This window comes from Pseudomonas sp. ACN5 (genome assembly GCF_002303975.1).
In the GTDB taxonomy this organism is placed as follows: Bacteria; Pseudomonadota; Gammaproteobacteria; order Pseudomonadales; family Pseudomonadaceae; genus Aquipseudomonas; species Aquipseudomonas laurylsulfatiphila.
Genome location: NZ_MRCP01000004.1, coordinates 230,685 through 288,355 on the forward strand (window position 1 = coordinate 230,685; position 57,671 = coordinate 288,355).

51 protein-coding genes, 3 pseudogenes and 1 riboswitch (1 of these 55 only partly in view) are annotated in these 57,671 nt (G+C 56.3%); of the genes and pseudogenes, 27 read left to right on the forward strand and 27 right to left on the reverse strand.

The features are described from left to right. Window positions 1–33: 33 nt before the first annotated feature. The 3 genes and pseudogenes from BSF40_RS09690 to BSF40_RS32700 form a co-directional block, all read left to right on the forward strand. Window positions 34–354, forward strand: a pseudogene (locus BSF40_RS09690) (DUF1214 domain-containing protein); the annotation flags it as partial. A gap of 113 nt (window positions 355–467) precedes the next feature. Beyond that, window positions 468–1,181 (forward strand): AraC family transcriptional regulator ligand-binding domain-containing protein, encoded by a 714-nt coding sequence (locus BSF40_RS32695; protein WP_172435686.1) that lies wholly within the window; start codon window positions 468–470, stop codon window positions 1,179–1,181. A 6-nt stretch (window positions 1,182–1,187) separates the two neighbouring features. Next, the gene (locus BSF40_RS32700; protein ID WP_172435687.1) at window positions 1,188–1,508 is read left to right on the forward strand and encodes a helix-turn-helix domain-containing protein; all 321 of its coding nucleotides are present in this window, start codon (window positions 1,188–1,190) and stop codon (window positions 1,506–1,508) included. A gap of 38 nt (window positions 1,509–1,546) precedes the next feature. Here BSF40_RS32700 and BSF40_RS09700 read toward each other — a convergent pair. Then, window positions 1,547–1,855 (reverse strand): annotated as a pseudogene (locus BSF40_RS09700) (fatty acid--CoA ligase); the annotation flags it as partial. Between the two features lie 18 nt (window positions 1,856–1,873). On the opposite strand from BSF40_RS09700, the pseudogene BSF40_RS09705 reads away from it, so the two are divergent. Next, a pseudogene (locus tag BSF40_RS09705) lies at window positions 1,874–2,116 on the forward strand (GlxA family transcriptional regulator); the annotation flags it as partial. A gap of 19 nt (window positions 2,117–2,135) precedes the next feature. On the opposite strand, the gene BSF40_RS09710 reads toward BSF40_RS09705, so the two are convergent. The 5 genes from BSF40_RS09710 to BSF40_RS09730 form a co-directional block, all read right to left on the reverse strand. Then, a complete protein-coding gene (locus BSF40_RS09710; RefSeq protein WP_095944581.1) occupies window positions 2,136–2,747 on the reverse strand; it encodes a recombinase family protein in 612 nt (203 codons plus the stop codon). A 587-nt stretch (window positions 2,748–3,334) separates the two neighbouring features. Next, on the reverse strand, window positions 3,335–4,345 hold the full coding sequence (locus tag BSF40_RS09715; RefSeq protein ID WP_095964959.1) for a YeiH family protein: 1,011 nt from the start codon (window positions 4,343–4,345) through the stop codon (window positions 3,335–3,337). A 58-nt stretch (window positions 4,346–4,403) separates the two neighbouring features. Beyond that, on the reverse strand, window positions 4,404–5,720 hold the full coding sequence (locus BSF40_RS09720; RefSeq protein WP_095964960.1) for an MFS transporter: 1,317 nt from the start codon (window positions 5,718–5,720) through the stop codon (window positions 4,404–4,406). 141 nt (window positions 5,721–5,861) lie between these two features. Then, window positions 5,862–7,517, reverse strand: a complete 1,656-nt coding sequence (locus BSF40_RS09725; RefSeq protein ID WP_305887517.1) for a 3-(methylthio)propionyl-CoA ligase — start codon at window positions 7,515–7,517, stop codon at window positions 5,862–5,864. A 37-nt stretch (window positions 7,518–7,554) separates the two neighbouring features. Continuing rightward, the gene (locus tag BSF40_RS09730; RefSeq protein WP_095965135.1) at window positions 7,555–8,484 is read right to left on the reverse strand and encodes an alpha/beta fold hydrolase; all 930 of its coding nucleotides are present in this window, start codon (window positions 8,482–8,484) and stop codon (window positions 7,555–7,557) included. On the opposite strand from BSF40_RS09730, the gene BSF40_RS09735 reads away from it, so the two are divergent. The 9 genes from BSF40_RS09735 (at window position 8,437) to BSF40_RS09775 (ending at window position 22,813) form a co-directional block, all read left to right on the forward strand. Beyond that, window positions 8,437–9,738 (forward strand): AraC family transcriptional regulator, encoded by a 1,302-nt coding sequence (locus tag BSF40_RS09735; protein WP_256589448.1) that lies wholly within the window; start codon window positions 8,437–8,439, stop codon window positions 9,736–9,738. The two genes, BSF40_RS09730 and BSF40_RS09735, sit on opposite strands and share 48 nt — an antisense overlap. Before the next feature lie 271 nt (window positions 9,739–10,009). Then, window positions 10,010–10,879 carry a TauD/TfdA family dioxygenase gene (locus BSF40_RS09740; RefSeq protein ID WP_218195153.1) on the forward strand — a complete coding sequence of 290 codons (870 nt, stop codon included), beginning with the start codon at window positions 10,010–10,012 and terminating at the stop codon, window positions 10,877–10,879. A gap of 114 nt (window positions 10,880–10,993) precedes the next feature. Continuing rightward, entirely contained in the window at window positions 10,994–11,470 is a 477-nt protein-coding gene (locus BSF40_RS09745; RefSeq protein ID WP_095964963.1) for a 2,4'-dihydroxyacetophenone dioxygenase family protein, read from the forward strand. Window positions 11,471–11,720: 250 nt separating this feature from the next. Continuing rightward, window positions 11,721–13,727, forward strand: a complete 2,007-nt coding sequence (locus BSF40_RS09750; RefSeq protein ID WP_095964964.1) for a DUF1302 domain-containing protein — start codon at window positions 11,721–11,723, stop codon at window positions 13,725–13,727. Between the two features lie 36 nt (window positions 13,728–13,763). Beyond that, the gene (locus BSF40_RS09755) at window positions 13,764–15,122 is read left to right on the forward strand and encodes a DUF1329 domain-containing protein (RefSeq protein WP_095964965.1); all 1,359 of its coding nucleotides are present in this window, start codon (window positions 13,764–13,766) and stop codon (window positions 15,120–15,122) included. A gap of 108 nt (window positions 15,123–15,230) precedes the next feature. Next, window positions 15,231–16,304: a YCF48-related protein gene (locus BSF40_RS09760; protein WP_095964966.1), complete on the forward strand. Its 1,074-nt coding sequence runs from the start codon at window positions 15,231–15,233 to the stop codon at window positions 16,302–16,304. A gap of 28 nt (window positions 16,305–16,332) precedes the next feature. After that, window positions 16,333–18,825, forward strand: a complete 2,493-nt coding sequence (locus BSF40_RS09765) for an RND family transporter (RefSeq protein ID WP_095964967.1) — start codon at window positions 16,333–16,335, stop codon at window positions 18,823–18,825. A gap of 7 nt (window positions 18,826–18,832) precedes the next feature. Next, a complete protein-coding gene (locus tag BSF40_RS09770; protein ID WP_095964968.1) occupies window positions 18,833–20,611 on the forward strand; it encodes an acyl-CoA dehydrogenase C-terminal domain-containing protein in 1,779 nt (592 codons plus the stop codon). Between the two features lie 72 nt (window positions 20,612–20,683). After that, the gene (locus BSF40_RS09775; protein WP_095964969.1) at window positions 20,684–22,813 is read left to right on the forward strand and encodes a 3-hydroxyacyl-CoA dehydrogenase NAD-binding domain-containing protein; all 2,130 of its coding nucleotides are present in this window, start codon (window positions 20,684–20,686) and stop codon (window positions 22,811–22,813) included. Between the two features lie 1,004 nt (window positions 22,814–23,817). Here the strand turns inward: BSF40_RS09775 and BSF40_RS09780 are convergent. Beyond that, the gene (locus tag BSF40_RS09780; RefSeq protein WP_095964970.1) at window positions 23,818–25,152 is read right to left on the reverse strand and encodes a hypothetical protein; all 1,335 of its coding nucleotides are present in this window, start codon (window positions 25,150–25,152) and stop codon (window positions 23,818–23,820) included. A gap of 128 nt (window positions 25,153–25,280) precedes the next feature. Between BSF40_RS09780 and BSF40_RS09785 the strand changes: the two genes are divergently transcribed. Next, on the forward strand, window positions 25,281–26,612 hold the full coding sequence (locus BSF40_RS09785) for an RES family NAD+ phosphorylase (protein WP_256589449.1): 1,332 nt from the start codon (window positions 25,281–25,283) through the stop codon (window positions 26,610–26,612). Window positions 26,613–26,919: 307 nt separating this feature from the next. Here the strand turns inward: BSF40_RS09785 and BSF40_RS09790 are convergent, their stop codons facing one another. Then, on the reverse strand, window positions 26,920–27,360 hold the full coding sequence (locus tag BSF40_RS09790) for a hypothetical protein (protein ID WP_218195152.1): 441 nt from the start codon (window positions 27,358–27,360) through the stop codon (window positions 26,920–26,922). 489 nt (window positions 27,361–27,849) lie between these two features. Between BSF40_RS09790 and BSF40_RS09800 the strand changes: the two genes are divergently transcribed. The 3 genes from BSF40_RS09800 to BSF40_RS09810 all read left to right on the forward strand — a co-directional run bounded on the left by BSF40_RS09800 (window position 27,850) and on the right by BSF40_RS09810 (window position 29,304). Further along, window positions 27,850–28,185, forward strand: coding sequence for a hypothetical protein (locus tag BSF40_RS09800; protein ID WP_095964972.1), 336 nt, complete (start codon window positions 27,850–27,852; stop codon window positions 28,183–28,185). 88 nt (window positions 28,186–28,273) lie between these two features. Then, entirely contained in the window at window positions 28,274–28,507 is a 234-nt protein-coding gene (locus BSF40_RS09805; protein ID WP_095964973.1) for a hypothetical protein, read from the forward strand. A 356-nt stretch (window positions 28,508–28,863) separates the two neighbouring features. After that, window positions 28,864–29,304 carry a hypothetical protein gene (locus tag BSF40_RS09810; protein ID WP_141249723.1) on the forward strand — a complete coding sequence of 147 codons (441 nt, stop codon included), beginning with the start codon at window positions 28,864–28,866 and terminating at the stop codon, window positions 29,302–29,304. Between the two features lie 845 nt (window positions 29,305–30,149). Here BSF40_RS09810 and BSF40_RS09815 read toward each other — a convergent pair. From BSF40_RS09815 to BSF40_RS09850, 8 genes are all read right to left on the reverse strand, one after another. Continuing rightward, window positions 30,150–30,749 carry a hypothetical protein gene (locus BSF40_RS09815; protein ID WP_095964975.1) on the reverse strand — a complete coding sequence of 200 codons (600 nt, stop codon included), beginning with the start codon at window positions 30,747–30,749 and terminating at the stop codon, window positions 30,150–30,152. After that, on the reverse strand, window positions 30,734–31,159 hold the full coding sequence (locus BSF40_RS33495; RefSeq protein ID WP_371918074.1) for a hypothetical protein: 426 nt from the start codon (window positions 31,157–31,159) through the stop codon (window positions 30,734–30,736). The genes BSF40_RS09815 and BSF40_RS33495 overlap by 16 nt, the downstream gene beginning before the upstream one ends. Before the next feature lie 198 nt (window positions 31,160–31,357). After that, on the reverse strand, window positions 31,358–31,849 hold the full coding sequence (locus tag BSF40_RS09825) for a hypothetical protein (protein WP_178081982.1): 492 nt from the start codon (window positions 31,847–31,849) through the stop codon (window positions 31,358–31,360). Further along, a complete protein-coding gene (locus BSF40_RS09830; protein ID WP_095964976.1) occupies window positions 31,849–32,511 on the reverse strand; it encodes a Rha family transcriptional regulator in 663 nt (220 codons plus the stop codon). Before BSF40_RS09830 ends, BSF40_RS09825 begins: the two co-directional genes overlap by 1 nt. A gap of 1 nt (window position 32,512) precedes the next feature. Beyond that, on the reverse strand, window positions 32,513–32,752 hold the full coding sequence (locus BSF40_RS09835; RefSeq protein ID WP_007944165.1) for an AlpA family transcriptional regulator: 240 nt from the start codon (window positions 32,750–32,752) through the stop codon (window positions 32,513–32,515). Window positions 32,753–32,805: 53 nt separating this feature from the next. Beyond that, window positions 32,806–33,546 (reverse strand): hypothetical protein, encoded by a 741-nt coding sequence (locus BSF40_RS09840; protein WP_095964977.1) that lies wholly within the window; start codon window positions 33,544–33,546, stop codon window positions 32,806–32,808. A gap of 78 nt (window positions 33,547–33,624) precedes the next feature. Further along, window positions 33,625–34,929: a tyrosine-type recombinase/integrase gene (locus tag BSF40_RS09845; protein ID WP_095964978.1), complete on the reverse strand. Its 1,305-nt coding sequence runs from the start codon at window positions 34,927–34,929 to the stop codon at window positions 33,625–33,627. Window positions 34,930–35,234: 305 nt separating this feature from the next. Beyond that, the gene (locus BSF40_RS09850) at window positions 35,235–35,444 is read right to left on the reverse strand and encodes a hypothetical protein (RefSeq protein ID WP_095964979.1); all 210 of its coding nucleotides are present in this window, start codon (window positions 35,442–35,444) and stop codon (window positions 35,235–35,237) included. A gap of 197 nt (window positions 35,445–35,641) precedes the next feature. Here BSF40_RS09850 and BSF40_RS09855 point away from each other — a divergent pair, with 197 nt between their 5' ends. Further along, a complete protein-coding gene (locus BSF40_RS09855) occupies window positions 35,642–36,079 on the forward strand; it encodes an NUDIX domain-containing protein (protein ID WP_095964980.1) in 438 nt (145 codons plus the stop codon). Window positions 36,080–36,266: 187 nt separating this feature from the next. Here the strand turns inward: BSF40_RS09855 and BSF40_RS09860 are convergent, their stop codons facing one another. After that, window positions 36,267–37,640, reverse strand: a complete 1,374-nt coding sequence (locus tag BSF40_RS09860; protein ID WP_095964981.1) for a transposase — start codon at window positions 37,638–37,640, stop codon at window positions 36,267–36,269. A 188-nt stretch (window positions 37,641–37,828) separates the two neighbouring features. Continuing rightward, window positions 37,829–37,890, forward strand: a riboswitch (Fluoride riboswitch). 142 nt (window positions 37,891–38,032) lie between these two features. Here BSF40_RS09860 and crcB point away from each other — a divergent pair. Continuing rightward, entirely contained in the window at window positions 38,033–38,413 is a 381-nt protein-coding gene (crcB, locus tag BSF40_RS09865) for a fluoride efflux transporter CrcB (protein WP_095964982.1), read from the forward strand. A 13-nt stretch (window positions 38,414–38,426) separates the two neighbouring features. Next, entirely contained in the window at window positions 38,427–38,768 is a 342-nt protein-coding gene (locus BSF40_RS09870) for a DUF190 domain-containing protein (protein ID WP_095964983.1), read from the forward strand. A gap of 516 nt (window positions 38,769–39,284) precedes the next feature. Here the strand turns inward: BSF40_RS09870 and BSF40_RS09875 are convergent. Further along, window positions 39,285–39,503, reverse strand: coding sequence for a GDCCVxC domain-containing (seleno)protein (locus BSF40_RS09875; RefSeq protein WP_095964984.1), 219 nt, complete (start codon window positions 39,501–39,503; stop codon window positions 39,285–39,287). A 165-nt stretch (window positions 39,504–39,668) separates the two neighbouring features. Between BSF40_RS09875 and merR the strand changes: the two genes are divergently transcribed. Beyond that, entirely contained in the window at window positions 39,669–40,067 is a 399-nt protein-coding gene (gene merR / locus BSF40_RS09880) for an Hg(II)-responsive transcriptional regulator (RefSeq protein ID WP_095964985.1), read from the forward strand. 479 nt (window positions 40,068–40,546) lie between these two features. Further along, window positions 40,547–40,759, forward strand: coding sequence for a BPSL0761 family protein (locus BSF40_RS32995; protein ID WP_305887519.1), 213 nt, complete (start codon window positions 40,547–40,549; stop codon window positions 40,757–40,759). 511 nt (window positions 40,760–41,270) lie between these two features. Here BSF40_RS32995 and BSF40_RS09890 read toward each other — a convergent pair. The 4 genes from BSF40_RS09890 to BSF40_RS31760 all read right to left on the reverse strand — a co-directional run bounded on the left by BSF40_RS09890 (window position 41,271) and on the right by BSF40_RS31760 (window position 46,134). Then, a complete protein-coding gene (locus BSF40_RS09890; RefSeq protein WP_095964987.1) occupies window positions 41,271–42,590 on the reverse strand; it encodes a hypothetical protein in 1,320 nt (439 codons plus the stop codon). Then, complete coding sequence (locus BSF40_RS09895; protein WP_095964988.1) at window positions 42,587–44,599, reverse strand: hypothetical protein; 2,013 nt, start codon at window positions 44,597–44,599, stop codon at window positions 42,587–42,589. The genes BSF40_RS09890 and BSF40_RS09895 overlap by 4 nt, the downstream gene beginning before the upstream one ends. After that, a complete protein-coding gene (locus BSF40_RS31755) occupies window positions 44,593–45,375 on the reverse strand; it encodes a transposase (RefSeq protein WP_141249724.1) in 783 nt (260 codons plus the stop codon). Before BSF40_RS31755 ends, BSF40_RS09895 begins: the two co-directional genes overlap by 7 nt. A 468-nt stretch (window positions 45,376–45,843) precedes the next feature. After that, window positions 45,844–46,134 (reverse strand): hypothetical protein, encoded by a 291-nt coding sequence (locus tag BSF40_RS31760; RefSeq protein WP_141249725.1) that lies wholly within the window; start codon window positions 46,132–46,134, stop codon window positions 45,844–45,846. A 99-nt stretch (window positions 46,135–46,233) separates the two neighbouring features. Here BSF40_RS31760 and BSF40_RS09905 point away from each other — a divergent pair, with 99 nt between their 5' ends. Further along, window positions 46,234–47,274: a hypothetical protein gene (locus tag BSF40_RS09905; protein WP_095964990.1), complete on the forward strand. Its 1,041-nt coding sequence runs from the start codon at window positions 46,234–46,236 to the stop codon at window positions 47,272–47,274. A 16-nt stretch (window positions 47,275–47,290) separates the two neighbouring features. Continuing rightward, entirely contained in the window at window positions 47,291–48,229 is a 939-nt protein-coding gene (locus tag BSF40_RS09910) for a TniQ family protein (RefSeq protein WP_095964991.1), read from the forward strand. A gap of 23 nt (window positions 48,230–48,252) precedes the next feature. Here the strand turns inward: BSF40_RS09910 and BSF40_RS09915 are convergent, their stop codons facing one another. Continuing rightward, window positions 48,253–49,368, reverse strand: a complete 1,116-nt coding sequence (locus BSF40_RS09915; RefSeq protein WP_095964992.1) for a TniQ family protein — start codon at window positions 49,366–49,368, stop codon at window positions 48,253–48,255. Between the two features lie 269 nt (window positions 49,369–49,637). On the opposite strand from BSF40_RS09915, the gene BSF40_RS09920 reads away from it, so the two are divergent. After that, complete coding sequence (locus BSF40_RS09920; RefSeq protein ID WP_007975077.1) at window positions 49,638–49,823, forward strand: hypothetical protein; 186 nt, start codon at window positions 49,638–49,640, stop codon at window positions 49,821–49,823. A gap of 175 nt (window positions 49,824–49,998) precedes the next feature. Here BSF40_RS09920 and BSF40_RS09925 read toward each other — a convergent pair whose 3' ends face one another. Then, complete coding sequence (locus BSF40_RS09925) at window positions 49,999–50,505, reverse strand: Bro-N domain-containing protein (protein ID WP_095964993.1); 507 nt, start codon at window positions 50,503–50,505, stop codon at window positions 49,999–50,001. Window positions 50,506–50,943: 438 nt separating this feature from the next. On the opposite strand from BSF40_RS09925, the gene BSF40_RS09930 reads away from it, so the two are divergent. Together BSF40_RS09930 and BSF40_RS09935 are read left to right on the forward strand one after the other, a co-directional pair. Beyond that, complete coding sequence (locus BSF40_RS09930; RefSeq protein ID WP_015093707.1) at window positions 50,944–52,194, forward strand: ATP/GTP-binding protein; 1,251 nt, start codon at window positions 50,944–50,946, stop codon at window positions 52,192–52,194. A 3-nt stretch (window positions 52,195–52,197) separates the two neighbouring features. Continuing rightward, window positions 52,198–52,824: an RloB family protein gene (locus tag BSF40_RS09935; RefSeq protein WP_095964994.1), complete on the forward strand. Its 627-nt coding sequence runs from the start codon at window positions 52,198–52,200 to the stop codon at window positions 52,822–52,824. Window positions 52,825–52,864: 40 nt separating this feature from the next. Here the strand turns inward: BSF40_RS09935 and BSF40_RS09940 are convergent, their stop codons facing one another. The 3 genes from BSF40_RS09940 to BSF40_RS09950 form a co-directional block, all read right to left on the reverse strand. Then, window positions 52,865–54,727 (reverse strand): NAD(P)-binding protein, encoded by a 1,863-nt coding sequence (locus BSF40_RS09940; protein WP_095964995.1) that lies wholly within the window; start codon window positions 54,725–54,727, stop codon window positions 52,865–52,867. Between the two features lie 62 nt (window positions 54,728–54,789). Next, window positions 54,790–56,274, reverse strand: coding sequence for an APC family permease (locus BSF40_RS09945; RefSeq protein ID WP_095964996.1), 1,485 nt, complete (start codon window positions 56,272–56,274; stop codon window positions 54,790–54,792). 225 nt (window positions 56,275–56,499) lie between these two features. Beyond that, window positions 56,500–57,671 carry the 3' portion of a gamma-aminobutyraldehyde dehydrogenase gene (locus BSF40_RS09950; protein WP_095964997.1) on the reverse strand. 253 nt of this gene lie beyond the right edge of the window, so only the last 1,172 of its 1,425 coding nucleotides appear in the window; its start codon lies beyond the right edge, outside the window; its stop codon occupies window positions 56,500–56,502.

Genomic DNA, 57,671 nt, shown 5'->3' on the forward strand with positions numbered 1-57,671 from the left:
AGGACGCGACCGGCCAGCTGCTCGACGGCAACGCGCTATCGCGTGCATTTCCCCACCGGCGAGCTGCCCGCGGTCGAAGCCTTCTGGTCGATTCATCTGTATCGCTACGAGGGCTACACGGTGATCCCCAATTCGCTCAACCGCTATTCGCTGAGCAGTCGCTCGCACCTGCAGCAGGCGGCGGACGACTCCATCACCCTGTACCTGCAGGCCGACGACCCGGGCGGCGAGCAAAGCGCCAACTGGCTGCCGACCGAAGCCGGCAAGCCGTTCCTGATGATCTTGCGTGGCTACGAGCCGAAAGGCGCGTTTGCCGCCCTGACCTGGTCTGGGCCGAAGGTTAGCCGCGTCTGAGTTGCCGCGCGGTGCCCCGGATTAAACCCCCGGGGCGTTTTTTCATCTTGCTGGATCGGACCCTGGCGGCCATCCTGTGGCGTAACCGCCTCTTCGATCGATCCCCCGAGTTCATGAGCCAGCCCACCGCAACCCCTTCAACGCTGGCCCAGACCACCCTGGCCACCGTGGTGAGCGCCATCGCCAGTACCCTGCAGGGCGAGTACGGCATCGCCCCGCAACCCGTGCTGCTGAGCGTCGGCATCGACCCGGCGGTGATGCAGGACAGCGAACGACGACTGACGGTGACTACGCTCAGCCCGCTGTGGCTGCGCTGTGTCGAGTTGACCGGCAATGAAGCCTTCGGTTTGCGCTCGGCCCGCTACTACCAGCCCGTCCAGTTCTATGGCGTCGACCTGGCGCTGTGCACCAGTGCCACGTTCGGCGAGGCGCTGCAACGGCATGTCCAGTTCATCCGCGTGCTGACCACCGCCGCCCTGCCGCAACTGCAGACCGAAGCCAACGGTGACCACCGCCTGGAGGTCCGTCGCCACGGTCCGCAACCCCCCGCGGATGCGGCGCTCGACTGCTTCTTCCATACCTTCTATATCCGCCTGTTTGAGCGCCAGACCGGCCTGTTGTCCCGGCAACTGTTGCGGCGCCTGGAGCTGCCCCGGCAAGCGCCCAAGGACCCCGCGCCCTGGCTGGCCCTAGGCGTGCCGGTGGTGTTCGGCTGCCCGTGCGGGGCCATGGTGTTCAAGGCCGAGGCCTGGAGCCTGCCGCTGCCCGGGGCCAATCCGCAGCTACTGGCGCAGTTGGAACAACCGATCCTGCGCCACCTGGCGTAACTCGGCTTGCCGCTGCCCGCCAGTGCCTTGCGCGCACGCCTGGCCGAGATGCTTACGGGCGAGCCCGACCTGGAACTGTTGTCCCGCGCGCTGGAAATCAGCCCGGCGCTGTTGAGCAGCAATCTGAGCCAGCAGGATCTGAGCTTCAACCAATTGCTCGACCAGGCCCGCGAGGCGCAAGCCTTGGTGTTGCTGGCCAATCCGGCCCTGAGCCTGGAACAGGTCGCCAGCCAACTCGGTTTCAGCAGCGCCAGCAGCCTGGGGCGCGCCTTTCGCCGCTGGCAGGACAACACGCCGTTGAATTATCGACGCCAAGTGCTCGGCTAACTCGAAACTGACGCCCCACTGCGGCGGCGGGGCTTGGTTCAAGCCCCGCTGACGGCCCACTCGCGCAGCACGTTCTTGGTCACCTTGCCGGCGGCATTCCGCGGCATGGCGTCGAGCAGCTGCACCCGGCGCGGCACCTTGTAGTTGGCCATCTGCACGCGGCACCAGGCGATCGCGCTGGCGCTGTCGAGCACCTGGCCGGGCGCCGGCAGCAGGAAGGCCATGGCCACCTTGCCGAGGCGTTCGTCGGCAATGCCGATCACCGCGGCCTGGGCCACGCCCGGGTAGCGCAGCAGGCTCTGCTCGATCTCCGCCGGATAGACGTTGAAGCCGCCGGTGATGAACATTGCTAGTCCATTCCGAGCCTCAACATGATGCTGCATCTGATTGGCCGCGTGCACGACCGTGACCTGGCGGCCGCCATCTCCGAAATGTTCATCTACGAACGCATCCGAAATGAACAGGATCACCAACGTGTGCCGATCAGGCATACGCTTGGCACCAACCAGCCGAAACTCCAGGAGATTGTCATGCTGATGGAGGCCAACCTGGAGGAACTTATCGAGCTCGAAGAACTGGCATGCCACGTAGGCGTTTCACGTCGTCAGAAGAAGTAGACAAGGTCAGTTAGACCTTGTCTCTAATTCTTAGAACGGTAGTGGTGCTGCAATCGGCGTGACGGGCTGTTGCTCGGATGCCTAGGCCGGCCTTCAGCAGCTCAGCGACCCGCTTATGCAAGTCGGCGTCGACCGGGCGCCCCTTGTACATCCCTTCATCCTTGGCCTTCTTGATGCCTTGGGCCTGGCGCTCGCGACGCTGCTCGTAGTCCTTGCGTGCGATGGCGGCCATCATTTCCACTAGCATCGAGTTAATTGCGCCCAGCATGCGGCTGGTGAACTCGTCGCTCTTGCTGCTTTGCATACCCTGGTGACTGGTAGGCAGGTCGAGCGCGACTATGCGCAGGCCCTTTGAGTCGATGGCGGTCTTCAGCTTCTGCCAATCCTCAGCGGGGAGGCGGGAGAGGCGATCGATGGACTCCACCAGCAGCACGTCGCCCTTGCGCGCATCTTTCAGCAGGCGCAGCAGCTCCGGCCGGTCGGCCCGGGCGCCGCTGGCATTCTCCATGTATTCGGCAGCGATCACTCGATCATGGCTAGCAGCGAACTGCTCCAGTGCCTCGCGGGCGCGGCTGGCATCTTGCTCGACGGTGGAGGCGCGGAGGTAGGCGCGGACGAACATGTTTCCTTGCTCCTGTATCACTTGAGGTGCTTTTTAAATACTGTTGCACTTTGGGTGTTACTTTTCAAGGAGTCAGTGCGAAAAAATCCCTGTCACTCTGTTTCTAATTAGGTATACCCTTTGTGACGTAGAAAGGGGAGCGCTAATAGATAGTTGCTTCGGTGAGTCGGATTTTCCTGCCCAAGATGAAACCGGTGCTCGTGCGCGCGTATCGCTCCGAAGAGTCTGAAATGGCAATCGCGGATCGCTAGAAAATCAGAACGACTGAGCCGCAAAACCTGCGAGCCTTCGCCAGAGCAGAGCAGAGCAGAGCAGAGCAGAGCAGAGCAGAGCAGAGCAGAGCAGAGCAGAGCAGAGCAGAGCAGAGCAGAGCGATAGCAATATGCAGGTCATAAATGGCGAGCAAGGGAAGGTAATATTAGACTCGTAGAAGCGCTCGCGACTTCAATCAACGCTAGATGGCGTAAGCGAACTGGAGCAAGCAAACTTCTAAATAAAAAATGCCGCGTAACGGAGTAGCGGTACAAACTCCGACGCGGCAAAAGCTCTGTTTGACGAGAGCGTCGATAACCCCGCAGGGGTTCGGTTTACATGGCCCAGTGCAGCATTGCCAGCACCAGTGCGCCAAGAAATACGGTTTCTCCTACCATCAATAGAATGGGCTTGATCCCCACTGAGGCCAGCTCTTTAAGCTGCGTCTTCATGCCCAGTGCACTGATGGCTATCACCAGGCACCAACGTGACAGGCTGTTGCCTGCGTCCTGAACCACCTGTGGAATGAAGCCGGTGCTGTTGACTGCGGCAAGGATGACGAATCCCACCGCGAACCATGGCAGCAGAGGTGGTCGCTTGCTGCCAGGTTCGACCCCTTGGGCGCGGGTGATCATGGCCGCGCACAGAATCACCGGTAGCAGCATCGCCACGCGCATCAATTTCACGACCGTGGCGCTGTCGCCGGTCTCACGGGACATGCTGTAACCGGCGCCAACCACCTGGGCGACGTCGTGAATGGTTCCGCCTAGGAAAAAGCCGGCATGGAGCGGCGTCAGATTGAAAAATTTGGCGATCATCGGGTAGAGGATCATTGCCAGGGTGGATAGAGCGGAAACACCGATGACCGTGAACAGCGTCGCCCGCTCTTTCTTCTCATGACTGGGCAGCGCTGCCGCCAAGGCCAGAGCCGCCGAAGCGCCACAAATTGCGGTGGCGCCTCCCGTAAGCAGGCCGAACAAAGTGCTGAAGCCCATGGCGCGAGCCGCGACGATGGACACCAGAATAGTCACCACAACCAGTGTCACCACCATCACAACCGGCTGCCAGCCAAGCGCAACGATCTGCTCCAGGGTGATGCGAATGCCCAGCAACGCAACACCGACCCGGAGGATCTCGCGGGCTGTGAACTCGATGCCCGGCTTGCACACCCCGTCACCGGAAAGGAAATTCATCGCCATGCCCAGTAGAAGTGCGAAGAGCATCACCGGCGCGCCGTAGTGCTCGGAGAGGAATGTGGCCGCAGCGGCGACCATGGCGCTGACGATAAAGCCGGGCATCAGCAATTGGCTGCGTACCCCCAGCGAAGCAATGGTTGCGGAGCTCATGCAAGACTCTCCTGGGGGCAGGGCAGTGGTTGTGTCACGGGCAGTTTGATGGGGGCGTTCATGACATTCTTCCGGCCGGCGTCGCACCTGCGACTGTCGGCATCAGTTTCTGGATATCGCGTTGGTAGTGGCGCTTGCCGTAGCAGAACACGAGGGCTGCTGCGATGCTGATCAGTGGGATCATCTGGAAAGCACGATCAAGGCCAAAGGCGTCAGCCAGCAGGCCCGTGACATAGGGGCCGGGCCCTTGGCCAAGCAGGTTATTGGACAAGGCCAGAATGGCAAAGGCCGTGCCGTGCACCGAAGGGTGGGTCAAGTTGGCGATGGCGGCGCCGGCGGGGCCAAACGTGCCAGTGACCACCAGCATGGCCAGAGCGATGACTACCAGTTGTGCCACTCCGGGGGGCAACAGCATGGCCGCTGACAGCAATAGGCTAGTGATCAGGCAGTAGGCGACGGCCAGGGAAATCTTGCGCTCGGGAGCTTTGCGGCACAGGCGGTCGCTGAGGATGCCGCAGAGGATCATGCCGGCGCCACCCGCCAGGATCAGGACGGCGGAGATCATGCCAGCCCGATCGGTGCCCATGTGGTAGTAACGGTTCAGGTAGCTGGGCAACCAGGCTATCAACGAGGCGCCGATGAACATCTGCAGGCCGCTGCCGATATAGGCACTGATGACCGAACGACTGGCAAACAGCGAACGTAGTGGACTCTTGCCGTTTGCTTCGGCGTGTTGGTTTGCGGTCTGAGTGCAGTTACCAAGGCGCCGCTCTTTTACGACCAGTGGATAGATGATGGCGAGCGTCAGGCCGAATATCGCCATGACGATGAAAGCAGAGCGCCAGCCCAGGTGCGCGGCGATGATGCCACCAAGCGCCATGCCCAGTACGGAGCCAAACATGGCGCCAGCCATGAAGGTGCTGATGAGGGTCGCACGCATCTGCTTGGGAAAGACGGAAAGCACCACAGCTACGCCGACGCTGGCATAGGCTGCCTCGCCGATGCCGACCAACGACCTGGCGAGAAGCATGTGTTGGTAATTTTGTGCAAAGCCGGAGCCCAGTGTAGCCAAGCTCCAAATCGCGGCCATCAGCACCAGGCTGCGGACCCTGCCCCAGCGGTCGGCCATTAATGACATGGGTACGGTCAACAGACCCACCATCAGACCGACGATGCCGCTCAGCAGGCCGAGCTGGGAGTCGCTCAGTGCCCACTCGGATTTGAGCAGCGGAAAGATTGCGTTGAGCACTTGTCGTGACATGTAGTCTGAAATCAGCAGACCGAAACTGAGTGCAAATACGCACCAGGCATACAGTCGGGGCGTGCTGGCGGTTGAAGTTTCGATAGTGTCAGCAAGGGCGTGGTGAACATTCATGGCGATTCCTTGTATCTGCGCTTCTTGTTGTTATTGGATTGTCTTGATCGGACTCGTGAACCGGGCCTTGAGTAGCGCCCGGCTCGGGCAAGCATGGGAACGTGTTACTACCCGCCCGAGCGCGTTGAGGGAGGCAGGCCCTCAGGCGGTGGGCAGTCGGTAGTCCTGGAACATCTCGCGAAGCTTGTTCTTCAACATCTTGCCGGTCGCGCCGAGTGGGATGCTGTCGACGAATACCACATCATCCGGGGTCCACCATCTGGCGATCTTGCCTTCATAGAATCCAAGCAATTCGTCGCGCGAAAGTTCGCTGCCGGGTTTGCGGGTCACGACCAGGAGCGGGCGTTCATCCCATTTCGGGTGGTAGGCCGCAATACACGCAGCCATCGCAACCGCCGGGTGAGCCATGGCGATGTTTTCCAGATCAATGGAACCGATCCACTCACCTCCAGACTTGATGACATCCTTGCTGCGGTCGGTGATCTGCATGAAGCCCTCGGCATCGATGGTCGAGACATCGCCTGTCGGGAACCAGCCATCCACCAGCGAATCGCCGGCGTCGCTCTTGTAGTAGGAGGAGATGATCCAGGGACCGCGCACCATCAGTTCGCCCGAGGTTTTGCCGTCGCGGGGGAGTTCCTTGCCATCATCGCCGACGATCTTCATGTCGACGCCGTACACGACCCGACCTTGTTTGGCCTGCAGGACGCGGCGGTCGGCGCTGTCCATGGCGAGGTGCCTGGCCTTGGGGGTGCAAACGGTCCCGAGCGGACTTAGCTCGGTCATGCCCCAGACGTGCAGCACCTGTACGTCATAGCGGTCCTCGAAGGCCGCCATCATGGCCGAAGGGCAGGCCGAGCCACCGATTATCGTCCGGCGCATGGTCGAGAATGTCTTGCCCGTTGCCTCGACATGGGCGAGCAGACCTTGCCAGACGGTGGGCACGCCGGCGGACAGGGTGACTTTCTCCGCCTCGAACAACTCGTAGAGCGATGCGCCGTCGAGCAACGGTCCGGGTAAAACAAGTTTGGCGCCGACCATGCAGGCCATGTATGGCAAACCCCAGGCGTTGACATGGAACATCGGCACCACCGGCAGGACGGTGTCGCGCGCAGAGCAGTTCAAGGCATCGGGGAGGGCGGCGGCATGGGTGTGCAGAAGCGTCGAGCGGTGGCTGTAGAGCACGCCTTTGGGATTGCCAGTAGTACCTGAGGTATAGCACAGCGACGATGCGCTGTTTTCGTCGAAGGTTGGCCACACGAAGTCATCGGTGTGGGTTGCGATCAAATCTTCGTAGCACAGCAGATCGGGGATCGAGGTAACCGCCGGCATATGCGCTCGATCGGCCATGAGCACGAAGCGGGTGATGGTCGAGACTTTGTCGGCGATGGATTCGACCAGCGGCAGGAAGGTCAGGTCGAAGAAGAGCACGCGGTCTTCGGCGTGGTCGGCAATCCACTGCACCTGGTCGGCATGCAGGCGTGGGTTCAACGTGTGCAGCACGGCACCCGAGCCGGATACAGCGTAGTACAGCTCCATGTGGCGGTAACCGTTCCAGGCGAGCGTGCCGACGCGGTCACCAAAGCTGACGCCGAGCGTGGCGAGCGCATTGGCCAGGCAGCGTGCGCGCTGCCCGAGGTCGCAATAGGTTTGCCGATGGATATCGCCTTCGACCCGGCGAGAGACGACTTCCTGATCGCCATGGTGGCGCTCGGCATGGGTGAGGAGCGTCGAAATAAGCAGCTGCTGTTGCTGCATCAGTCCATTCATGTTGGACACCGTCTTATTGTTGTTCATGTGAAATACCTTGGCGTATAGCCAACGAGGGACCGACTCAGTTGTCGTCCAGTTGTTCGAGGAACTCGAGAAGCAACGCGTTGATCTGCTCTGGCGCTTCTTCCGCCGCGGCGTGGCCCACACCGGCTAGCAGTACCTTCTTGCGCAGCCCGACCAGGTAGGTTTCGAGCTGGTCATATAGTCCGCGAATCTGTGGCGGTTCGATGGAGGGGTCGTTGGCACCGCCGATGAACATGCTGGGCTGCTTTATCACTGCGCCATCGAGAAAAGCGGAGATCTCCCAGTTGCGGTCGCGGCAGCGGTAGTAGTTCAGGGGGCCGGTGAAACCGGCACGGGTGTACTCATCCACGTAGTAGTCAATCGCTTGCGGGCTCAACCAGGCGGGGAACGCAACAGGGTCGGTGAAAGCATTGAGGATGGGCTCGTCCGGCTCGATGAACAGGCGCCAGCGCTCGGCACCGACCGCATCGCCCGAGACCGAGTAGAAGATGCTGCGCAAGGTCTTGCGCGTGTCGGCGGCCAGTTCACGGTCCGGCTTTTCCAGCTGCTGGAAGTACAGGTGGTGGTAGCCCTTGCCCTTGGCCATCGCCCGCAGCCCATCCGTGGGCCTGATCCGGCCGCGCGGAGGCACTGGCGTGTTCAGCATGACCAGTGCACGAAACAGCTCGGGGCGCAGCATGGCGCAGGCTTGGGCTACCCAGGCACCGAGGTCGTGGCCGACGACGATGGCCGAGGTTTCGCCCAGGGCCTCCATCAGGCAGACGATGTCACCCACCGCTTGGCTCATGTCATAGGCCTCTACCGCCGCTGGGCTGTCGGACATGCCGAAACCTCGCAGGTCAGGCGCGACCACCCGATAACCAGCAGCGGCCAAGGCCGGGATCTGGCCCCGCCACATGTACCAGAGGTAGGGGAATCCATGCAGGAGTATGATCAGGGGCCCCTGGCCTTCCTCGACGTAGTGCATCCGGATGCCGTTGATCTCAACGAAGTGGTGAGCGAACGCGTCTGGAGCGTCAACGTCCCGCAGGGGCTGGTCCTGGAAATTTTCCAAATTCATCGCAGTACTCGTCATCTTGTTGTTGTACGAGAAGAGCTTGACGAGATAGGGGTGGCTGAGTTTGGCTATTCAGGACACCAACTTATCAAAACGGGACGGGGTGATCGCATGTCCAGCCTGATTCGCAGTGCCTGTTTGACCGGCTATGCGTCCATCGCCCACGCAGTTGGGCTGGACCCGTTCCGGATGTTGCGGCTGGCCAAATTGCCCCCCCGCGTGCTTGACGATCCGAATCTTCTGATCAACGGCTATTCGGTCTGTTGGCTGCTGGAAGAGTCGGCACGGCTTTCCGGTCAGGAAGCCTTCGGCCTGTTGATGGCGGAGCGCCGAGACTTGGCCGACTTTGGCATGCTTGCCCTTATGATGCGCGAGGAACCCACCCTGCGCGCTGCGATGGAGTCGTCCGCGCGCTATATGCGACTTCATAACGCCGGTGTGCAATTGCGCCTTGAGGACGCCGGAGACCTAGTGCTTCTACATGTGGATATACAGCAGAAGTACCCGGGGCTTTTGCGCCAGGTGGTCGAAATCTCAACAGGTATTATTTTTCGGTCCTATCGAGCGCTGGCGCACGATGCTTTCAAACCGGTGAACATCTGTTTCAGCCACGAACGTCCAGCCAAGCTGGACGTTCATCGCCGCGTGCTCGGAACGGAAATCGACTTCGGGCAAGAGTTCAACGGCATTGTCTGCCGGGCACGTGACGTGGACTTGCCCATTGCCGCAGCCACACCCAAGCTCAATCGAGAAGTGAAGCGCTGGCTGGACATGCAGTTGACGGACGAGGGCGATGAGCCTCTGGATCAGGCGCGCCAGGTCATCAGGGTACTGCTGCCCACCGGAACCTGTTCGATCGATCGTGTCGCCGAGCACTTGGGGTTGCATCGCCGCACACTCAATCGGCGCTTGGCGGAAGTCGGCGAGACAGGGCTTTCCGTGGTCAATGCGGTGCGCGTCGAACTCGCCGAAGAGTACCTGTTGACCAGCAAGCGCAAGCTCTACGAAATCGCGGGTCTGGTGGGTTTTTCATCAGGCGCCGACTTCTCTCGCTGGTTCCGTCACCAGTTCAGCATGTCCCCGTCGGAGTGGGCCATACAGCATCGTGCGCGGGCGGCAACCGGGTCCACCCAAATCGCACCGAGCCCTCCCGGAAAGCCTTGACGAAGCCGGATACCCAGCCGCCCTCGTTGTCCGAAAATGCCAACAAGTTGTCCCGTCTTGCAAAAGCCGGGGCGACGGCAATCCCTAGCATCTCTCCAAGGAACCGAAACGGTGCCACTGGCTCGCTTTGATCCTGTCTGATTTGCCGGGCATGCGATTGCATGCCGGCGTACGCCAGAGACTGGAGATTTCAATGATAAAAAAAACAGCTTTCCAAAACAGTTCATCGCCATCCCCGGCGATTGTCCGTCCTTCGGCTCTTCGACATTCGATCAAGGTTGAACTGTGCACGCCGAACATCGGCGCCGAGATCAGCAACATCAGCCTGGCCGACGCTGCCCAAGACCCTGAAATGATCGCAGAGATCCGGGCGCTGTGGCTCAAACACAAAGTGCTGTTCTTTCGCGATCAGGACATCACTCCGATGGAGCAACAGAATTTCGCGGCGCAATTCGCTGAACTGGAAGCTCATCCCGTTGCGCCCAGCCATCCTGAGGCGGACAAGTTGCTGATGCTGTACCGCAATCTCGACCCCGACAAGCAGAATATGGTCGAAAAGATCAGCCGCGAAAACCTGTGGCATGCCGATGTCACCTTCAAGAAGGCGCCGCCCCGCGGCGCGGTGTTGCGCTGTGAACTGGGTCCGGAGTCCGGCGGCGACACCATTTGGTCCAACATGGTGATGGCCTATGAAAGCCTGCCTGAGGCCATCAAACAACGAATCGATGGCATGTACGCCAAGCACGATGCCGAGCACGCCTTTTTCGCCCAGATGCCGATCGCCGATCGTCACGCGATGGCCGCGAAGAACCCCGTCGCTGAGCACCCGGTTGTGCTTATCCATCCTGAGACGGGCGAAAAGGTGTTGTTCGTCAATTCGGCGTTCACCACCCATTTCTCGAACTTTTACACCTTCAAGGACGTCCGCTGCGGCCAGGACTTCAAGCCAGAAGCCAATACTCTGTTGAATTACCTGATTTCCCAGGCCGCGATTCCGGAATACCAGGTGCGTCTGAAGTGGCGACCCAACACGGTCGCGATGTGGGACAACCTGCTGTGCCAGCACTACGCAGTAGCCGATTACGGCAATGCACCGCGCAAGATGCTGCGCGCGACATTGACCGGTACCCCTCTTAACTGATTCACCCAATTCCCAGAGGTCTTCGCCTCGTGCTGGATCAGTCGAGCGCGTGCATCGCCGTCGGTCAAACCGCGCGGTCAGCTTCTGGAAAAAACAATAGAAACGGAGATAGTTATGCTTTTTCAACAAGTTGAAACAGCCGTCATGCACGGCGAGTCGCTGCCTTGGGTTCCCTTCACCCCTTTTGCAGACAACGTCCTGCTGAAGTACTTCAAGCTCGACCCAATTCGCGGCGAGATCATTGTGATGATGAAGGCGCCCATCGACATGGTCCTGCCCAAGCACCATCACTCTGGCACCGTCATCGTCTACACCATCGAAGGCCACTGGAAGTACAAAGAGCACGACTGGATTGCGGGTCCGGGCAGCGTTGTCTACGAGACCGCCGCATCCACTCACCAGCCGGAAGTGGTCAGCACTGAAGACGGTGACTACATGGTGACGCTGGTGATCGTGAGCGGCGACCTCATCTTCGTCGATGAAAACGACAAGGTCCTGGCCATCGAGAACTGGAAAACCTCGCTTCAGCGCTACATGAATTACTGCGAGGCGAACGGGATCGAACCACAGGATCTTACAGCCTTCCACTAAGGCTAAAGGGCCCTCGACACCGATAGCTATCCACGAAGCTGGTGTCGGGGCCGCCCGCCTTGAGCGAGCGGTTCAATTCACTGTTCGAATGTCAGGTTACTACGTCCTTTTCCCTGCTTGCCGGTAACAGGTGCCAGGGCCGACGACAGCGTTCGCTGGTGTCGCCCCGTCAGTTCCTGTCAGTCAGGCCGAGGGCGGGATTCCGCCGTTCCAAGTATCCCCAACAATAATAAGAAATGGAGCCAGCCATATGAAACACAGTCAGCCCTTCATCTTGCGTCGCAGTCCGCTGGCCATAGCTGTTGTCGTTGCAATCATGCCGGTCGCCGGCCACGCGTTCGAGTTCGATACCGGTAGCCCGGATTGGTCTGTGCGCCTGGACAACACCGTCAAGTACAACTACGGCGTACGCACCGAAAGCGCCGACAAGCGCATGCTCGGCTCGCCGAACAACAACGATGGTGATTACAACTTCCGTAAGTCCGGGACCAACATCACCAACCGTGTCGACCTGTTGACCGAGATGGATGTTGTTTATAAACAGAACATGGGCTTTCGTGTCAGCGCCGCCAGTTGGTACGACAAAGCCTATGAGAACACCGGTTCCAACTCCAACCCGTTCGTCAACGGCAATGATGCACGCTCTGGCCTGGTCGCCAACGACCCGCGCCTGGCCGGTGTCACCAACGACAACGTCGGCAATGGCAGTCCGCACCTGAGCAACTACGCCCAGCGTTACTACACCGGTCCGTCCGGGGAAATCCTCGATGCCTTCGTGTTCTACAGCACCGAAGTGGGCGAGGAATCGATGCTGAGTGTCAAGGCCGGCCAGCACAACGTATTCTGGGGTGAGACCATTCTCAACCCGGTGCATTCGGTCAGCTACGGCCAGTCCGGCCTCGATCTCGCCAAGCTCGCCGCATCGCCGGGTACTGAGGCCAAGGAGCTGTTCGTTCCGCGTAACCAGCTGTCGATGTCGTTCACTGTCAATCCCGAGTTGACCGTGGGGGCCCAGTATTTCCTGAAATGGGATGCTGCGCGTCTGCCGGAAGCGGGCACCTACTATGGCGGTTCCGACCTGGTGGGCTTCGGCGCGCAGTCGTTCCTGCTGGGCAACACCAACTCCATCACGCCGGGCAGCCCGCTCGGTTGCGGCGTCGCCCCCTGCAACGCATTGACCAACGTGGTTCGTGGTCATGACCTGAACCCTGGCAATCAAGGCGACTGGGGCGTAATGGCCAAGTGGTCACCGGAGTGGCTGGACGGCACCCTCGGCGTCTACTACCGCAAGACCTCGGACATCCTGCCGCAGGCCTGGCTCGACACTCGCGGGGTCACCTCGGCCAACCCCAATGGCACGCGTCCAGCGGGCCAGGTGCCGGCTGTTGTCAACACGCTGAACTCGTTGAGCACCGCCACTTATCAACTGGCGTACTCCGACGATATCGATATCTACGGTTTGAGCCTGTCCAAGGATTTCGGCGGCATCAGTGTTGGCAGCGACCTGAACATTCGCGAAAACATGCCGCTGGCCAGTATCCCGGCCATCGTCAGTTCCACCAGCCCGCTGGGCTTCGGGCAAGGTCTTGGCCTGTTGCCAGCACGTACCGCGGCCACTGGCGTCATCTACGACGTCCCGCACAACGGCGACAGCATGAGCGCCACCGGCGAAACGCTGCACTGGACGCTCAACGGTTTGATGACCCTGCCCAAGACGCCGGTGTACGACCAGGCCGTACTGCTCGCTGAACTGTATTACAGCAACCTGCTCAAGCTCGATGACAAGAACTCGGCACTCTACAAAGGCAAGAGCACTTACCGCGGTATCGATGCGCCGACCCGCGACAACTGGGGTATTGCCGTCAACTTCACACCGACCTGGTACCAGGTGTTCCCGGGCGTGGACTTGAACACGCCGATGTCCGTGAACGTTGGCCTCGATGGTGTTTCCCCTGTGGTCGGCGGTGGCGCCAAGGACACTGGCACCTACGCCGCTGGCATCGGCGCCATCGTTTACAACAAATACTTTGTCGACCTCAAGTATGTGGATTCCTTTGGCAAGACTGACAAGTGCAACGTCAGCGGCAACAGCACCGGTGCAGCCAACGCCGGAGGTGGCGATGGATCGACCCCGAACGCCTTCAGTGGCAACGAAAACTATGCCTGCTACGCCGGTGGCTATTCGGCCTTCTCGGGAGGCGGCGCAACCACAGAAGACCGTGGCGCTGTGTACCTGACGCTGAAAACCACCTTCTGATACACCCATTGCTTAGATACTAAGCAGGAGAACAACATGAAATTCGTCAAAACTTTACTGGCCGCTTCCCTGGCCATGACGTTGGGCGCACATGCGCAGGCGGCCGTAACCGCCGAGGAAGCTGCCAAGCTCGGCACCAGCCTGACGCTGGTCGGCGCTGAAAAAGCCGCCAATGCCGATGGATCGATTCCGGCCTACGCCGGTGGCCTGACCACCGCGCCGGCCAGCTTCAAATCGGGCGACACCATGCGTCCGGACCCCTTTGCCAGCGAGAAGCCGCTGCTGGTGATCGATGGCAAGAACGTCGACAAATACAAGGGCATGCTCACTGCCACCACGGCTGAGCTGGCCAAGCGTTTTCCCACGTTTCGTGTTGATGTCTACCCGACTCACCGCACCGTTGCGTTGCCTCAGAATGTGCTGGACAACAGCGTGAAAAACGCCAGCGGCGCCAAGTCCCTGCAAGGCGGCCTGGCCATCGATAACGTTCTGCCTGGTGTGCCGTTCCCGGTCCCGCACAATGGTGCCGAAGCGATGTGGAACTTCCTGCTGCGTTACCAGGGCGTCAACATCACCACCAAGTATGATTCCTGGAACGTTGACTCGGCGGGGGTGCCAAGCCTGGCCACTACCGGACAGACGTTCATCAACTACCCAATCTACGAGAACATGTCGCAGCCGATCAGCAGTGCGGACGTGTACTACCAGATCAAGGTGGCCTACACAGGTCCCGCACGTCGTGCCGGCGAGGCTCTGATGATCAAGGACGCCGCCGACCCGTTGCAACAGCCACGCCGCGCCTGGCAGTACCTGCCGGGCCAGCGGCGAGTCAAGTTGGCTCCCAGCCTGGCCTATGACACGCCTAACCCAGGTACCTCCGGTGCAGGGACCTTCGACGACGGGTTTGTGTTCAACGGCGCGCTGGACCGCTACGACTGGACGCTGGTGGGCAAGCAGGAAATGATCCTGCCTTACAACACCTACAAGCTGACCTACGTTGCAGACCCCAAGTCGCTGACCACCCCTAACCACCTGTCACCCGACTTCGTGCGTTGGGAGAAACACCGTGTGTGGGTCGTTGAAGGCAATCTCAAGCCAGGTGCTCGTCACATCTACCAGAAGCGTCGCTTCTACCTGGATGAAGACAGCTGGACAGCTTTGGCTTCCGACCAGTACGACGCACATGGTCAGCTCTACCGTGGTTCCTTCGCTTTCCTCAGTCAGAGCTATGACAAACAGGTGCCGGACTCTACGCCGTTCATGATCTACGACCTGGTCGGCGGGTCCTACAACATCAATGGTGTGGTAGGTCCCTACGGCGGCATCAAGTACATCGAGCCGCTCTCCAAGGCGCAGTGGTCAGCTGAGTCCCTGGCCGGTGCAGGCATCCGCTAAGCATCCCGCGATAAAGCGCCCAGATGATTCACACCCTAACTGGGCGCCTGACTCCAGCGCCGGGTGCGCCTTGCGCGCCCCAGCGCAGTTTTCTCAAGAGGATGCAGTATGGGTTCTTACAAAAAGTGCCTGTTGCTGGCACTGGGCGCCTCACTGGTTCTGTCACAGGGAATCGCCCAGGCCACCAACTTCATTGACGTGCTGGACCAGCCAGCCAGGCTCAGTACCCTGGCCGTGCGCAGCCCTTTGCTGGCCACGGCCCGCGCGGGTGATCGGCTGGTCGCTGTCGGGCAGCGTGGTCACATTCTCTACTCCGACGACTCCGGCAAGAACTGGCTTCAGGCCAGTGTGCCGGTCAGTGCTGACCTCAATGCCGTCTCGTTTCCTACGCCACAACAAGGTTGGTCCGTGGGTAGCGATGGTGTCGTGCTGCACAGCAGCGATGCCGGCGCAACCTGGAGCAAACAACTCGATGGCCGCCAGATCGGCGACTTGCTGGTCAAGCACTACAGCGCCCTGGCCCAGGCAGAACCTGGCAATGAACAATGGCCGCAGCTCGTCGAAGACGGCCAGCGGTTGACGAAAGAGGGCGCCGACAAGCCGCTGCTCGACGTCTGGTTCGCCAATGACCAACTCGGTTACGTGGTGGGTGTATTCAATCTGATCCTGCGCACTGAAGACGGTGGCAAGCACTGGACCCCGTTCCAGGACCGTATCGATAACCCGCAGGGGCTGCACCTCAATGCCATCGCCACTGCCGGCGATGCGCTGTACATCGCCGGCGAACAGGGCTTGCTGCTCAAATTCGATGACACGCAGCAGCGTTTCCTGGCTCTGCCAACACCTTATCAAGGCAGCTTTTTCGGTGTGGTCGGCAAGCCTGGCGAAGTCCTGGTCTACGGGCTGCGCGGACATGTGTTTCGCAGCACCGATGGCGGCGCCAACTGGGCCCCACTCAATACGGGGCTGCAAGTGAACATCACCGCCGCCACCCTGGACACCGACGGCCATTACGAGCTGTTTACTCAGGCCGGGCAACGGTTGGTCAGCCAGGATGGCGGGCAAGGCTTGAAATTGATGGCTCAGCAAAACCCGTCACCGGTTGCCGGCGCCGTTCAGGCAGCCGACGGCACATTGGTGTTGGTCGGCAACCGTGGTGCGCGCGTGCTTTCACAAGAATAAGAACTGTATCAATTCGAGGTACCCAGACATGGGCAATATCCAACAAGACACGATGCCGGTGATTTGCAACTTGCAAGACTTCGATCGAAGTTCCGGAAACCGGCTGGAAAGGTGGGTCTTCAATCACCGCCCCCTGTTCATGTTGCTCATGGCAGTGATCACCCTGGTACTGGGTTACATGATGGCGACCCGTCTCGAGCTGCGTCCCAGCTTCGAGAAGATGATTCCGCAGAGCCAGCCGTACATTAAAAATTTCCTGGAGAACCGCAAGTCTTTGCGCGGCTTGGGCAGCTCGGTGCGGGTGGTGGTTGAAAACACCGAAGGAGACGTCTTCGACCCCGATTACCTGAACGTGCTCAAACAGGTTAACGACGAACTGTTCCTCACCGAAGGCGTCGACCGCGCATGGATGAAGTCGCTGTGGAGCCCGTCGGTACGCTGGACCGAAGTCACCGAGGAAGGTTTCCAGGGTGGACCGGTGATGCCAGACACCTATCAGGGTACGCCTGCGGATATCGAACAACTGCGCGAGAACATCAACCGCTCCGGCATTGTCGGTAACCTGGTAGCCAGCGACTTCAAGTCCACCATGTTGATCGTGCCGTTGCTCGACACTGCTTCGGCAACCGGACACAGCGTCGACTACCACACGTTCGCCAAGAAACTTGAAAGGCAAATGCATGACAAGGAGGGCTCCGGCAAATACAAAGTCCACGTGATCGGCTTCGCCAAGTTGGTCGGCGACCTGATTGACGGTCTGATCCAGGTAATGATGTTTTTCGGCCTGGCCGTGGTCACCTCGCTGGTGATCATCTACGCCTACACCCGCTGCGTGCGCAGCACCCTGCTGGTAGTTGGCTGCTCGCTGATCGCAGTGGTCTGGCAGCTGGGCATCGTCGCCTGGCTGGGTTATGCGATAGACCCGTACTCGGTGCTGGTGCCGTTTTTGATCTTCGCCATCGGCGTGTCCCACGCCGCGCAGAAAATGAACGGCATCATGCAGGACATCGCCCGCGGCACCCATAAACTGATCGCCGCGCGCTACACCTTCCGCCGCCTGTTCATCGCCGGGGTCACTGCGCTGTTGGCCGACGCCGTGGGTTTTGCGGTGCTGATGCTGATCGACATCCCGGTGATCCAGGACCTGGCCATTACCGCCAGTATTGGTGTCGCGGTCCTGATCTTCACCTCTCTATTGCTGATGCCGGTCGCGCTGTCGTACGTCGGCGTTGGCAAGAAGGCCGCCGAGCGCGCCTTGAAGATCGACAGCCGCGCTGCAGCGCATCGTGGCTTCGGAAAATTGTGGGACTTGCTCGACCGCTTCACCACTCGCAACTGGGCTATCGGCACTGTACTAGGTGCCTTGGTGCTGGGTATTGCCGGTTTCGCCGTCAGTATGCATCTGAAGATTGGTGACCTCGACAGTGGTGCTCCGGAGCTGCGTGCCGACTCGCGCTACAACCGCGATAACGCCTACATCACTGGCCATTACGCGCTGTCCAGCGACCTGTTCGCAGTGATGATCAAGACTCCGCCAGAGGGCTGCCTGAATTATCAGACGCTGGTCCTGGCCGACCGCCTGGCCTGGGAACTGCAGCAATATCCGGGAGTGCAAGCGACCTCATCGCTGGTCAATGCGGTGCGCCAGATCACTGCCGGATCTTTCGAGGGCAACCCCAAGCTCAATAACATCCAGCGCAATCAGGACGTGTTGAACTACGGCGCGCAACAGGCCTCGGTCAATGCGCCGGAGCTGTTCAACAACAACTGTTCGGTCATGCCGGTCATTGCCTACCTCAAGGACCACAAGGCCGAAACCCTGGATGCGGTGGTCGCCATCGCCGACAAGTTCGCCAGGGAAAACAGCACCCCGGATCGCCAGTTCCTGCTGGCCGCCGGAACTGCGGGTATCGAGGCGGCAACCAATATCGTGGTGCGTGAAGCCAATCACACCATGCTGCTGTACGTGTACCTGGCGGTGACGCTGTTCTGTCTGATCACCTTCCGCAGCTGGCGCGCCACGCTGGTGGCGCTTTTGCCGCTGGTACTGACCTCGATCCTCTGCGAGGCCTTGATGGTCGCCATGGGCATCGGCGTGAAAGTCGCCACCTTGCCGGTTATTGCCCTGGGTGTGGGTATCGGTGTGGATTACGCGCTGTACCTGCTCAGCGTGCAGTTGCATTACCAACGCAGCGGTATGCCGCTGTCCGAAGCCTACCGCAACGCCGTGGCCTTCACCGGTCGGGTGGTCGGCCTGGTCGGCATCACGCTGGCTGCCGGTGTGGTGAGCTGGGCCTGGTCACCGATCAAGTTTCAGGCCGACATGGGCATCCTGCTGACCTTCATGTTCCTGTGGAACATGCTCGGCGCGCTGATCCTGATTCCGGCCCTGTCCTACTTCCTGTTGCGTGGGCCCTCGCTGAACCGTCGTGCTGCGTCGGCTGAATCGGGGAGACAAAGCAGTGATAGCGACAATTCCAACAAACCGGGCGTGCCACATGCCCTCACAATGTCCGAGTAAGCCAATCATGTCTGTTTACAAAGCCCCCCTGCGCGACATGCGCTTCGTTCTCAATGAAGTTTTCGAGGTGTCCAGACTTTGGGCTCAATTGCCCGGGTTGGCCGAGGTGATCGACGAAGAGACGGCAGCCGCGATCCTTGAAGAGGCCGGCAACATCAGCACAGATATCATCGCTCCGCTGTTGCGCAGTGGCGACGAGCAAGGCTGCACCTGGAACGACGGTGAAGTGTCCACGCCGGACGGTTTCCCGGCAGCCTATCGTGCCTTTGCCGAAGGTGGCTGGGGCGGTGTCGGTGGCGATCCTGAGTTTGGCGGCATGGGCATGCCCAAGGCGATCTCCGCCCAGATTGAAGAAATGGTCAACTCGGCCAATCTGTCGTTCGGTCTGTACCCAATGCTGACGGCGGGTGCCTGCCTGGCACTCAAGGCCCACGCCAGCCAGGAACTCAAGGAACGCTATCTGCCAAACATGTACGCCGGCACATGGACCGGTTCGATGTGCCTGACCGAGGCCCACGCCGGCACCGATCTGGGGTTGATCCGCACCAAGGCCGAGCCCCAGGCTGATGGCAGCTACACAATCCGCGGCAGCAAGATTTTCATCAGCGGTGGCGAACACGATCTGAGCGAAAATATCATCCACCTGGTACTGGCCAAACTGCCGGGTGCTCCCGCCGGGGCAAAAGGCATTTCGCTGTTTTTGGTGCCCAAGGTGCTGGTCAATGCTGACGGCTCGCTGGGCGATCGTAACGCGCTGTCCTGCGGCTCCATCGAGCACAAGATGGGCATCAAGGCCTCGGCCACTTGCGTGATGAACTTTGACGGCGCCACCGGCTGGATCGTCGACGCGCCGAACAAGGGGCTGGCGGCGATGTTCACCATGATGAACTACGAGCGTCTGGGCGTTGGTATTCAGGGTCTGGCACAAGGCGAGCGCTCCTATCAGAACGCCGTCGAGTATGCCCGCGAGCGTATTCAGAGCCGTGCCCCGACGGGTCCGCAGGAGAGTGAAAAAGCCGCTGATCCGATCATCGTGCACCCGGACGTGCGCCGTATGTTGCTGACCATGAAGGCGTTGAATGAAGGCGGCCGTGCGTTCTCCAGCTACGTGGCCCTGCAACTCGACACGGCCAAGTACAGCGAAGACGAAACCGCCCGCACCCGCGCACAGGAACTGGTCGCGTTGTTGACACCGGTGGCCAAGGCGTTTCTCACCGATATGGGTCTGGAAACCACCCTGCATGGTCAGATGGTTTTAGGTGGCCATGGCTACATCCGCGAATGGGGCCAGGAACAATTGGTGCGCGACGTGCGCATCACCCAGATCTACGAAGGCACCAACGGCATCCAGTCGCTGGACCTGGCCGGGCGCAAGATCGTCGGCAGCGGCGGGGCGCTTTACCGCTTGTTCGCTTCGGAAATCCGTCACTTCACCGCCAATGACTGTGCCGATCTCGGCGAGTTTACCCAGCCGCTGAACGCAGCTGTCGATACCCTCGATGAGCTGACTGCCTGGTTGCTGGATCGGGCGCAAAACAACCCGAATGAAATCGGCGCCGCCTCGGTCGAGTATTTGCACGTGTTCGGCTACACCGCGTACGCCTATATGTGGGCGCGCATGGCCAAGGCGGCCATGGGCAAACAGGCCGAGGATGATTTCTACGCCAGCAAGATGGGTACGGCACGCTTCTATTTCGCTCGCGTGCTACCCCGTATCCACTCGCTCAGCGCCTCGGTCAAGGCCGGCAGTGACAGCCTCTATTTGCTGGATGCCGCACAGTTCTGAACATGATCAGTTTCAGGAAGAACCAACTGGGTGAAGACAGCTTGTTTGCTTCATCCGCCAGAGAGATCACCTATGAATAGCTTAATCAATTATCGCTGCGAAGGACCGCTGGCCTTGATCGGCCTTGCCAGTGCTCCCGTTAACGCTCTCGGCCAGGCCTTGCGCGAACAATTGCTGGAGGCCTGTGAACGCGCCGCCGCGGACGCCAGCGTGAAAGCGATTATTCTCCACGGCGAAGGTTCTGTGTTTAGCGCCGGCGCTGACATTTCCGAGTTTGGTAGCCCGGCGTCCTTCGCAAAGCCGGACCTGCCAAGTTTGCTGACCCGTCTGACCGAGTTAGACAAACCGTTAATCGCCGCCATCGGTGGGCTGGCATTGGGCGGGGGGCTTGAGCTCGCCATGGCCTGCGGCTACCGGGTGGCTGAAGCCGGCGCGCGTATGGGCCTGCCGGAAATCAAGCTTGGCTTGCTTCCCGGTGCTGGTGGTACGCAACGTTTGCCGCGTCTGATTGGCGCTGCGGCAGCGCTGAAATATATTTCGTCCGGCGAGCCGATCGGCACCCATCGAGCACAGGTGCTGGGGCTGCTGGATTGGGTGGCACCCACCGCGGATAGTTTGCTCGAAACGGCCAAGGCACTGGCCTTGGCACTGATTCACAGACAGGCGCCGGGCCGCCCGTGCCGCCCGTGCCGCCCGAACTGGCCGCACCCAACCCCGGGTACAGCCTTGCTGCCGGGTTATTTCGCCGACTATCGCGCGGCGAATCAGTCGCGCTGGAAAGGCCAGAGCGCGCCGCAACGGGTGGTGGCGGCGATTGAAGCAGCCTGCAATTTGCCGCTGGCCGAGGGCCTGGCCCGCGAGGGCGAGCTGTTCAAAGAGGCCGAGGCTTCCACCGAGTCCGAGGCCCTGCGCCATGTGTTCTTCGCCGAGCGTGAAGTCGGCAAATTGCCGGGGTTGGACACCGGCACGTCGATCCGTCCGGTCAACCGGGTCGCGGTCATTGGTGCTGGCACCATGGGCGGCGGGATTGCCATGAACTTCGCCAACGCGGGCATGGCGGTGACACTATTGGAACTCAGGGCCGATGCCCTGGAGCGCGGTCTGGCGCTGATCCGCAAGAACTACGAAACCAGTGTCGAGCGCGGCAAGCTCACCTCCGAGCAGATGGAGCAGCGACTGGCGCTGATCCACGGCACTCTGGATTATGCCAATATCGCCGACGCTGATCTGGTCATCGAGGCTGTGTTCGAGGAACTGGCAATCAAGCAGCAGGTGTTTCGTACCCTGGACGAGGAGTGTAAGGTCGGCGCGATTCTCGCCAGCAATACCTCGACCCTGGATGTCGACGCAATTGCCGCTGTTACGCGCCGTCCACAGGACGTCGTCGGTCTGCATTTCTTCAGTCCGGCCAATGTCATGCGCCTGCTTGAAGTAGTGCGCGGCGCAGCCACGGCCGCCGATGTCCTGGCCACGACGCTGAAAGTGGCCAAGCGCATTGGCAAGATCCCGGTGGTTTCCGGGGTGTGCTTCGGCTTCATCGGCAACCGCATGCTCGAACCTTACTCACGCGAGGCGCACCGTCTGCTTCTGGAGGGTGCCACGCCTGCGCAGGTTGACAATGTGCTCACCAGTCTTGGCATGGCGATGGGCGTCTTTGCCATGCACGATCTGGCGGGTATCGATGTCAGCTTCCTGGTGCGCGAGTCGCGCCGCGAGGTCTTAGCCCATGATCCCGGTTACTGCAAACTTGCCGATGCGCTCTACGCCCTCGGCCGTTTCGGTCAGAAAACCAATCGCGGCTATTACCTCTATGAAGGTCGCGAGCGCAAGGATGATCCAGAAGTGGTTGCACTCGCCGAGAAAATCGCTGGTGAGTTGGGCATTCAACGTCGAGTGATCAGTGATCAGGAAATTCATGACCGTTGTGTGTTGATGCTGGTTAACGAAGGTATCCAGCTTCTCGATGAAGGCATCTGCCAGCGCAGTAGTGACATAGATCTGGTCTGGATCAATGGCTACGGCTTCCCGGTCTGGCGCGGTGGGCCGATGCATTACGCCGAAGGGCTGGGGCTTGAACATTTGCTGGAGCGAATCGGTCATTACCGAGAGGTACTTGGTGGCTATGGCGCCATGTGGTTTCAGCCAGCCCATTTGTTGGAGCGCCTGGTTGCCTCTGGCAAGACAGGTGTCGAACGCCTCTGATTTTTGCGGCTATTGGCGGCCATCGCAAACTGGCCGCCCGTCCCTGATGATGTTCCGCGCGCGTACTGTTTAAGAAACTATGAAGTTTTCTCGCCCCTTTATGGAGCTGCAGAATCATCAATTTCTTCGTGGCGACTGCTGAAAAGAGCCCAATGGTTCTGGATTCGAACCACGTCATTCTCCGGTTTTGTTTTAAGGGCGATCAGCACGGCGACGCTCAGGCACTCGGGAGTCAGTGCTATGCGGGTTCTCGACTGCGATGGTGTTTTATCGTCGCACTGGGAAATTGCGAGTGATTCGCTCAGGGGGTCGACTTCATTGGGGGTCAACGGGATCAGCGCCGCTAGCGCATCGTTCTTTTTAGGTGCACCTCAGGTACTACACATAACAAGACAAAATGGGACGGACGAGTCTTGATTTCAGGGCTTAGGAAATGTGTTTTTCGTTGCACTTTGTCGGGATAACTCAAAGTGATACGTACCAATAAACTCGGGGCAGGTAGGGGGCGTCTGCTTAGAGGACATATCTCGAATAACTGCTCCTGGCCAATTTTCTGTCTTCCACGACCGGTTGAATCCACAACCCAATGCGGACATTCGCAACACACCGCCTACCTTCATGAGGCTGCGCCTGAGTTAGCGGCGGACCACGCGAAACAATGACTGTGAGATCAATACTGCTCTGTCAGCTTTGCGTCCATCCGTGGTGATCATTGAAGTGTGCTCGGTCGCTGCCCTCGAAGTGCGCGGCATCACACTACTCTTGGATTTAGGCCGGCGCTCCCTTCGATAACTACTGGGGTTGTTCCTGAGCACTAGAGCTGACCCCGGGCTGGATGGCGGCGAGGAGAATACTGGCCTTTTCACCCTTATTCCGTATCTGGAGGTTGGCGCTAGAACCTGGAGGTGACAGTAGCTTTTTCGGGTAGGGCCAGGGCCTGTTCCCCTTAAACCCCCTTCCCCTGACCCTTTCTTCCCCAAGCTTTTTTCCCCATAGCCGCATGGTCACGGCTTGGGTGGGAGGTTCGCCACGCCGCGATTGAGCAAGTCGAGCAGGACGATTTCGCGGGACTGTTGTGCTTGCGCTAGGCCAACCAGGGCGTTTGCCGCTTCGCGTGCAAGGCGACGTGCCAAGACACGCTGTTGGGTGGAGATGATGCGACCTTCAGGGCGCCCGTGAACGTAGGTGCATCGCATGTCGTAAAGGTCCAGATACTCCTTCGCTGCGCCGGGCTCGACTATGGCGGCACTCAGTCTTGCCGCAACCCTGCGTGTCGGCGATTCGTCGTGATTATCGCCTGTCAGTCGCAGCTTGCGCCTGTGGTCTGCCTCGGCGCCAAACGCGGCCTCAATCATGATGAGGTGCGCCATCACTTCGTCGATGCCATCGGAAAGGAACGCACGAACCAGGAAGTGCTCCACCGGAGTTGAGAAAAGTTCCGACGCCTGGGCACTCGCTGCCTGCAGCAGCGCCCACCTAGCTTCCAGTGCCTGCCGCACATCCTCGGCGGTTGCCCAGGTTCGCAACCACATCGGGCGTTCGGATTCCTCCCACTCGTCGTGATCCACTTGGTGGGAGTATGGCTCCCACGACAGCCGCTCAGGGGGTGGCGGCGGAGGCGGGAACGCGCACAGGTCATTGTCGAGGGTGTATACCCAAGGCAGCCGGAAACCCCGCCAGTCCACCTCGGTCATCTCGGCCCAGTCTTCCCATGGCGCCAGCAGCAGGAAGAACAGCGCGCGCTCTACCGCCGCGGGGAAGCGCCCACTATGGGGAACAATCTCGCCCAGATCCTTTCCGAAGGGGAAGTCCAGCCAGGAGAACTGGCGATTGCCCGATTCGCCTCGAACCGAGATGTCTTCCTCTACGACCATCCAATGGAACTGGGACAGGCGCTGAGTATCCAGCCGTATACCGGGATAACAGCGCTCTAAGCGGGGCGCATTGAACAAAACCTCAAGTTCGGCAGCAGCGAATCGACCCATCCGGGCATTGCCAAACTGGAAGGACGGGAGCTCATCGGCCATATCGAGCGGGCAGAGGTATCGCCGCCTAGTGGTGGTCCGTTGAAACTCGTGAGCCAACGCGGCGGCCACCGTGCCCATGTCCGGCCTGGGCTGGTTGAGCAGATGGGGGGTGCTGCATGGTAGACCCAGCGACTTAAGCGCATTGCCGATGGAGGCCTCCAGCCCGAAGGTGGATTTTCCGCTGCGGTCACGCTTGGTGAGCAATTCCTTCAGTGCGACGAACTCCCGGCTGCTCCAGAGATTCTGTGGGCCGGGTGGCGGGATGTCCCACAGCGCTTGAAGGGCAGCGACAAGAGATTTATCTGGGGACATGAGTGGCTCGGCCCTCCTTGGAATGTTTGTTCAAATGATCCCTGAAGGAGGTTACCTTAGCAATCAGCTGCCGCTTTTTGGGGTTACACGCGCGCTGCCAGCTTTGCTAAGTAGATGGCTCCAGGCATATGTATGAGAAAAAGAACCTTCAGGAAGAAGCGATGATTTGTATTGAATGCGTCACTCCGGAACCTCTCAAGAAGCTGTTCGATGCGCACGGGCAGGACGCTGACTGCAAGTATTGCCAGCGCCGTGGAAAGGCAATTGAGTCCCAGGTTCTATTTGAATACGTCTATGCCCGGGTTAGCGAGAATATTGCCCGTAAGGAGAATCTCTCGGATTACGAGCTCAGCATGTTGTATGGGGCCAGGGTTGAACTGTTCCCCATTGCAGAAATAGACATTGTTCTCTCGGAATGGCTTGATCTCGGAAATGAATCATATTTCGACGATTTGTGTAGCGGCGTTCCCGCCGAATTCAATCTAGATGATGTCGGCGACACTACACACTTTTATGGCGAAGATGACGCGATGGAGGTGAACTTCTACGAAGGTCTTTGGGACCAGTTCGTAGAGGGTGTGCAGTACACGCACCGTTTCTTCAACGCGAATGCCGGAGAATTTCTCGACTCGGTTTTCTCTTTGTTGGTCGCCGATGACGAAGGCCTTAAGCCTGAAGCCATCCGGACCTTGGTCAATGGCGACTTGATGTACCGTGCGCGTCTTGCTAAAGGCTTCAGCGAAGCCGAGAAGATAATTAATGATCCCGCTGGCCAATTCGGTCCAACTCCGAGGTTCCTGGCAAGCAGTCAAAGGATGACGCCGAACGGTATCTCGGCCCTGTACTGCGCGCTGGAGCGAGAGACCTGTCTGAGCGAAATCCGCTCCATCACCGGGGATCATGTGGTGAGCGCAGCGCTGACTCCAGTCGCCGAACTGAAGCTCCTCGACCTCACGGTCTTAGACCAGGTTGCCCCCCCGGATCTGTCGCTCCTAGACGTGGGGTTTCGTGAAGCACTACACCGCAAGGTATTCCTGGGCTCACTTGTCAAAAAGATGTCCAGGCCAAAGGCTCGTAATGATGAGCTGAGCTATCTGTCGACGCAGGTGGTGTTCGAGTACCTACGGCTGCGCTTTGGCAAGCAGGTCGACGGTCTGGTCTTCCCATCCGTGCAGACGGGCGAGGCGGGTACCAACGTAGTCTTGTTCCCCGAGGCCAGCCGCCTTGCCTATGTACCGCCGCCGGAGGCCGATGCTGAAAGACTTGGCGACGAAAAGCCCCCCGTTGTGGTCGAGGTCGAATTGGACAATCCGTTTAAGCCGCCTACCAAGGTAATTGTTGTGCACGACTCAATTCGGTATCACAAGGTAACGGCGATTGAGACCCAGGCCCGCGAGTTTCGCGATATCTACGATATCTTCATGAGCGACGAGACACGCAAGCGGCTGAACTTGGACTAGGAAGCAGGGCTTCTCTGCAGAGGCACGAGGCGCGTGGCGCGAAGCCAGACAGCATCGAATACGAGGTGCGTTCCCTTCTGGCGCGCATGTCAGCAGAAAAGCGTGATGAGGCCATACGCGAGTTGCACCGGATCGACCCGGTGCAGTATCGCTGGCTACGAAAAGGACAACCCAGGGCCTGAATGGATCGAATCGAGCGAGCCAGGCGTTGAAGGGGCGATCTCTGCCTGTCGCGTCTCTGCTGCGCACTGGTCAAGTCGGATGCAAGCGGTGGACCAGCGCTAGGCTACAGCCAACCTGCCGGCGTTTATTGATCATCGCCGATGATCCTCAACCCGTTTCCATAGGGATTGTTCGGGCTGTCCGCACGGTACGGGCTGCCGGCACCATAGGGGTTATTGATGCTATCGGGTGAGTACTTGCTGCCATAGCGCCCGTAGGGATTGGACACTGAATCGGGGGCGTAGCGATTGCCGCTCAGCTTGCCGCGGTAGTTGCCTTGGCTGTCGTAGAGCTTGGGCGAGCTGGTCGTGTAGGGGGTAGCGGCGCTGGTGCTGGAGTACGGACTGCCATACTGGCCGGCCGGGTTGGTGATGCTGTTCGGCGCGTAGCGGCTGCCGGCTCCGTAGGGGTTGGCGGTTGAGTTCGGCGCATAGGGATTGGCACTGAGGTTGCCAAGGTACTCATCTGCCGCGGCGGTGCTGCAAGCCATGGCCAGTGCAAGCGCCGTGATGGGTCGAAGGTTCATAGTGGGTGTTCCCTTCGGTCGATGTTTGTCTCGGTTGATGGTAGCAACAGGCCCCGGACTTGCCTGGGAAGAGCTGCCCCATGTTCGGCGACGTGCTTGCCGAAGTCACCGGCGTCCCGGAGCCACCGCCCGCCGCGAAGGCTGAGTCCGCCCTGCGCGCTGCGGGGGACGCCCTGGGCGGCGTGGCGAATCACGCCGGCAAGGCCTTGGACGATGCGATCAACGGTCTCTGCGCCCTGCTCGGCGGCGGAAGCTGGCTGAATTCAGGGCTAACCTTCGATGAGGAAACCAACGCCAAGGCCAAGCCGCTGTTCATCTCAACCGCGGCGAACTTGAAGGCCGTCAGCCAAGACCTGCGCGAAGCGATGCGCATTGTGGTCCGCATGGTCGTCGAACGGTTCGGCGCCGAGGTGGCGCAGAACATGCAGCCCTACGTGGTGCGCGTCATCGCGGACGTGCGCGACGGCAAGGCCAGCCTGGAGAATGAGAATGAGCGCGGGACGGTACGCGGCGATGGCCCGCAAGCACTGGACGAAGTGGTTGCCGGAGAAGGTGGCGGAACTGAAAGCGGCCGGGGACTGGGAGTCGACCCTGCAAACGCGAGGCAAGTGGGCCGCGGAACGGGTGTTGGAACTGATGCAGCAGGGCTTCCCGCAGTTCGCGGCGGAAGAGGTGGCGCTGAGCGAGCTGATCCTGCTGAAACCGGAGCCCGCGGCGGAACTGGAGCCGTGGGAGCGCGCGGAGCTAGGAAAGCTGGAGGCCGAGTACCAAAAAATGATGAAGCGGGAGCGCGAGATCGACGAGACGGATGAGACGGACGAGTAACCGTCGACGGGGCGCCGGTCGGCAGCCCCAACGTCCCGGCGCGTAACTTCCAGATCACGACACCACCCGCCTGGGCCAGGGCGGGGAGGTGGAGAAGTTCAACGACAACCTCGCGGCCATTCGCACCCTCAATCAGATCGAAGCCGAGCAGCGCCGCGCCACCCCGGACCAGCAGGCGCTGCTGGCGCGCTACGTCGGCTGGGGCGGACTGGCCAGCCGTTGTGCCGCATGCAAGATCCCGCCCAGGGGGACACAAGCCCTACATGACGCGGCCTTGGCTCGCCTCTGCCTGGGCACGCCTGCTGGCTGGAAAGCCGCGTAGTTACTGGTTCTTGGTGATTCTGCATCTGGGTCATGCCCCCAAATATGCCCCCAAAACGAAAAGTCCCTTTTAGAGGCTAAACTCTTGCTCATTCTTGCCAAGCAATCGCAGCGCTTGCCGGTCTGAATAGCTCGCAGAGGTCAGTGATAACCGTAGACGTGGGAGGTGCAACATGAGCACACCGAAGAAGCACGTCAAGACTGTCTTGCTCTCTACCCGAGTGTCTGAGTCGGAGGTGGAGCCGTTGGACTAGCTGTGCCAAGCCACCGGCCGGGGGCGGACTGAGTATGCCCAAATCGCGGTGGAACTCTATCTGCGCGACAACGCATGGCGACTGAAAAAAACCGGGGAGAGCAGTGAGCGAAATGACAATTTCTGAGTTCTTCAACGACCTCGGCGCAAAGCTCAATAATGACAGGTGGTCTTGGGGTGCTGTGCGTGAGGCGGACGGAGCCGTTTTTCTGCGCGTTTGGCGCGACGAGAGAGAAAAATTCCAAGGCGACTACCTGCGGGACAACGCCCCTAAGCTGCACGTCCACATTTTCGACTTGGCAGGCCCGCGCCACAAGGAAAGCAAGCTCGGACACAACGAGCGCAAGGTACACCTTGATCTGATCAACAGGCGGGTGAAGGTCTATCTGGTCATGTGTGACGGCATAATTCTGCCGAACGGGAAGCGCCAGATTACCGGGTACGATTCAGAGACGTTGTACATCGGCGGTCGCACCACGCGGCGCGTTGACGGATGGTGGATTGAGCTGGGGGATGAAGTGCCGGTGCGCGACGTGCGAATTTAGCCTGCTGTTTCACCACCGTTAGCTAGCCGGCGCATCCAACTTGGCCGCCCTTCATGAAGTCTGAATCAGTCAGCGCCATACCTAGGCTCAGTACGAAGACAGGACAGGACAGGTAGAATCGCCGCTGCAGGCCTGCATGGCAAAGCGCTTGACGATTTCGAGGGGAATAAAGGGACAAGTCAACGCCTGTTTCTGCGCCCGAAAACGAGGGGGCCGTTCGCCCTCGAGAAGGGCGGCGAGATATTCCTCTGCAGAGAGTTCGTTCCGCTCCCAGGCGCAGAGGTGGTGAACGAAGGCTGGAGTGTCTACCCTTCAAGGGAAGACGAGGCGGAGGGCCAACTCAATGAGCGAAAAACAAGGCGCTTACCGGATGGGGAATGTGCTGTTCATCAGCAAGGTGCCCTATTTCTCGACATACACACCAGCGCCGCCGTATCACCCTGGCAGCGACAGTAAGCGCTGCACGAAACGGTATCTCCCCGCTTTGAGTACTCCCCAGAAGTAGAGGTTAGGCCACGACAGCCTTCCTCTTGCTTCGTATTGACACCGCCCGCCCGCAGCACGGTGGGCGACACAATGCCGAGGAAGATGGCGATGACGACAAGCCCTACGAAAGACCAGCAAACAACGTCAGCATCCGGCGATCAGGGCAATCAATATCGTGATTATTTAGACATCCCGATGATCAATTGGGGGCCCGCAACGCCACCAAGAGCCACCCCGCTATCTCGACTTTCCGCTTGGTTACGCAGGCTTAGCAAAGGGTGGTGGTGATCGGCTGTCATGGCACCGTTGAACGGGACAGGTGCCGGCCACCAGGGCGAACCCCTGCAGCCGGCAGCGGGTCAGACGATGCGCAGCTCGGGCGGCAGCCTTGGTCCGAACGGTGCGCCAGGTGCGAACGGATCGGGTAGCAGCTCGGGCGGGCATTCGAGGATGAAATCCATTCGCGCCAGTTGGCACGCCTGATAGAGTGGGCTTCTGTCGCCCCAGCGGTCGCCCCGGCGCTCGGCGCTGTTCTCCAGGTCGTGAATGGCCACCAGCTCGGACAGGGTGCGCCATCCCTCCCGGCGTGCCCGCTCCCGGTCTATGCGGTTGATGTTCAGCAGGTCAGCCAGTTGATCGAAGCCCAGCGCTTCGGCTATGCCGTCACGGTCGCGGATGATTGTCTGCCCATAGGCCACCAGTACACGGCGCAGGGCGGCTAACTCTTCGGCGCGGTGGTCGCGGGCTTGCTGTTCCACGTCGGCAACGGCCATTGCGGTGAACGGCAGGAATTGGCGCAGCTTGCCGGCCTGTCGGCGCAAGGCGCGGCTCTCGGCGTGAATGGCGTTCTTGGCCTGGCAGATATTGCGTAGGACGCGGCAGGTGATGGTCAGGCAGTCGCGCTTGGTGGTGCCCGGCTTCGAGGCGATAGCGGCCAGGGTCTTTAGGCTTTGCGGCATGGGGTTGGCTCCAGTGGGGTGCGGTCATAGGTGGCACGCAGCTCTGCCCCGATTACACAGTAACGGCCTTTGGGGGCGTGGCAGAGGCGGCACGGCATTAGATGGTTGAGGTACTGGTCGCGGGCTGCAATCCATTCAGGCGAGGCCGTGGCTGCCGTATGGATGGGGTGCTGTGGCTCGCGGTTAACTTCCACAATTTGTGGAGGTTGCGCGGTGGTGACCAATTGGAGCGATTGCGCCATATGGTCGGGCTGTTGTGCTCGATTGATCCACGCCGGGTTGCGGCGAATCAGTGCCGCCACCTCGGCAGGATCGCAGCCCCCGTCGATGGCATCCTGGATGGTGATGGTCTTGCGCCATTGGCCAGCCGCCCATGTGTTCTCCCCGGATTTATCGAAATGGTTTGGCAATTTGACAGTGCCGATTGCGGCGCGAATGGCGGAAAGGACGGGTTTTGCCCTTGCGCACTACTGTTTTGCCCATCGCTTAGTGCAGCGTTAACAGCAGCAAGCATTGGTATATGTATAAAGGGCTTCACTATCTGAAGCAGGTGTACCCCCGGTATCGATTCAATAATTGAAGCAAGCCAACCTGGTTTCAGCGGCATTTCACACCGATTTATGGTCATTTTGAGCCTCCCCTGCTTCATTAATTGAATCGAACGGCTTCACAAGTTGAAGTGGGCGTTCTGTTCTTTTGATGGAAAAACTTCGTGGCGGGGCGCGGGTGGCGTTTACCTCCAGATCAGCTCTTGGGCATTCGTCGATGGCATGCCAAGTCAGAGCGTAAAGAGCGCAGCGCCCCCCAGGATTAAGAAAGCGCCCCTCGCGTGTCCGAACGATCAGGTTTTTGTTCTGCAGTTCATCAAGCACCTTTGTAAGTGTTGCGGTCGATGCTATGCCGCGCGATTTGAGCTGCGTGATCGTTGCTGACAGGTTGCCGTTGTTTCTGCCGTTGTATTGCCGCACAAGCCAGTGAAGAACCTTGAGCGCACTGCCGGACAAACTTAGAAAATCTGGGTGATCTTCGACAACGTGCAGAAACATAGAAAACCCACCAGCCTCCCTGCGTCCTTTGGACTTTCCGTATGACTTGGCCATCAGCCAATTACCACCTCAAGCGGGAAGCTCTCGCGCAATAGTGTTTTACGTTGTGCATAGGGTGTTCCTGAAAGGATCAGCGCCGCATTTCGGCAGCGAATTTTTTTCAGTTCGCGCAGTGCTGTGATGTTTAGCGCAGAGTCCGCTATTGGTGAAAAAGTGCCGGTCAGCAGCCAGTTGCAGAGCAAGCCTTCAGTGCGGTAGTGGTGTGACTCGGTAGACTTTCCAGCGGCGGCTCGTGCTTGCTGCAATGCATCGCACATCAGCCGGGAAGCAGCGCACTTGTCCTGATGCTCCAGTAGGCGCAGCGGATCTGCTTTTTGTTTGGCGAGCCGGAGAAGCGCTTGGTGTTGGTCTAGAAAGGCATCAACCAATTTGGCTTGCCCTTCCATGGATCGTTTCCCGCCAATAAATGGCATCAGCACCAATGCGTCGCGCTCGGAAAGGCGATAGCAAGGTTGAGTCTTGCCTCGTGAGTCAATGTAATCTCGCGGCTCAATAGTGAGCTGCGAAATGGCCCCGGTCTCGACAAGACTGGCCAGCGAGCGCAGCACATTCTTGTGTGGGCGGCCGAACAGTTGAGCGATAGTGGTGGTATCCACTGACAGCTGGTCACGGTTCGAAATTACAAGTGGACTAACGGCTGGATTGGACTTCTTCATGTCAGGCTACCGTTCTCGCGTCGAGCTTGGCGAGTAGCCATGCCTCAACTTCGGCACGCACAAAGTACACGCGGGCTTGCCTGCCAGTGCCGTCTTTCATCGGCTTTGGAAAAGTGGGGTCTTTGGCGCGCAGCTTATTCACGCCGGATCTGGTTCGGCGAAGAAAGGTTGCCAGGTCGACCATGGTTATGAGTTCGGGAAGGGTTGCGGCGTTATCTGCGTCTGAATGGGTACGTTTCAAGATGGGTGCTCCTGTATGGGACAGGCGCACTGTGCGGAATGGATTTTTGTATGTCAGGGACGTTTATTAAATCGGTGTGCTTTCTCGCCGCTCATGCGGTAACAGTAGTGGGTGTATATGGATTTGTCCCAATAGTTGGCTACCCTTCGCTTGAGAGTTTCCGGTGCTTCATCTGCGTCCCAAGAGTCCGGTACCAAGTCAGGCCGTTGTGTGATGGCCTTGTCGCAGGCCGCCAGTAGAGACAGCACCGTCGATTCGCGGTAGAACTTGCAGGCCAAAGCATACAATTCGAATTCATCAGGCCGATGCGCAGCTCTTTTCCCTCGCTTGCCTGGAGGTAAGTCGCCAGCTATGAAGTCCGCGAAGCGAGGCCGGTTGAAAACATCTGGTCTGATCTTTCGTGCGTCGTTTACGGTAAGCAAGCCAGCTCGGATGTCCCGGATGAAATTATCAGCATTCCGCTCATCTGCCCATTCGATGAAGGCGCACAGCAGCTTTGCCGTCCCATCGGTGTCCAAGTCGAAAATTTGTTGGCGCGTCACGCCAGTCTTTTCCCAGATCAGAAGAAACTCCTGAAAACCATTGGGACAGTAGCGAAAGCACTTCCCATAATCCGGTCGGCCTGGCTCTAGGCCAATGACCATGACAAAGCCGTTCGCGTTGACCTCAGCGGCGAGCACGTCAAAGGGACTGGAAAGGCGCTCCTCGTTGCCTTCGCTCACCGCTGAAGCCAGGGTTTTTGCTGCGTGGAATGTGGCCGTAACCCCATTTGGAAAGCGCAGAATCAAACTCATGTGTCCTCTCTCTCCGATACTCTTGCGATTTGCAGATCGCCCAGGCAGGCGGCTGATGAGTGCTTCCACCCTGCCGGGTTATGTCTGGAAAAGCTTCTCGGGGAAATTCTGTGACAGCGCGCTGGTACCGCTGACAATCACTGCGCGGTTAAAATTTTCAATCTGGTCTGGTGTTATCCCAGTTTCTAGTGCGCCCAGAAAGTCGGCGTACCACTGAAGCATAGTGCGGCGTAGCACAACATATTCAGCGTTGTTGTAGAGGCCGGCCATGCCTTGCTCTTTGTGCGCCAATTGTGCTTCCACAAGGTCTTTGTCCCAGCGATGTTCGCGCAATAGGGTGCTGGCCGTGTGGCGGCTGCCATGTCCTACCAGGCGGCCTTTGTACCCAACCTTGTTCAGCGTCAGGTTGATGGTGTTTTCGCTGATTACCGGTTGCTTTGCGCCGATACCGGGAAACAGGTAGCGACCGCGTCCGGTCATGCGGTGTAGTTCGCGCAAGGCATCCAGCGCCTGCCGAGATAGAGGGGTGACGTGGTCACGGCGAGTTTTCATCTTGGCTGCAGGAATGCACCACAGCGCATCCGCAAAATTGATTTCATTCCACTCAGCATGGCGCACCATGCCGGGCCGGCTGGCAGTCCATAGCACTAACCAGGTGGCGACGCGTGCTGGCGTGCGGCTGGTGCTGCGGCGTAGGGCTTGCAGGAATGATGGCAACTCAGGCTCCAGCAGGTGAGGGTACTGCTTGGCCTTGGGTGTCGGCTTGGCGATTGAGCCAAGCTCACTGGCGGGGTTGTATTCGCAAAGTCCACGCGCGATGGCCTGGCTGAATATTTGGCGCAGGGCTACGCGGATTTTGTCGCGGGTGTTCATTGCGCCCCTGGCTTCGATACGTTCTTGTAGGTCGGCACAGTCTCGGCGGGTGATTTCAGTCAGCAACTTGCTACCCAGCGCTGGCAGCACGTCATTATCCAGATAGCCGCGCATCAGGCGTAGAGTGCTAGCGGCGCGGCCGTCCTGAGCCTTGCGTTGATACCAATACTCGGCGGCAGCGGCAAAGGTATTAGCGCTGGCAATCTCTTTGGCTTCACGCTGCTCGATCTTGTGCTGTATGGGGTCGGTGCCATGTGCAATCAGCTGCTTAGCTTCGTTGGCCTTTTTGCGCGCCAGGGTGCCGGGCAGGTCGGGGTAGCCGCCCAAGCCATGCCAGCTCCATTTGCCGTTCGGTTTTTTGTAGCGAAGCTCCCATGACTTGGTGCCGTTCGGTTTGACTCGGAAGTACAGGCCTGGGCTATCTAGCTCCCGGTAGGTAGTAGCTTCGGGCTCCAGGCTCGCCAGCGTAGTGTCCGCCAGAGGTCGGCGTTTGATCTCGCTCCGCTTCATTTCTTGTATGCCTAACTTCTGATTTTCTGAAGCATACATGTGGGCATACACGCCGCCAAGGCATACATGGGAGCATGTAGGGATATGCAGGCATAAAAAAATCGGCTGAAGTGGCCGGTTTGTCTGGGCTTCAGCTGATCTCCGACACATCCGGGATCATGCTGAGATATAGAAGTGGAGCGGGTGAAGGGAATCGAACCCTCGTTATCAGCTTGGGAAGCTCCTAACGAGGTGTCCTGGTGAAAGGAGGGAGATACTGGAGGTGGGATGTTCGAGCGTCCGGTTGAGTATGCAGCCAATAGCACTCACTCCGGCGTCATCATCACCGCGAGTGTCATTTTGATGAATTCCTCGTTGCGGTCGATCACATCCAAGGCGCCGCGCACGTTTTCGGCGACATCTGCGGCTCCCCGCTGTTCGACCCAGTTCGTCAGCTCCATGATTGCAGCTTCCAAGGCGAGTTGATTTTCGTTGATCTTGAAAAGCAGGGAGGGGAGTAGGTCTGAATTGGGCATCGCGATTCCTCCGTGAAAAAGAAAGCGTAGCAGCTTGAGAACTTCATCGAGCTTAAGACTGATTGCGGCTTGTCGCAAAAGACTGCCATCGACCCATTGCTGTCGCTCACGATGCCAGTCAGGATCCAGCCCACACCCGTTACGAAATAGCTGAAAGCGTATGATGGCGAGCCTTCATTACCGATAAGGAAATCGCCATGCGTCCTGACAAGGCCTGCTCAGTAGTTCTTTGTTCCGCGCGGCTCCCCAGGATCCTTTTGTTCCGTCATCCTCAGGCTGGGGTGCAACTGGTGAAGGGAACCATTGAAAAGGGAGAAACACCGGGCCGAGCAGCCCTGCGTGAACTGGCGGAAGAGTCTGGTATAAGCGCCGCCGCAATCGAAGACGATCTAGGATGTTGGGAGTCCGGTCATCACGGCCAGATCTGGTCGTTTCAGCTGTGCCAGGCGGGTGGACCACTACCTGAACAATGGTCACATCAGACGCTCGATGACCATGGTCACCTCTTCGAATTTTTCTGGGCTTCGCTCGACCATCTCCCTTATGACGATTGCCACCCTGTTTTTCGTCGAGCGCTGGTCTTTTTGTGCGAAGTCTTAGGAGCCCGTGGGCACTTGGTGGACAAGCATCCTTGATTCAACTGACGAACGTCTGCTATTGGCCGATTCTGTTGAAAAAGTCGGATTTTCAGCTCGCCTAAACTCAGGCACGACCACTACCGGAGAACCTACTCACCACATTGAGTGGTTTCTCGGCCCTTCGTTGACCTTTGCTGCTCTGTTAGTGGGTTAGTTTGAGGTTTTTTGCTTCGTGCAGGCGCACCTATCCCGTAGAAGGTGGCCCTTGAGATGCAAGTTTGGCCAGACGTCGCAGGTTCTGTACCGCGGCCGCCAGCGTGAACTCATCGGACGCGCCACTCATGCCACGTAGTCGCAAGCGATCCAGTTTCAGGATGCGCTTGAGGTGAGCAAACAACATTTCCACCTTCTTACGTTCGTGGCGAGAGCGCACGTACTCCGGCGTCGCTGCGATGCGTCGAGCCACATCACGAGCGGCTTCATGGACGCTGCGAACGATCTTGCGAATCGGAGTGTTCGGGCAGCACTTGGCTTTCATCGGACATGTCGCGCAGTCGGTCTGTCTGGATCGGAAGATGATGGTGTTGGCTTTTGTGACGTGCGAACGCTCGTTCTTGAAGGCTCGCCATTCGCTGCGTAATACGTTGCCGGCTGGGCAGCGGTATTCCTCGGCCTCTTCATTCCAGTGGAAATCGTTACTCGAAAAGCTGTCGTTCTTGCGCTCAGTTTTGTCCCACACCGGCACATGCGGCTCGATGTCTTTTTCCTCCACCATCCAGGCCAGCATCGGCGCGGTACCGTAAGCGGTGTCGCCAATGAGGCGTTCCGGCTTGATGTCGAACTGCGCTTCGACCCGATCGATCATCGTCTTGGTGCTCTCGACTTCTGCGGTTCGATGAGCCGGTGTGGGTTCCACATCCATGATCACGCCGTGCTCGGTATCGATCAGATAATTCGTAGAGTAAGTGTAGAAAGCTGGGCCGCCTGGAGCAGCGGTCCAGCGGGCCTGAGGATCCGTCAGCGACAGGCGCTTCGGTAGCGTTTCGGCCAAAGCCTCTTCATCGAGGGCTTCAAGGTACTCACGCACGGCGCGGGTGCTCAGAGTCGGATCGCTCCAGTTGACCGGTTCATCACCCGGTACGCCGCGCTGCCGACTCGCATCCGCTTTGATGATGCTGGCGTCCACGGCAAAGCCTTCGCCTTTAACCAGGCCTGCGTCCATGCAGCGACGCAGCACTTCATTGAACAACCAGCGAAACAGATTACTGTCCCGAAAACGGCCATGTCGATTCTTGGAAAAGGTCGAGTGATTGGGGACTTCATCTTCAAGGCTTAACCGGCAGAACCAGCGATACGCCAGGTTCAAATGGGCCTCTTCGCACAACCGTCGCTCTGAGCGAATGCCGTAGCAATAGCCCACGATCAGCATGCGAATCATTAGTTCGGGATCAATCGACGGACGCCCAATCGGGCTATAGAAATCGGCGAGGTAATGGCGCAGATCGTTCAGATCGAGACACCGATCAATGCTGCGCAGAAGGTGATTGGCGGGGATGTGATCTTCAAGGTTGAACGAGTAAAACAGTCGCTCCTGCCCACTCGATAACTGTCCCATCATGCTATGTGATCCCCCGCCAGCCAATGCAGAGATTTTGCCGCAGTCCAGACAGGGGAGCTACTTTTTCAACAGAATCGGCCGATTGTTGCCTGTCGCGAACGCAGCCACCGACCCATAACGGACCCCGCCCTAAGTGCTTCAATTCAAGCTTGGTATTACCTTGAAGCCTTTAGCGGGGCTGATATAGGATGGCTGAAGGAGATGGTATTCCTCCTTTAACCGCCTTCGTGCTGATGATGCCTACGTGAACCCTGGACAGGGTGCGTAGGTATGTCGCCCTGTCCTCCTACTTAGGACAGGATCGTGATTTCAATCTCCCCGTTCATCCCCCATCTGTTCATCCAGTTGTCAGAGATTCCTCGCCTATTCATGCCGATAGGAGACGCGCAGCTATGCTGAAGTCATTGCTCGTTATCGCTATCGGCGCATCACTTGGGGCCTGGTTACGCTGGTTGCTGGGTATCAAACTCAATGCCCTGTTCCCAACTGTTCCGCCGGGCACCCTGATTGCCAACATGGTTGGGGGATACATCATCGGTTTAGCGATTGCCTTCCTGGCCGCAACGCCATCGCTGAGTCCCGAATGGCGACTACTGATCATCACCGGCTTCTGTGGGGGGCTGACAACCTTCTCTACGTTCTCAGCTGAAACTGTCACCTTGATTCAGGAGGGCAGATTGTTTTGGGCGATTGGTGCCATATCGCTCCACGTCGCTGGCTCACTGGCGATGACTGCAGCAGGGCTTCTCTCGTTTCAATTTGGCACACGCTAAAGAGGTGATCGTCATGAAAGGGTTTCTGGTGATTTTCTTTACCCAACAGAACCGCCGTCATCATGGAAAAATGCTCGGTGACTGGCTTGTCGATCTGGCCAAAGAAATGGGGCTGCGTGGAGCCACTCTGGCAACCGGTATTGAAGGCTTCGGACATTCGGGAAAACTGCATTCCTCGCATTTTTTTGAGCTGGCTGATCAGCCAACCGAGATCCGTCTGGCAATTTCTGAAGAAGAGTTCACTCGCTTGTTTGAGCGCCTTGCGGCCGAGGAAATTTCCTTGTTCTACATAAAAGCCCCAATTGAATTTGGAGCCGTTGGCATGCGGGCTGATCCAGCCGATCGCGTAGGTTGAAACGTGAGCATGTGGATTGCTGCAAGGAGATGCCTGCTTTGGCCAATATCTGCCTGTCGAGAGAGGCAGTTAACGACCGATTCTGTTGAAAAAGTCGGTTCACCCAAACGGCTTGGTCATTGACTGGTTAAAACGCCTTTTTTGCACACTGCTACGTGAAATCCGAGTCCGAAAGTCTCTGCCGAAAGTAAAGATTTCAATCTCGGACGCATACTTTTCTGCTGCGGAAACCATGGTCGACTTTTTCAACAGAATCGACCCATTGCAGCGACTCCCCAACGACTGCGATCTGGACAAAGCTACCTACCGAAAAAAGCACCAAATGCGGACCGACCGATCGTCACCAATTGGATTAAAGCCAATACAGGAGAGCAATGGTAAACAACCAGCCGATGCAGAGGGTGATAGTCAGGTAGATAACCACGAGCATCAGGGAGCGACTCCACATGATACTGACCTCCCATAACCACGGTTTGAGGCGCTTCAGGGGCGTCTGACAAACCGAACAAACGCAGGTCAATCCGTACTACAGCATCCGTGCTGCTCCTGGAGCGGCGGGCACTTCACCGTGCCAAACGAACAGAACACACAGCAGTCACCGGGGTTCGGGCGTAGCAGGGTTTTGCAATTGCCACACTCGTAGAAGAACTGGCAGGCGTTCGTGGGCATGGCCTCCTGCTTGGCGAAACCGCAATGCGGGCAGGTCAACACGGATTCGAGGATGACGACGCTCATGGTTGCCTCATTTGTGCATGGTGGAGGGATAACCCGCATTCATCGCCGCCTTGGTCAACGCCTCAGGATCCGCCGATCTGTTGAGCCATCGTTTTCTCCATTGAATCGATCTAACCTAGAGTCACTCTAAACTCCGTACCCGGGTACAGAGTCAAGGGGCGTGTGATGGCAACAGGGCTGAGTATCGGCAAGTTGGCGGAAGCTGCCGGGGTGAATATCGAGACTATTCGCTATTACCAGCGACGCGGCTTGCTGGATGAGCCGCCGAAGCCGCCCGGCGGATATCGATGCTATCTACCGGAGCAGGTCAAACGGTTGCGCTTCATCAAGAGGGCGCAGGCGCTGGGATTCACGCTGGATGAGGTGGGCGCACTGCTGACACTGGATGCGGCCTGCACTTGTCGCGAGACTCGAGCACTGGCCGTGCGCAAACTGGCCCTGATCGAGCAAAAGATGGCCGACCTTGCCGCAATTCGGCAGGTGCTGGACGGACTGGTGCAGGAGTGCGATGCAAGCGACGGCGGGGCCGCTTGCCCTATCATCGATGTGCTGAACAGGGAGTGATGCCCGGTTGCAGGGCATCATGCACAGGCGTCAGGCCAGCAACACATGCAGTGCAATCGTAAGGCCGCTTGCTAGCGGTCAGGAATGACCACTTTTGGCTGGCTATAGCCGGTGGCGAGCGTCCGCAATGGGGCGCTCTCAGGCTGTCATGGCTACGAAACGAGTTGATCAGATTCGATGCAAATGGCTGGTCAGGTCGAAGGCAAGCGGATGGGCAAGGCCGAGAAATTATCCAAGCTGCTATCGATCCACGGTTTCCTTTGAACGCGGTAGGGATCTATGCGTCTGTTGATAAGCGTATTTGGGAGTAAATCCTACTCAGCAACATTTTGAACCGAATGACTGAGTACAGTTCTATCTCGCAATAGGAGGGCGGAGGTGTAGGCTCAACAATATCTCAATATAGAGTCATTCCCTACACTACCAAGGTGAAGGCTGCCTGCATCAGAATCCGCTTGTGTAAGGAGGAAGCTATGACAATGCCGAACGAACGCACGAGAGCGCTTATTCAGAGTCATGATTTTCTAGTTGAGTTGGGCCAGGATCAAGCGCTTGCGGAGTCAATTCGTCGTCAGGCCTGCCAACTCTTACGGTATTATCCAAGCTCGTACGAAATACCACTGGCCGGCAAGCTGGAAGAACGCAGAACAGACCGAATTACGGAACAATTTTTGAGCTCCAGTGTGGATTAACTGCCTACCACAGTCGGTGCATAATTTAATGATCCTGTCGGACCGTACTCGTCATATTGCGGCCAATACCCGATGGTTGCTTTCAGCCATATTTTTGCACTGCTGTATAGCTTCGGTATGCAAGCAACTGGGGGGCATCTCTTGTGACTTTACCCAAGGACAACTGGCAACGTGTATAAAAGTGCAATGAGTACTAATATGAAATTGGTTGCTGTTATACTACCTCGTGGTTCGCTCACACCTTCAGTTCTACCACCGCGCTGGATGACAGGGCTTGGGTGCTGAGCGAGCCATTCACACATCTTTCTAGGTGGTGCGCACATCCATTCACTGCTAAGGACCTCAAATTTAAGGACCAAGACGACCGAAAATATGGGCGTCGGTCACATCTCCCGCGGTACTCACTAGCTCAATCCAGCGTAAAAATTGAGTACCTATTTCTTTTGATATCCTGGCCAAGCCATTAAGTGTGCAATTTTTCGTGCTTTGATTGTTTTAGCTAAAACGAATGCTATCGATCAGTTTTTTGCGAAATTTTATTAAATGCTGATTTCAGGGACTCAACGTCATTATTTCTTTTACTAACCGACTTAACAATTGATGAATCATCTACAAAGTTTTTCGCTTGCAGGCTTTCAAATGATTCGCGCTCTGCGGGGGTCATCGTGGACGTCAGATAGCCTGTCGATGCTTGTGTGTCCCGTATAGCTGTGGTAAGTGCGCGAATATTAGGGCTGTTCATAATCTGGCTTTCGAACGGACACCATAAGTCCATTCTCTCGGGCTTATTTGAGATGATTTGAGATTGTATACATTGAACATCTTTTTTGTTAGTGAAGTATTGCGCGGATGAGTAAGCGGCATCTAGATCTAAAGCCGAAATTTTATGCGCGCCCCGTGTTCGTGCATTGCGGTAAGCAAGTTTTATCAGCTGAACAACTGCGCGCTTAATTCCGGCGGTGTAGCGAAAAAGTGTCGATGAGAAATCGCACGCGCTGTTAGATAAAATGCCTCCTGATACCCTAATGCACTCTGAAACGAAATTAAACCAATCATCTCCGTCAGGATCATCTGGCCACATCACTCTGGGTTCGACTAGTAGGCGCTGCCGTTCTTGCTGAGGCCTTAGCAACATTTTTGTGCATAAGTCGAAATTGGCTGCATATATAACTGGAAGCCCAATAGTCGCCGCATATAATAGTGAAGTACAAATTTTTGTAGCCATAGCTCCTTGCTCATAGAATTGAAGCTCATCTATGCTCATAAAGGAGATGCCGTCACGAAATGCAATCCTTCTACAAATTCTTAGCAATTCATCGACCCCAACTCTCGTCCCTGATTTACCTATGAGGTCGGGTATAAAGTCGTGCAATACTTGTTTAACACCTTTTTTGTCTTTCATATTTACGTGCCACAAGGTTTTCAGTGGGATCTTACCTATTCCCTCAATAAATAGATCAGTATCCTGGGAGAACATTCGCGGAATTGCTTTGAGAAGCTGGGACTTTCCAATTCCTGCGTAACCCGTGAGGCAGATCGGAAAGTATTCTCTGGTGGTAGGGCTATAAAGGTGCTTTTTGTACAGCTGTTCATCTTTATAACTCACAAAGCAGTGTGTATAGGCTAGTTCATTTATCTCGCGTAGTAGTTTCAGAGCGAACGAGTTTGGTAAGTAAATTGACTGTAATCGGGTGCCGAGGATAGAAGCAGATATATCAGGACTGAATTTTTCGAGCCCCACAACTTCAGGAGGTCGTACAGAAACTAATCTGTTGATATCGTCGTCACTACGAAGTTTTGTAAAACGATCAGCCCAAATATTAAAATTCATTTCTTTGTTCCTAGAGCTCTGTTTAAGTCATTAGCATCTCGAGTTTGAGCGACGGATTTTTTGGCCTTTCGCGAGATTTTTTTGCCTGTTTCCCAACCTTCACCAAGGTTTTTGTTCATCATTATTTTATATTCACCTTTAGCTGCTGATTTATGAACTCGCATTTTGGAGGCCGCCAAATTTCTAAGGCGGCTTTCCTCCTCTAACTCAGCATATGTCACAAACAGTTGAGCCCTGTCGGCCTTCATCGGTAACAAAGCATCCAGTTCAAATAAACGGTTACTGACATCAACCCAGATGCACCTCACGCATAAATCGAGCATAAAGCCCGATAGCTTAAAGCCCCGGCGAGCTGCAGAGTCATATACTCCAGTAGCTCGAAAATCAGGGCTGTCATATCGACGACACTTGAAATGTACTCCGTCAGACTCGATATTGACTTCTATAGGCGTTAAAAAACGGCGCACAGCGTCATCGAAATTCATTGGGTAAGCGCTTGATCTAGACCGTTGCGCGTAATACTCGTAAAAGCAAATTGGGGTGGTAGCAATGTTTTCAAAAAACATGTCAGGTGTCATTCTATTGCTAACATTAGAAGTTTGATTGTCAGCTACAACCCTCAGCAGTTCTCGCTTGATCATCTGAACTGTATTTAAATTGCTTTGTAGAACTACGGGTGGGCCTTCAATAGTCGTATTTTTTGGATGCGATGACTCAACGGTTGCTTTAGATTGTGGTTGATAAGAAGGGGCTAAGTCTCTGGCAGTCAAGCCTGCATCGATTTTTGCAATATCAATAGTCGCTCCAGGGCCTCTATCTGCAACCATATAAGATGGCATTCCTACAACTGGCCAATCATCAGGTTTAATATCGCAGCCAAATAGTTTTGCATACTTTGATTTTTCAAGCGCCATAGAAAACAAAGCCATTTTATAGGCGGCGAGAGTTTCGCCTGCATAGGAAAAACCTACACCCACTATGGCACCTGACAAACCGCATACAGCTCTAACGACGCAAAGTTTTTTAAGCGGACTGTTCTCTATCAAACCTGACGGTAAGTCGTTGGTGAAATATCCGTCAAATTCAACTTTTTGCATAACATTAGTAAGTTCTTCTGAAAATTTACCGCGCTCTTCTATCTTTTTTGATCTGATCCCCTTTGGACCGAGCTTGACCTCACCTCTTTGATAGGAGTTAAAGTGCTTTTTGACTCGGTATGTAAACTGATCTAGTGTCGGGAAAGGGTCTCCTTCTGATTGGATGAAATGCTTCCAGCCATCAACAGATATGATTTCACATTTGAAAATGTTAGTAATAACGGCCTCATAAATAGAATCCATTGACATGCCGTTATCCGCGTATTTTGCGTACCCACTAACAATTTTTTCTTCCATGTCTTTAGTGACATGGAATCCAAAATGCTTTCCTGTTACCAATGAGGGGCGTCCTAGTTTGCAAGTGACGTTTGCCATAAAGCGATCCCAGTGTCCGATTTTATGAAAAGTAGGCATCAATGCTAGTTTGTTGAATCCAAAAACGATATATGAATAAAACCAAAAGCGAATTCTGGATTCATTTTTTTTAGGTTTTAGCGATCGCGCGTGTTTATTGATTATGCGATCGGGATTTTCAGATGATAGAATGCTATCAATGTTTCTAACCAATTCCTCAATAGCAAGAAAGCGTTCATCCATATAATCTGTGTATGATTTTTTTTTGCTTTGACGGTGAGCGTCAGCAGTAGCGATGTTAAGGCTTTGAATGCCATGCAGCCAAGTTGGAAAATAAACTGCGCTATCGATTGTTTTTATATGGCCCTCAAGGATGCCTAGCTCAAAATCGCTTTGCTTTATTCTTTGCATTGTGGCTTTACCCTGGCCACGGTCATACTCAAAAAAAATCAAGCTGACTAATCTTTTGATCCCATCACTTCTGAGAAAGTGATAAGTGATTTGAGGCAGCAATGAGCGAAACCCCTCGCTGGCGACTAGCCCTGTTCCAATTAACATTGGGGAAGTCCCGCGAAGTAACTTGAATACACATCAAGAACATCTTGATCCTGAGGATTCATTGGGCGATCGATTAAAATAGGCTGAAAAAGGTTGAGCAAAAGTTCTCGGCGCCATACTGCACGGTAAAAAAGCATTCGAAATTCGTGCGCCTTCCCGTGATGTGAGGTGTATTTGTTGATTATTTCGGCCGCAGTTGTGTCTGTACCAATCGCTTGATTGAGTGATTGTGTAAAGTCCTTGACTGTCAAAGGGCTCAGCGTGATAAGCCTGTCCTCGGCGCTCATGCACATATCAAGATTTGCAGAAACTTCATCATCAATTGAATTTTTTACAATTCTCTGAGTTCTTATTCCTGCGTCTAAGTAATAAATACGCTCAATTTCGTGTCTGATTTCAGCCCTTTCTTTGTCACGTTGTCGCTGTTTCAGAGTTTTAACCTTACTTCTCCGGTGCTCGTTAAAATCAGATTCTGTATTTTTAACAGTCCAGTTAACACAGTAGGGACTACTATCAGAGCACTTTAGGTAAAGAAGGAGATCTCCTAGGTATGGAAATGGAAAACGTTCCCTTTGCTCACCATCATCGATCCATATCGTTGGATGTGAGCGGAGTTTACCCAAGCGCTCAGCGACGTCTAAAGTTCCTTTATGTGAAGCGAGTAGCATTGTCTGTGCCAGCGGATGACCAAACAAAGGATGAGTAGTGGGGGTGGGGTGAAGCATTTTTTGTTCATGAATTTCAAATACATTCGGATTGTAAAGTGCAAGATTCACAGCTCTAACTTCGGGAGTCGATAGTAAGTGAAGCGTACGGCCATACCGTTTCCAATTGAGCTCCCGTAGTCGAGATATGCTGGGGCCTTCGGAACGAGAAGCGCGTATAGACGGTTGGTACTGGTCTCCCCATTGAAAGGAAAGTTGACGTTCGATGATTCTGAAAAAAGCATTCTGTGCTCTGCTCATACTTTCGTCTGTATAGAAGGGCAACTATGATACGAGCGCTTTGTTACGCTCTGTTACGCATAGTCGCGATATATTCTAGTTGCAATAGTTCGCCTTCATCAGAACTTGCCTTTTGATGAGCTTGAACAATTAAGTCGAGGACGAATGGAGGCGCGGTGGGCCTTGACGGCATACCGGTATTAGCAGAGAATGGAGTTGTCATGGCGCCAACCTGACATCACCATAAAAGCCCAGGGGTCCAACCTGGGCTTTTTCACATCTGCCCCTCAGGGTTTTCATTTATTCATTCAAAATTCCTGAAAGTGGTTTTGCTGTGCAACGTTGTTTAGCCAGCCAAAAGGCGACGTCGCGAGTTAAGGCAAAACGGCCACGCCTATGTTGTAAGCCGAATGTCGGTACGCCTATAGAACCCCTTGATATCGAGCGTTGCATAGCAGTCATTGAAGGGTAACTGAGCTCTCGCCATAAGCTTCTGCTAGGAATGAGCTGCCCGTATTTATCCGCTAAACTATTTTCTATCGACTGTGCGAGGAACAGCACTTCTTCGTCATTTTCAAGCTGGCTGTCCATCGTAGTTACCCTCTGTCCGCAACAATTATTAGATGGTATACCTGCGTCTCAATTTTTTGAAGTGAACCTAAGTTTCCATAGTTTGGTGGTTTTTTACATATGGTGTATGTCAGTACTTTTTCTGATGGTCCCGCCTTACAAGCGTTTGTGAGGAATTTGCTCAGTGATGCAAAAAGTTTACGCATAGATGGACTCGATCGGGCTGGCCAAATCGATAGTTATATTTCAAGAGGTAAAGTTCTGGCTTGGGTCGACGCGATAACGCTATCGCTCGGTGTTGTTGACCTTTCGTCAAAGTCGTCCATAGCCAAGCTTGAAAGTATGGGTACGGAAGACTTGGACGAGAAGGCAGTCAATCATCTCATGAAAAAATGGAAGCGTTTTACTTTAGGGGAACAGCTCCCAAATGCGGTTACGCTAGTCAAAACAGAAAGGGCGTGTCCAGGATCGACCGATATTTTCAAGCATCCACTATGGGCTATTTTGTCTGGAAAAAAAATCAGCTCTCAATCCATCATCGACACACTGCATGCAGATGCGGCTGCAATAACAAATAAATTAATGATTAAGTCTAATCGTGACAATGAATTTATACTTTCAATGTTGGATGTGCTAGATAAATGCCGTTGCTTTTACGATTGTCTGTTTGTTTGTGTTTGGTTGCTAAAAGTTAACAAGTGTCAAGATTTGGCTGTGGCGCTCGTTTCGTTTATACATAGGCAATTAGTTGTTAAGTCGCTTCAGCTCTTAAATCCTGCCGCTGCTTATATGCTGATATTTGTTTTTTGCGACATGCTGCGCAGTACAACTACCAATGCCGGTCTATACGCTGAAACTCCTGAAATGGTAATTAGGTACGCTATTGCGGTTAAAGCTTCTGCGATGGAGAAGGAAGTTTGGACAGGTCGGTCGGTAGTTAGTGCCTGGGATGTCAGCGGAAGAAAGGTGATGATGCCAGACACGCCGCGGACTCCCTATGTAAAATTAGCACTGACTCCAAGCTTTTCAGCGCAAGCAAGCTTGAGTAATGAGGCGAGATGTTTTTCTGGTGTTACGGTTAAATACTGGGAAGAGTGGATATCCAGATATCCTGTTACGAAATTAATATTCGACGCCGCTTCTGAGGTGTGCTCGGATTAATATAGGTCCTTATCTTATGGATATTCCTAGTATTGACTGGCTTCCAGGTGAGAGTTTCTATGGTCTGTGTTGTAGGTTGCATCGCCTATTAGGGTGCGCGAAGATATCAACTACCAGCCAGTTATTGTTTTCTCATCTGTATCGAGGGTTTGAGCACGATTTTCCAAAGAGGCTGACCAACTTTGTAGTTAATAGTGGGCAAAAGTTTGGGTCTCAAGCCTCTATAGTTTTAAATCATACTATAGCGCCATATTATTTAATTTTTAGGGGGTCCTGTGAAGGCAAGGCTGGAGATTTTTATTTGGATTATTTTTGGCACAGGCAAAAGCTAAAAAACAATAAGTGTATTCTTGCACACCCGCTTAAGTTTTGCCTGGAATGCGGTAAGGCTGAAGAAGCTGAGTTTGGCGTTAGTTACTGGCATGTTATGCATCAGCTTCCTTGTGTTTGGGTGTGTGAGAAACACCATACACTACTAGTGGTTTATAGGGGGGCTCGTAACTCTCGGGGACAGTATGGGGTTGTGTTTCCAGATGCTGAAATGGCTTCCGCAATCGACTGTGATTACACACTTGATATCGGTCTCCTGGAGCAGCTTTTGCGGGCTGCAACAGACGTGTGGTTATTGGGCTCTCTCACCAATGTAAATGCTCGGCATTTACCACGAGCTTATCGAGCGCTGGCCAGTAGCACAAGATTTGGTGGAGATACACGTACTATAAATTTAGAGGTTGCCAGTTGCAGTCTATATTCTTTTTTTACTCGGATTAGATCTGTGCTGCCGTTTATTAATTTGCCTATGGATATCCGTACTACAAAAAAATTTTTGCGTGGTGTTTTATGGCCGGTAACGCCGGATTATAATCCTTCGCATCTTTGTATAATGTCGTGTTGGTTGGATGAGGGCGTCAAAAATGTGATTGCGATGTCAGATGAGTTGATGAAGCGGTCTTGAGTTGATGTGGGGTTGTGCTCATTTTAATAAGTCAATGGTTTTTGTTCTGGTTGATATTGGTTGTCGTCGATTAGATTTGACGAAAATTGAGTTTTTTTCATAAGTAAACTAGCGGCTTCCACGTTTTTAGTTAAGCTTAAAAAAGCAAGCATATGAAATGTCCACGAGCTACCTGGAGAAAGTATAAGCTGTGGTGGTAGTTCCTGGGTGGCTATATGTTTTAACCTCAGGTAGTCTGGTATTGATTGCTTGAGAGTCTCTAAGCCATATTTCATCTCGGCGGAGAAAAAGATATATTCTATAATGTGTTTTTTGTCCGCTTTTACATCGAGTTCTTTGGCTCTGAAATGATAGGTGTCTTCAAGGCTTATCACTCCAATTTGGAAGTGAGTGTTTAGTTGGAATGCGGCTAGTCTGGAAATGTCCAGATCTAATTTGTTGTATTCAGAAATAGTGGGTGACTGCAAGTTTTGTATAGTCCACCCACAGCAACATCCCCTCCATGGTAAGTCAAAAATAAACTCACTATCCAAGAAGTGTTTTTTACATCCTTGGCATTTATCAATTAGGGCGACGCCGTGATCGGCGCAAACTTTAACCTCTGTTGTTTGATGCTGGGTTTTGATAAAGCCATATCCCAAAGTTTGTATGTCGTTATGCCAACAGGTAATGCATATTCTGAAATGTTTTGCTTTTTGTTCAAAAAACAATAGGTTTGTTTTTTTTGTTCGGTAAAGTTTTTCGATAATTGTGTTGGAGTTGTGCGAGGTCAGAAAGTTCTGGTGGTGGAGTGTGTTGTAGCTTATTAATTTCTTAAAAGTATCAAGCCCGCCACCCATATATGTAGCTAGCCTCTGGAGCATATAACTACTCCAGCTATTTGAGGCGGGTATGTATCCAAGCACGTTGGATAATGTCGCTCTCGATTGCGAATTACAGGAGTAAAGGTGATGCCTCGACAAAAAACTATTAAGTGTCTCACCAGGTAGTGGGGTAATACCAATAAATAGCTCTTTCAAAATTAATGCCTTGATTTCGATTGTGGCAATGCCGCTTTTTCTATTTTTGGCGTTACCTTGGTACCTAAGTATTTTATACCGTCTGACCTTGCTCGATTCAATGGAGGCGTAGCCACTCATTGTATTCTCGACAGACTTAATTTCCCTGCGACAGACTTAATTCCTAAACATCAACAGGGGTTTCTGATTTACAGGGCATTTCTGCTTTTTTCGACTAATTACTCTAAAAACCGCTTTTCAGCGCCCGGAATATTTCTATTCTGTGCACATGACCGGTTTATGCCCTTCGGACCGGTGCGGTTCAGCGGGCCCCCAGCGGCTGCTGAAAAAGGGATAGGGCGATGCGGTTTTTTGCAGTTTTCTTTGACGTATAGAGAAGGACATCGTCCATGTCGAAAGTACAAGGCATCACCGAAATGTTGGGAATCTTTCCGTGCCTGGCCATCGGGCGACGCAGGCGCCGGCTTAATAACGAGGAAATGAAACTGGTGGAGCGGTATAGGGAGCTGTCGGAAAGCGACAGGATCGCGATGAGGTATCTGGTGGATGCGATGAGGAGTGTTTCGCGGTTTTGAAGCAGGGCGGGTTACCGTGAGAGCCATTTGGCTTTTACGGTAGCCAGATCCATCAACTTGCTGTGGCGAGGGAGCTTGCTCCCGCTGGGGCGCGCAGCGGTCCTCGCTTTACCTTCAAAGCGAGGACTGCTTCGCAGTCCAGCGGGAGCAAGCTCCCTCGCCACAGGTCATGTATTCAAGCCCTGGAAGCCGGAGAAGGTCGCTGTCCATGCATCAGCTCAGGCACATCACGCCACTTCACCCAGGCCTGTTGTTGCCAGTGCAGCAGCGGCACAGTGACGCCGGCCCAATGCACTGAACTCAGGCTCGGGCGGATTTCCACAGGTGTGGTGCTGGTTTCCCGCATCATGGGTATGACTTCGTTGCTCAACCACTGGCGCAGGTTACGGTTTTCCGGGACGAAGTGGTGAACCAGCAAGGCGTACATGCCTGATTCGCTGACCATCAGTGTTTCGACCGTTTTGCCGTCCTTGAGCAGACAGACGCTGCGACGTTGGTCGGGATCGAGTTTCAGGGTCAGGCGTTCATTGAGTGGTTTGCCCATCAAGCGACCCAGATCCTGGGCGCAGAACCAGGCTTGGTTGTTTTGCATGAAGGCATGGAGGAAGCGGTTGTGGCGGGTGAAGACTTTAGGGATGAAGCAGGAAGGAATTTCAGTCGGATGTGATGTGTGCTTGTGCATTTTTCGACTCCATGTTGAAAAAGGAGCCGCCACTAATCCTTCGACAGATTTGGGTGGCGGACCGTGCGGCGTTCGAAGTCGGAACATTCTCGATCAACATGGAAGCCGAGAGGCCCGCGCCACACGGCCCGCCATAACGCGAAACTGAAAGGCAAAAAAATGCCCCAGCTCATATGGGGGCGCGGATGCGCCATGTTGATATGTTCCGGCTTCGACTCCGGGTCGCTGATTTGGCAGCGACGGATTGAAGCCTATCGGTCAGGCGCTCGCGGCGCCAAGTCTACTCTGGCGACGCTTGTTGTAGGAATCGGCGCCGGTATTCGAAGGTTCGATCTGTAGGATTTTCCTGTTTTTGCATTGGCTGCAGAGAAGCGGCACCTGAAGCGCATTTTTTCCTTTATGTATTCGAGTCCAGCAAACGAACTGCAGGTTTTTTCCATGCTGATCGAATTCTCGGTTTCCAATTACCGCTCGTTCCGTGACAAGCAAACCTTGTCCATGGCGGCGACTCCTCTCCTGAGCAAAACGCGTAATACATTCAAGCCGCCCTGCGCAGAAAAACTCCCCGACCTGTTGAAGGTGGCTGCGATTTACGGCCCAAATGCTTCCGGCAAGTCTTCATTGGTCCGCGCGATGGGGGTCGTAGGGCGCTTGCTTGTCATGGAAACCAATCCAAGTGACGCGTTGCTATCGGTTTCGCCTTTTCGTTTTGATCGCGCGTTGAAGGATGCGCCCAGTGTATTTGAATACAACTTCATTCAAGGAGGGCAGCGCTATCGGTTTGTGCTGGGGTTAACTGGGCAGCGGATCGTCCAAGAGCAGTTGCTCTCTTATCCAGGAGGGACCGAAACGCTTCTGTATGACCGCCAATTCGACGCCGAAGGGGAGCGTTATGTTTTCGGGACGGCGCTGGAGGGCGGGAAAGAAGTGCATGGCGCCTGGCGGCGTCTGACGAGCCCAAAAATGCTCTTCCTCGCGCAGGCCGTGAAGAACAGCAATGAAGAAATGACTCAGTTGCGAATGCCGTTCAGTTGGTTCCAAACCGGACTTCTCGTGGTCGAGCAGAACAGCATGATGGAGCTGTCGACGGCGTCGATCCGATTTCTTCAGATGGTATCGAGCCATACGAACGATCTTCGGGACTTTCTCAAGGCATTGGACATTCCGGTCTCTATCATTGAGCTAAATTCAGACGAGGTCGATGCCATTCAGAACAATAAAGAACCTACCCTGAAGGAGATCTTCGCGGCAGTTCAAAAGAACAAGGTGACCCTCACACATTCCAGTCATTTAGGTACTGCGGAGTTTGATTTTTCGGAGGAGTCGTGCGGTACAAAGAACCTGATTGGCTTTTGGTTGCCCTGGTTCATGATGAATCAAGCGGGGGGCAGTGGAGTGCTTTGTGTCGATGAACTCAACAGCAGCCTTCATCCCGACATCGTCGCTGACTTGATCGACAAGCATCTGGACAGTGGCCTCGATACTCAGCTGATTTTTACAACGCACGATACTCATCTGATGAACGAAAAGATTTTGCGGCGGGATCAGTTCTGGATTACCGAACGTGATGCCAACGGCGCGACCAGTTTGTTTTCCATTCACGATTTTGAGGGGGGCGAAAGTGAGGATGTCGAGAAGCGCTACTTTGAAGGCCGTTATCGCGGGCTACCGTTGATAAGGCAGGGCTGAGCAATGGTGAGTTCAGGCAAGTCATTTGATCGCAGGCGTTCAGGGTACAAGCCTCAACCTAAGGTGTTGGTGCTCTGTGAAGACAGCAAGTCAGGAAAACGCTATCTGGAGGAGGCTGCCTTTTATTTTCGGGCCAAGGCCCAGGTGGAAATTGCTCACTGCGGCGTCACACATCCGAGTGGCATTGTTGAGCGAGCAATCAGCCGGCAGAAGTACTTCGACAAAGTGTTTTGTGTATTGGATCGAGATACACACCTTTGCTTTCAGCGTGCATTGAATGTTGCGCAGCCTCATCCAAAGATCAAAGTCATTGCATCGTATCCCTGTTTTGAGTTTTGGCTACTGCTGCACTTTGGTTTCAACCGAAAACCCTTCAGAGCTGTCGGGAAACATTCCCCTGGCGAGTTGGTGAGCAAGAGTTTGCGAGAAAAGCCAACCATGGAAAAATATGAGAAGGGCAAAGACATCAACTACTTTGCCCAGCTGTTGGGAGCGCCGTTCCAAACGGCAAGAACCTTGGCACCGAAGATCCTCGAGGACGTTGCCATCAGCGGCGAGCCAAACCCCAGCACCGAAATCCACTTGCTAATGGATGAATTCGAAAGCCTCTCCAAGCCGCAACCGATTTAACATCAAACCCTGCCCGCATCGCTGCGGGCAGGGTGCTCAATCAGCCCACTTCCCCCACCGCCCGATACGCCTCATCGATCGCCGCATGGGCATACGCACTCCACGCCGCGTCCGAGTTGGCGATGCTCACCCGTCCAACCGGCTGACGGGCCAGGTTCATCAGTTTTTCGCTTTCGTCGGCATCGTCGAACAGGCTGTTGGAGAAGTACGCGTAGCCGTGTGACCAGCGGTTGACGGTGATGGCGAGGATGTCGGTTTGGTGGTTGAAGCCACCAGGGCCGAGCATGCGTTGCAGCTGGTCACGCAGTTGCGCTTCCAGTTGTTCGAAGCTCTGGCCGTACAGGCGGCCACGGCCGGCGCGGGCCTGGTCGCGGGCGTTCATGCCGCTGTTGGGGCTGGTGGGCACGTAGACCATGTGCAGGCCGATCGGCTGCGTCGGGTCTTTCGGGTGGTTGTAGCCGCCCATGCTTACCGGATAGTCGAGTTTGATCCGGCTGTAGGGTTGGGTCACCGCATAGATTTCGTGCACGCCGAGCTTCTGGAACGACTGCCAGTTGCGGATCACGACCTTGGTGTACACCAGCGGGAACTTCACGTTCTGGCTCAGGGCGTGGGATTGCTCCGGCGGCAGGTCGCGCAGCAGGTACGGAATGATCATGTTGTAGCAGGCCATGATGCAGTGCTTGCCGCGCACCTGGCTGAGCTGGCCGCCGCGGCTGTAGCCGACGTTCACGCCGCTGCCGACGTTGCGCACGCTCACCGCTGTGCTGTTGAGGCGGATGTGCACCGGGGTTTTGGCCTGATCGAGTTGGGCGTAGTCGAACGGGGCGAGGACGATATCGTCCATGGTGTGCCCCGGTGCCACGGCCGGGATCAGGCTGCGCACCAGCAAGCGCGCCAGCGAGGCGTTGCCGTCGGGGAAGTGGTAGATATAGGGCTCTTCCATTTCCGCCTGGGCTTCTTCGCTGATCGGCTGCAGATTCATCGCGCTGAAGCCTGGGAAACCGACTGAGTAGGCGTCGGACGCGGCGACCGCATCGATGCTCAGGGCCATGAAGTCGTTGGTGCGGCTTTGGAAATACTTCACCGCCTGGGCCGACAGGCCTACGTCCTTGAGCAGGAAATCCTGGTAGCTGATGGCTTCCAGGTGCGCGGTTTTTTCCTCGGTGGTTTTGCCGGGCAGGTAATCCTTGGGCGTCATGTGCAAGGCGATCAGCGCCTGGCGGTCGGCTTGCGGCAGCGGGAAGTCGTTGATGAAGTCCGGGATGGCGCGGGCGTGCAACTGGTCCGGGGCGATGTCGTCGGCCACCATCGGCGTCGGGTCGCCGGTCACCAGTTTGTCTTCGCCGAAGTTTTCCTTGTCGAAGAACACCCCGCGCGACAGGCCCAGGCCCGGGTAGAACTGGCGATCGAACGCGGTCTCGAAGCGTTTGATGTTCACCCCGAGTTTCTTCAGCAGGCCGTTCACTTCCTGGCTGTACAGATGATTCGGCGACTGGAAGGCTTCACTGCCGCCGTAGCCGATGATCATGCGACCACCGGCGGAGAATTCATTGCGCTTGGCGTGGCCGCCGAAGTCGTCGTGGTTTTCCAGAATCAGGATGCGCGCTTTCGGATGTTTCTCACGGTAGAACCACGCAGCGGACAGTCCGCTGAGGCCGCCTCCTACCACCACCAGGTCATATTCCTCGGTGATCGGCAGTTTGTCGGTGTCGAAGACCTTTTTCTCCCACCCCATCTGGTGGGCCATTTCGAACGAGCCGACGTGGTTACCCCGCAGACCGGTCAGTGTTGGAGGGTAGTAGCGCCCGTCAGGGGCGGCCTGGAGAAGTTGCAGAGGGGTCATGCCGGCAGCGATGGTGACAGCGACGCCGTTGAGAAAGTCGCGGCGGGTGATATCCATATTCATTCCTTGTTGGTTTTTCAGATCGCCCCGGCGCCACGACGGCACCGGGGCGAATGCCGTTACCGGCTGACTTTCCAGGCATCGCCCGCCGGGGCGGTGCCGTGGTCATACGGTTTGGCGATCCACATGTAGAGCAGGCCCAGGCCAATCACGATGGCCGTGCTCAGTACCATGGCGTAGTTGATGTACCACGCGGCATCCGGTGTCCGTGGCCAGGCCATGTTGATAATGGCCCCGACACCATAGACCAGTGCTCCGATGTTCACCGCCCATCCCCAGGCGCCGAGGGTGAATTTGCCGCTCGGTTTCCAGCCCTTGATGCGGGCGTACAGGGCCGCGAGCACGATCATCTGGAACGCCAGGTAGATGCCGATGGCCGCGAAGCTGACGATGGTGGCGACCGCATCCTGCAGGAAGAAGCCGAGGATGATGATGAGTGCGGGCAGGACACCGGACACGAACAGCGCGGCAACCGGAACCTGCGTTGTAGGGGAAATCTTCTTCAGCAGTCGGCTGCCGATGACCATTTCGTCACGGGCGTAGGAATACAGCAAGCGACTGGCCGCCGCTTGCAGGCTGATCACGCAGGAGATGAAGGAAATCATCACCACACCCATCACCACTTTCGAACCCATCGGCCCGAACGCGTTGTTGAGGATAGTGCTGACCGGGTCCTTGTCGGTGCCGTTGATCACCGCTTGCATGTCCGGTACGGCGAGGATCAGCGCCAGGCAAGCGAACATCGCCGCAATGCCGCCGATGTAGATGGTCATGCGCATCGCTACCGGAATCTGCTTGCTCGGGTTCGGGGTTTCTTCGGCCACATCGCCGCAGGCCTCGAAACCGTAGTACAGGAACATCCCTGCCAGCGAAGCGGTGAGGAACGCCGGCAGGTACGAGCCATCGATGCTGATATCGAAGGTGTTGAACAACACGCTGATCGATTGATGACGCTCGAAGATCAGCAGGTAAACGCCGACGATCACCGCGCCCACCAGTTCGCAGAGAAAGCCGAACATGGCGATGCGCGCCAGCGCTTTGGTGCCGCTGAGGTTGACCAGGGTGGCGAACAGCGTCAGGAACAGAGCGATGATGATGTTGGTGTTGTTGCTCGGTTCAAAACCCATCATGGCGGCCAGGTACGGACCGGCACCCACGGCAACCGCCGCGATGGTCACGCACAGGGCGATGGAGTAGATCCAGCCGACCATCCACGCCCATCGCTTGCCCACCAGACGACGGGCCCACGGGTACACGCCGCCGGAAATCGGGAACTGCGAAACCACTTCGCCGAAGATCAGGCACACCAGCAACTGGCCGCAACCGACCAGCAAGTAGGCCCAGAACATCGGTGGCCCGCCCGCGGCCAGGCACAGGCCGAACAGGGTATAAACCCCGACGACCGGGGACAGGTAGGTAAAGCCCAGGGCGAAGTTTTCCCACAGGCTCATGCTGCGATTGAAGTTGGAGGTGTAACCCAGTTTGCGCAGTTGCTCGGCATCGCTGTCGGCAAGGGCTGCAGAGAGATCGGGTGATGCACTCATGTGTGTTTGCTCCGGAAAATCGGCAGATTTCGGATGTCCGAAACCGTGACGGGGCCTTGAGGGCACCGCCAGGATCGGTGGTTATTGTTTTGTCTTCTTTGGGGTGAAGCCTGATGGTGCGTACTGCCGGTTTCTGCCTTGAAACCGAGGTGACCCATTCGCGAGCAAGCCCGCTCCCACAGTTGACCGCACTCTCCTGTGGGAGCGGGCTTGCTCGCGAAGCTTTTAGTGCTTGAACATCACATGCCGCACAACGGTGTAATCCTCCAGCCCGTACATGGACATGTCCTTGCCATACCCGGACAACTTCTGACCGCCATGAGGCATTTCGCTGACCAGCATGAAGTGCGTATTGACCCAGGTGCAGCCGTACTGCAAGCGCGCCGACATCCGATGGGCGCGGCCGACATCGGCGGTCCACACGGAGGAGGCCAGGCCGTAGTCCGAATCGTTGGCCCAGCCCAGCACCTGCGCTTCATCGCTGAACCTGGTCACCGACACCACCGGCCCGAACACTTCGCGCCGCACGATCTCGTCATCCTGCTGGGCATCGGCCAGCACCGTCGGTTCGAAGAAGAAACCATTGCCCTCGACAGCCTTGCCGCCAGTGATCAGGCGAATGTGCGGCTGGGCGATGGCGCGTTCGACGAAACCGGCCACGCGGTCGCGGTGCTGTGCGGTAATCAGCGGGCCGAGTTCGGTCGATGGATCGTCCTGCACGCCGTACTTGATGCTGCTGACGGCAGCACCGAGTTTCTCGACGAATTTCTCGTAGATGCCTTCCTGTGCGTAGATGCGGCAGGCGGCGGTGCAGTCCTGACCGGCGTTGTAGAACCCGAAGGTGCGGATGCCTTCGACGGCGGCGTCGATGTCGGCGTCGTCGAAGATGATCACCGGAGCCTTGCCGCCCAGTTCCATGTGCATGCGTTTGACGCTGTCGGCGGTGCTGGAAATGATGTTCGAGCCGGTGGCGATCGAACCGGTCAGCGACACCATGCGCACTTTCGGGTGGGTGACCAGCGGGCTGCCGACGCTAGGACCGCGGCCGAACACCAGGTTGAGTACGCCGGCCGGGAAGATGTCCGACGCCAGTTCGGCCAGGCGTAGCGCAGTCAGCGGGGTCTGTTCCGACGGCTTGAGCACCACGGTATTACCGGCGGCCAGGGCCGGGGCGATTTTCCAGGCGACCATCATCAGCGGGTAGTTCCACGGCGCGATGGAGGCGATCACGCCCACCGGGTCGCGGCGGATCATCGAGGTGTGGCCGGGCAGGTATTCGCCACCGGCCGAACCGCTCATGCAACGGCTGGCGCCGGCGAAGAAGCGGAACACGTCGGCAATCGCCGGGATCTCGTCGTTCAGCGCGGCGCTGTAAGGCTTGCCGCAGTTGTCCGATT

Coding starts and splice junctions, on each gene's coding strand:
- BSF40_RS32695 (WP_172435686.1), top strand. CDS start 468: ATGAGCCAGCCCACCGCAACCCCTTCAACGCTGGCCCAGACCACCCTG.
- BSF40_RS09710 (WP_095944581.1), bottom strand. CDS start 2,747: ATGTTCGTCCGCGCCTACCTCCGCGCCTCCACCGTCGAGCAAGATGCC.
- BSF40_RS09715 (WP_095964959.1), bottom strand. CDS start 4,345: ATGAGCTCCGCAACCATTGCTTCGCTGGGGGTACGCAGCCAATTGCTG.
- BSF40_RS09720 (WP_095964960.1), bottom strand. CDS start 5,720: ATGAATGTTCACCACGCCCTTGCTGACACTATCGAAACTTCAACCGCC.
- BSF40_RS09725 (WP_305887517.1), bottom strand. CDS start 7,517: ATGAACAACAATAAGACGGTGTCCAACATGAATGGACTGATGCAGCAA.
- BSF40_RS09735 (WP_256589448.1), top strand. CDS start 8,437: ATGCAGGAGTATGATCAGGGGCCCCTGGCCTTCCTCGACGTAGTGCAT.
- BSF40_RS09730 (WP_095965135.1), bottom strand. CDS start 8,484: ATGCACTACGTCGAGGAAGGCCAGGGGCCCCTGATCATACTCCTGCAT.
- BSF40_RS09745 (WP_095964963.1), top strand. CDS start 10,994: ATGCTTTTTCAACAAGTTGAAACAGCCGTCATGCACGGCGAGTCGCTG.
- BSF40_RS09750 (WP_095964964.1), top strand. CDS start 11,721: ATGAAACACAGTCAGCCCTTCATCTTGCGTCGCAGTCCGCTGGCCATA.
- BSF40_RS09755 (WP_095964965.1), top strand. CDS start 13,764: ATGAAATTCGTCAAAACTTTACTGGCCGCTTCCCTGGCCATGACGTTG.
- BSF40_RS09760 (WP_095964966.1), top strand. CDS start 15,231: ATGGGTTCTTACAAAAAGTGCCTGTTGCTGGCACTGGGCGCCTCACTG.
- BSF40_RS09765 (WP_095964967.1), top strand. CDS start 16,333: ATGGGCAATATCCAACAAGACACGATGCCGGTGATTTGCAACTTGCAA.
- BSF40_RS09770 (WP_095964968.1), top strand. CDS start 18,833: ATGTCTGTTTACAAAGCCCCCCTGCGCGACATGCGCTTCGTTCTCAAT.
- BSF40_RS09775 (WP_095964969.1), top strand. CDS start 20,684: ATGAATAGCTTAATCAATTATCGCTGCGAAGGACCGCTGGCCTTGATC.
- BSF40_RS09780 (WP_095964970.1), bottom strand. CDS start 25,152: ATGTCCCCAGATAAATCTCTTGTCGCTGCCCTTCAAGCGCTGTGGGAC.
- BSF40_RS09785 (WP_256589449.1), top strand. CDS start 25,281: ATGTATGAGAAAAAGAACCTTCAGGAAGAAGCGATGATTTGTATTGAA.
- BSF40_RS09790 (WP_218195152.1), bottom strand. CDS start 27,360: ATGAACCTTCGACCCATCACGGCGCTTGCACTGGCCATGGCTTGCAGC.
- BSF40_RS09800 (WP_095964972.1), top strand. CDS start 27,850: ATGAGCGCGGGACGGTACGCGGCGATGGCCCGCAAGCACTGGACGAAG.
- BSF40_RS09815 (WP_095964975.1), bottom strand. CDS start 30,749: ATGCCGCAAAGCCTAAAGACCCTGGCCGCTATCGCCTCGAAGCCGGGC.
- BSF40_RS09825 (WP_178081982.1), bottom strand. CDS start 31,849: ATGGCCAAGTCATACGGAAAGTCCAAAGGACGCAGGGAGGCTGGTGGG.
- BSF40_RS09830 (WP_095964976.1), bottom strand. CDS start 32,511: ATGAAGAAGTCCAATCCAGCCGTTAGTCCACTTGTAATTTCGAACCGT.
- BSF40_RS09840 (WP_095964977.1), bottom strand. CDS start 33,546: ATGAGTTTGATTCTGCGCTTTCCAAATGGGGTTACGGCCACATTCCAC.
- BSF40_RS09845 (WP_095964978.1), bottom strand. CDS start 34,929: ATGAAGCGGAGCGAGATCAAACGCCGACCTCTGGCGGACACTACGCTG.
- BSF40_RS09850 (WP_095964979.1), bottom strand. CDS start 35,444: ATGCCCAATTCAGACCTACTCCCCTCCCTGCTTTTCAAGATCAACGAA.
- BSF40_RS09855 (WP_095964980.1), top strand. CDS start 35,642: ATGCGTCCTGACAAGGCCTGCTCAGTAGTTCTTTGTTCCGCGCGGCTC.
- BSF40_RS09860 (WP_095964981.1), bottom strand. CDS start 37,640: ATGATGGGACAGTTATCGAGTGGGCAGGAGCGACTGTTTTACTCGTTC.
- crcB (WP_095964982.1), top strand. CDS start 38,033: ATGCTGAAGTCATTGCTCGTTATCGCTATCGGCGCATCACTTGGGGCC.
- BSF40_RS09870 (WP_095964983.1), top strand. CDS start 38,427: ATGAAAGGGTTTCTGGTGATTTTCTTTACCCAACAGAACCGCCGTCAT.
- BSF40_RS09875 (WP_095964984.1), bottom strand. CDS start 39,503: ATGAGCGTCGTCATCCTCGAATCCGTGTTGACCTGCCCGCATTGCGGT.
- merR (WP_095964985.1), top strand. CDS start 39,669: ATGGCAACAGGGCTGAGTATCGGCAAGTTGGCGGAAGCTGCCGGGGTG.
- BSF40_RS32995 (WP_305887519.1), top strand. CDS start 40,547: ATGCCGAACGAACGCACGAGAGCGCTTATTCAGAGTCATGATTTTCTA.
- BSF40_RS09890 (WP_095964987.1), bottom strand. CDS start 42,590: ATGAATTTTAATATTTGGGCTGATCGTTTTACAAAACTTCGTAGTGAC.
- BSF40_RS09895 (WP_095964988.1), bottom strand. CDS start 44,599: ATGTTAATTGGAACAGGGCTAGTCGCCAGCGAGGGGTTTCGCTCATTG.
- BSF40_RS31760 (WP_141249725.1), bottom strand. CDS start 46,134: ATGGACAGCCAGCTTGAAAATGACGAAGAAGTGCTGTTCCTCGCACAG.
- BSF40_RS09905 (WP_095964990.1), top strand. CDS start 46,234: ATGGTGTATGTCAGTACTTTTTCTGATGGTCCCGCCTTACAAGCGTTT.
- BSF40_RS09910 (WP_095964991.1), top strand. CDS start 47,291: ATGGATATTCCTAGTATTGACTGGCTTCCAGGTGAGAGTTTCTATGGT.
- BSF40_RS09915 (WP_095964992.1), bottom strand. CDS start 49,368: ATGAGTGGCTACGCCTCCATTGAATCGAGCAAGGTCAGACGGTATAAA.
- BSF40_RS09920 (WP_007975077.1), top strand. CDS start 49,638: ATGTCGAAAGTACAAGGCATCACCGAAATGTTGGGAATCTTTCCGTGC.
- BSF40_RS09925 (WP_095964993.1), bottom strand. CDS start 50,505: ATGCACAAGCACACATCACATCCGACTGAAATTCCTTCCTGCTTCATC.
- BSF40_RS09930 (WP_015093707.1), top strand. CDS start 50,944: ATGCTGATCGAATTCTCGGTTTCCAATTACCGCTCGTTCCGTGACAAG.
- BSF40_RS09935 (WP_095964994.1), top strand. CDS start 52,198: ATGGTGAGTTCAGGCAAGTCATTTGATCGCAGGCGTTCAGGGTACAAG.
- BSF40_RS09940 (WP_095964995.1), bottom strand. CDS start 54,727: ATGGATATCACCCGCCGCGACTTTCTCAACGGCGTCGCTGTCACCATC.
- BSF40_RS09945 (WP_095964996.1), bottom strand. CDS start 56,274: ATGAGTGCATCACCCGATCTCTCTGCAGCCCTTGCCGACAGCGATGCC.